Consider the following 55,586-nt stretch of genomic DNA (forward strand, 5'->3'; position numbering starts at 1 on the left):
TCCTTGGGATATTTGGAACGCCGTCCGTTTTATTTTCAAATATTCGATTCTCCGGGAGTTAAGGTTTATCACTTTGTCGGTTTTTCAGCCTTTAGACAATCAAATTGCAGGCTTAACGGGACGAGCTCGGCACCTCGTTTCATCAGTTGTTAGTCCTAAAAGCTAAAACCGTAAAAAAAGTCAATCCAAAATTGATCAAAATTTTAGATGAAATAGAAAAATGGCCGAAATGGGGGGTTATTGTATTTTTTTATTTGCGGGAGATTTAAATTTAGGTAGAAGTGAGTTACTTTCTTATGATTAATATTCGCAAAGATCTTGAATTACCTTCTCAATGGTAGGAAGTAAGGTCGGAATATCTTCTTTTATTGTTGAATAAACAATTCCAGCATCAACATCAAAGTAATGGTGAGCAATTTTATCTCTTATCTGCATAACTCCTCTCCAATATATTTCAGGGTATTGAGGCAAAACTTTCCCTCCTGTTATTTTGTCGAAACTTTTAACTGATTCTCCTAATGCTATCAGATTCATACAAATAGCATCTAACCGTAACATACCATCCGGTGAACAAAGAAAGTCGTTTACACAAGAAATGACTGTAGCACGTTCTTCTATAGTTAACAATGCTTTTCTAATATTTTCCAGACATTGGATAGCTAACTCTCGGTCAAACATAAATAGCCTCCTTTGTGATACGTTGTTTCAAATAAGCATTCATGTGTTCTCGTATGCGTACTAAGTCAACAGGACATCCAAACAGATTCTTTAGCTCTGATTGCATCTTATCCAATGTTAACAAAGACGGTGCTTTTCCTTCGTAGCAAATATCGATATCACTTTCTTCTTTTTGTTCGCCACGAGCAACAGAACCAAATATACCCATGCGAGTAATCCCGTATTTACCAGCATGTTGTGCCTGGTAGCTCTTTAGGATTGAAAGATATTCAGTTGTTGTTTTCATATTACCACGTTTTGGGCAAATATACGGAATATTATCGAAAGCTGATAAATTCTATCCTGATTTCGGGTAAACCTGTAAGCTGTTTTTAGCTCTTTTTACCCCCTTTTTTGCCGCATCCCTTCAAAAATAACAAAACAGCACTTCAAGCACTACTTGAATGGAGGTGGTGTAAGTGGTTATAAATAAGAAATATATACACAATTGTAAGCGGACGCGGAAAAGCCCGTTTTTTAGGGGTAAAAATGACCTGTTTTTGACTTATAACTGACTGGGAATAAAAAAGATAGGAGGCTAATTCGAAATGACGAAAAAAAACGTACGTTTAAATTCGTCACAAATTTACGCATACTTTTTAAACCTGCAATTCTTTTCTCTAATATTTTTTCATTTTCTATGTTGTTTCTTATCAATTAGATAGCTTATCAAGGACAAAAATACCTCTTTTTGCAACAAACACCAAAAACGCCTCAAAAAATGACGAATTTAAACGTACGTATTTGTAGTCAAAATACAATCGTTAACATTAACAAAGTAGTATACATTAATATAACACATAGATTTTATTACTAATTAAATTATTAAATTATGAACAAAAGATTTTCTACTCTTTTGGCTGCCGTAATGGTGGTAGGTAGTTCTTTCTCGGCTCAAGCAAACGGAGATGAAGTTACTTTGAAAGAAAGCTTGGGAAAGTATTATCAAATGAAAGTTGACGGCAATTTCGTCGTTATTGGACATGGCGAGACGCGTGACTCTTTGGCTGTTTGGGCTGCTGACGAGATTAAAACACTTGAAGATGTAAACGAGACATTGTGGCGTGTTGAATTTACTCCGGTTAAGGCTGCAAACGGACAGATTGCCGAATATGAAATGCGCTTGTTTAACAAGGTTGGTAACCGCCAGTTGATTTTAAGCACTGCTCTTGCACAACATGGGAAAACATTCTACAAATCTCCGGCTGCAGTCTTGGGGGCTGAAGGTTTGGATAAATGGACTGTGACAAAAGAAGAATACGATGAATTGTCAACGGTTGCAGACCAGGATTTCCGTTTTATTAAATATATCTATTCTAAAACAGCTGACAAAACGACTAAATATAAGTTAGCTATTAAGGGGGATGTAATCAAACTGCAATCGATCGTTTCTGATGAGCAAAAAGGTAGTGAACCTACATTTACTCATGACTTTCCTGTAGAGAGTGATGTTGAGACATTTGCCCCGACAGCTACAGCCGTAGATGAAAATGGAGTTTACTCTTTTGATGCAAAAGAACTGAACGCTAAAGGCAATGATGGTTTTACCCTTTCTTTCTCAAAGGATGTCGTAAATAATAAATATGCGAATCCGTTCTCTGCTTATACTTTACATGCTACAACAAAGCCTATCTATTCTGCTGCTGTATATAAAGGTGACTATGCGAAGGCTTTAGCTGATGTAAAAGAAGCTTACGAACAGTTGGATGATTTGAAAGCGGCTTTGAAAGGTTATTCAGATGGCGTAAATGAAGCGATTACTTATTTGACAACAACTGGTAATACGGGTGCTGCAGCTGCTAAAGCCGGATCATTGATTCAGAATCAGTCTGATTTGAATTTGGCTGGCGAAGAAGTGGATGCTTGTCTTGTTATCTTGTCTACTGGCAGTGAGATCAAAACTCTTATTGGAACGGCTAAAAATGCTATGAATAAAGTTGCAGCTATAGAGATTGCTGCTGGAACTAAATTGGCTACTACCAATGCTGACCTGAAAGCATATCAGACTGCCAATAAAGCAGTTTTGGATGCTATTGATGATCTGATTGATGACACCAAAGATGCTGTTGATGCTGTAGATGAAATTATGCAGGCTTGGATGGTTCCGGCTAATATTGATGCTACGATCGGGTTTGATGATACTGAAAGCGAACTGACTGCTTTAACAACTTTCAATACAGCTAATTTTGCAACAAGTGAAAACACTATTGGTGCATTAATTTCTACTCTGGCAAGCAAAGCTGTTGTTGGTGAAAGAGAAGCTGCTGCAACTTTAGTTGAAGATTATTATGCATTGGCAATCGCCGATTCAACAATCAAAGAAAAGCAGGCTTATCTGGCTGTAGACACGAACTATGTTGCCAACAAAGAAAAATATCTGACTTTTACTACAGATACATTGATTCCGGCAACAGTAAAAGTTGGAAGTGAAGACGTAGATGTTTTGGTCGCTCCATTGAATAAAAATATCAACAAATATGCATTCGCATTGTCTGCAGTTATTGATAATATCGCAACAGGTGACTCTATCCTGATTGATACTTATGCACCTAATGTAGGTGATAATGGTAATTTTACCGATGTAAAAGATGGTTTTGTGACATATGAGGATGAAGCACGTGTTGTAATCCGTACTTTGGGTAATGGCCGTGAAATTTCTGTGACAACAGATATTACTACTCCTGACGAAGCAGTTTATAATACAAACATTGCATTTGCAATGCCTCCGTATGCAGACTTTGAAGAAGGTGAAGTATTCTTTGTTAAGAGCATGAAGGATGCAGATAAGGGTGGTTTCCGTGTTGTGGCTTATGACGGTACATTCAATACTACATTAGTAAAAGAAAGTAAAGTGTCGGCATCTGTTCCTGCGACTCAGTGGTTCGTTAAGAAAGCAAATGCTGCTACTCATACTTATACAATCGCTAACCGTGATAAGGATCAGAAGCTTGTAAATGCAGGAAGTGTATATGTCGTAGATGCTGAAAAACGTATTTATACAACTGCTGCCAAAGATACATTCCAGGTTGTGGAAATCGCAGACTTGAAAGAAGATACTCATCTGGGTTACAAATATCTGACTAATGAAGAGCAGGTATTGAAATCATTTGTACTGACAGCTAAGAACTATGCTAATCCGGAAGCTTACTATCTGACAGTCGGTAAGGATTCTGCTGTTGTGGTTACTCCGAATGCAGACGAAGCAATGTCTTTGGTTGTTGCCACTCCGACAACTACAGATTCAAAATTGAATGACGAATCTATCCTGACTCGTGCATTCCAGTTGGTAACAAAAGATAAGAAGGAAACTTATTATCTGACTTCTACCGACGGTATGTTGTATATCACGACAAAGGCAAACACCAATACTTTGAAGTTCAGAAGAGTAAACGATAATGCTGACGAATATGAAGTTTTGGTTAATGCAAACGAAGGCAAGTTGTCAATCAACCAGGATGGTGAAGGCGTGAAGGTTGCAATGGGTGAAGCTACTTCTTATGTATTCAATCTGGCAGAAGAAGTGACAGAAATCTATAAGAACTTTGAAACTGAAACGATCAAGAATGTGACCATTTCTTTGGATGGCGATGAGGCTTCTAAGGTAACAGCTGTTAAGCCGTTTGCTATTATCAAACGCACAGGTTTGGAACTGAAGGCTGCTGCTACAGATAACGATTTTGTTCTGGGATTGGATACTGCTTATATCAATCGTGCAAATAACTATCGCTATGCTTACTATATCACTAAACCGATCGATGTAGAAAAAGTAGGTTCCTTCGACGAAAAAGCATATATGGTAAGTTATAACGATTCTATCGATTATAGCAGTGATACAGTTAAGTATACTCAAGACAATCTGACTCGTATCGGATTTGTTCATGCGAGCCGTATTGAAGCATTCAATAATGATTCTTTGGCTATCAGCAAGGTGGCTCCTGATGAAAGTGATACGATCAATGTTGCCAGCGCACAGGGTATCACTCCTGCAACTTGGGCATTCGCAATTGAAAGCGACGGTGTTTATCGCATTGAAACAAAACAGGATGTTAATGGATGCAAGTATGTTAGCTACCTGAATGGAATCTTGGTACTGGGTAACAAGGAACAGGCACAATTATTCAATGTAAACGATACAGATTTGACTCCGACAGACAACGAGGTAATCTCAACTTCAGAAGTGAAAGTAATCGCTGCTAACGGCGGTGTTCAGATCATCGGTGCACAGGGTAAGAAAGTTGTTATCACTAACATCCTTGGCCAGACAATCGCCAACACAGTTATTTCTTCTGACAACGCAACAATCGCTGCACCTGCCAGTGTAGTCGTAGTTGCTATTGAAGGTGAAGAAGCTGTAAAAGCAATCGTAAAATAAGAATGAAATTATAATCAAATAATTCTAAAATAGGCCGCGCGGGTTTGTAGAGACGGACGGCCGTCCGTCTCGATCAACACCAATTACCCTGTGACAGGCGAACAAGCGGTCAAGTTTAATATTAATAATACTAAAGTATATTGAATTAAAAGTTCAATGTAGCCGGTAACCCTGTGAAGGACGAAAGCATACAAAAAAACAAGCCCCGGGAGATGGTAACACTTCCGGGGCTTTGTCGTTAGCCGGTATATCTGCGATACGATCTGCCACTACTGCCGAAAAGAAGAAGTGGCTTTCGGGGCGCGAGGGATAAACAATCCCCCTCCGAACATATTTTATGAAAGAACTACTGACAGCACTGTTTAACGGTGCCAATCCGTCCGTGTCTTTGTATCAACAGTGTCTAACCTCCATGCCCACCGAAGAACGGCAAACCTTTCGTCGTAAGACATATGCGATAGCTCTTTCGGAATGGAGCGAACTAAACTCGCCTTACCGCCTTTTCCTGGTGCGCCTGATTAAAAGCGAACGTCAGGAATTTCTCGATTACTTGCATGACGAAACGATATTAGGGCAATTCCTGTATGATATGGAAGACTTAAATCTCTTCCTGAAAGTCCTTGGTTTATTAGCTAAACCCAGTAAAAATCATATAACTTCTTATACCAAATTGTCTTTCTCCCTACTTCTGTCTTTTAATATGGATTTAAAAATAAAGACCTTATCCGATAAAATCAGATACGCGAAAGCCGATACCTTCGATTTTGTGGAGCTGATGGAGAAAAACGGTGAGATGGAATAAACGATTTTTCGGGCTAAATTCCCCTAATAACTTACTTTTTTTCTTTAATTAGAGCGTTTTTCTTTTTTTTATTTGTACTTTTGCAATGCCCATCTACAATTAGAAGGGGTTTCGAGGCTCGTTTTGGCAAGATCCAATTCGGAGCCTTGCGTTTTTTATAAGACTTCGTTCAGTTTCTTTTTCAGCATCTTCTTTATTTTCTTCTCACCGCCCGGCATATTCAAGTAATAGGCAGTCAGCAGATAATATCCGTAAGGGCTTCGTTGTGGTTCAAGGACAATTATATACTTCTCCGCTGTGTCATACACGATACGGATTAGAGGACTATTCTTTAAGCGGGACAGAAATATTGCTGTATTCTGCGAATAGAGTGGCTTTCTTTCTGGTGCGCCTGATCAAAGCGAACGTCAGGAATTTCTCGATTACCTGCATGACGAAACGATATTGGGGCAATTCCTGTGTGAGATGGAATAGCAGATTAAAAAGGGAGGGCCTCTATTTGTATAGAAGGAATTAATTCCGTTTCTTTGTGGCAAAGATTTTTGGATATGGCAGACGAACAACAAATGGTGCTCCGCACGGAGGACCTCGTTAAGAAATATAAGACACGAACCGTTGTAAATCATGTTTCTATTAATGTGAAGCAAGGGGAGATCGTGGGATTGCTCGGACCGAACGGGGCGGGGAAAACGACTACGTTCTATATGACGGTAGGCTTGGTGACGCCCAACGAAGGAAAGATATTTCTGAACGACATGGAGATCACGAAGTTTCCGGTATATAAACGTGCCCGTAACGGTATCGGCTACCTGGCGCAGGAAGCTTCCATCTTCCGGAAAATGACGGTGGAAGATAATATCCGCTCCGTATTGGAAATGACGGAAACGACACCTGAATACCAGAAAGAGAAGCTGGAAAGCCTGATTGCCGAGTTTGGTCTGAACAAGGTGCGGAAAAACTTAGGTGACCAGTTGTCCGGAGGTGAACGGCGCCGTGCCGAGATTGCCCGCTGTCTGGCTATCGACCCGAAATTTATCATGCTCGACGAACCGTTTGCCGGAGTCGACCCGATTGCCGTACAGGATATCCAGAGCATTGTTGCCAAATTGAAACACAAAAATATCGGTATCCTGATAACCGACCACAACGTGTATGAGACGCTGAGTATTTGCGACCGTGCCTACCTTTTGTTTGAAGGAAAAGTGCTCTTTCAGGGAACAGCCGAGCAGCTGGCCGAGAACGAGATCGTACGCGAAAAATACCTGGGTAAAGACTTTGTGCTTCGCAAGAAAGACTTTTAGTTTTTGGCTGCCGTCAACTGTTTAATCTTTTTTGCACAGGCATAAAACAGGAACAACGAGATAATGGCTATGACGGTGTAAGGCAACAGGTTTTGCGCAGAGATATCGCCGGTGATAAATTCGTTGTCTTTGAGCTTGGCATCCGACATACTTATTACGGCAAAAGCGTTGTTGGTAAAGTGGGCGAATACCGGTATCCAGATATTCCGTCCCCAGTAGAGCAGATAACCGAAATAAGCACCTAACAGCATACGGGGCAGGAAACCGAAGAACTGCATATGGAAGGCGCTGAAAAGAATTGCGGCGCTCCAGATGATAATATGGTGGTTACGTGTCCATCCTCCGATTACCCGTTGCACGGCTCCCCTAAAAAGAAATTCTTCCGTGATCCCGGCGGCAAGGGCGATGACAAGCAAATTGAACAATAACGTTACGATCCCTTTGCCTGCCAGCAGCATCAGTGTCAACTCTTCAGCGGTCTTTTCCTGCGCGCGCATCCAGTTTTCTACCGGTTCCATAAAAGACGGCAGTTCCATTTGTTTATTCAACAATCCGGCCAAGCTGATGGAGGGAGAGAGCAGGAAGATACTGACCAGTGTGAGCAGCAGAATTTGTCCTTTGGGGATTTTGCCGATCGACAGATATTCTTTCGGATTGTTGCTGCAAGTCCAGGCCAGTGCTACGGCCGGAAACAGGAAAGTTCCGACAGCCGATATCAATTGCACAAGGCGCATCATGTCGGGATATTGCATGATATCAGACTGGAAACCATACACCATATAGAATATTCCCATTGCGATCAGCGATGAGAAAATAGCCCCGAACAAAACCAGCAGGAGCAAGACGAACAGTTGAAAGAAAGCCGGTTTTCCGGCATATATACCTTTTAAGAACATACGTTTGGACATAAAAAAACTTCTGCTCAAAGATAAGCAGAAGTTTTTTATTTCTTTCCGGAAAAGTAATTATTTAGGACGAGCCTCTTTTACTACCATCTGACGGCCTTCGTATTCAGCTTCGTTTAATTCTTCGATAGCCTTCTTTGCTGCTGCATCGTCGGGCATTTCAACGAAAGCAAAACCTTTTGATTTGCCGGTTTCACGGTCTTTGATGATCTTTACGGAATCAACAGTACCGTATTCTTCCATTACTTGTTTCAAATCATCTTCCCGAACACGATAGTTCAGGTTTCCAACATAAATGTTCATAAAATAGAAAATTAAAAAAATAAAATTGTTACTTAATGAAAGAAGTAAACCGGAACTTCGTAACAGGTTGCCCTTTCATGTCACAAAGGAATACATTTATTTTAGATAAACAACATTTTAGCCGGGAAAAAATAATATTGCTCTTAAATTCATCTCGGTTATAACAAATTAAGCAAACAATTTGCGAGATTAAAAGAATAAGTCTAATTTTGCACCCTAAAATTCGAACAAGACTATTAATTAAATAAATCATTCAGAATGAACGTTTCGCTTAAAAACATTGATGCCACAAAAGGCATTGTGAAATTAGAAATAGTGAAAGCTGACTATGCTGAAAAGGTCGAAAAGAGCCTTCGCAGCTTCCGTCAGAAAGCAAATGTGCCTGGTTTCCGTAAAGGTATGGTGCCGATGGGTATGGTGAAAAAGATGTATGGAAAGCATGTGTTGGTGGAAGAAATCAACAAATTGGTTTCTGAAAACCTGTACAACTATATCCGTGAAAATAACCTGAACATTTTGGGCGAACCGCTGCCTAACGAGACTGAACAGAAAGAAATCAACTTTGATACTCAGGAAGAGTTCGAATTTTGTTTCGACGTTGCTTTGGCTCCGGAAATCAAACTCGAACTGTCCAAGAACGATAAGGTTCCTTACTATCAGGTGAATATCGACGATGACATGATCGGCAAGCAGGTTGAAGCTTACCAGGCTAATTTCGGCTCTTATGACGAAGTTGACGATGTAGAAGAAAAAGACCTGATAAAAGGTACTGTAGCCGAGCTGGAAAACGGTTCTCCGAAAGAAGGTGGTATCGTTGTTGAAGACGCAGTCCTGATGCCTATGTATATCAAGGATGAAGCAGAAAAGGCTAAATTCTTGGGTGCAAAGAAAAATACGGTTGTCGTGTTCAACCCGAACAAGGCTTATGAAGGTGCAGAAGCTGAAATCGCTTCATTCCTGAAGGTAGAGAAAGAGGCGGTTGCCGGCATTACAGGTGACTTCAGCTTCGAAATCAAGGAAGTGACTCGTCATAAAAATGCAGAACTGAACCAGGAATTGTTCGACAAAGTATTCGGAGAAGGTGTAGTTACCAGCGAAGAAGAATTTAAGAACAAGATCCGCGAAGCGTTGGCTGAACAGTTCACTCCGCAGAGCGACTTCAAGTTCCTGACCGATACACGTGATATTTTGGTTAAGAAAGCCGGAGAACTGGCTTTTGCCGAAGACCTGTTGAAACGTTGGTTGCTGGTTGCAAACGAAAAGAATACAAAAGAAAAGATCGACGAAGAATATCCGCAGATCGTGGAAGACCTGAAATATCACCTGATCAAGGAAAATCTGGTGAAAGAAAACGGTCTGAAGGTTGAAGATGCCGATATCGAAAACTTCGCTAAACGTGTGGCTAAAGCCCAGTTCGCACAGTACGGAATGCTTTCTGTACCTGAAGATGTGTTGGCTAACTATGCGAAGGACATTTTGAAGAATAAACAAACCTTGCAGAATATCATCGACCGTGCTGTCGAAGAAAAACTGGCTGGTTGGTTGAAGGAACAGGTTGAGCTGGATGTTAAGGAAGTATCAGCCGACGAGTTCAATAAACTTTTTGAAGAATAATATCCCCTGAAAAAGCAGCTCCGGCTGCTTTTTTCTTCTAAAAAGGGCTTTCTCTCGAAAAAATATCTTACCGGATTGCAAATAAGTTGTTTCTTTCAGAAATTTATTTATAACTTTGTTTTTCCGATAAGTAAGAGGGGAATCCCTTTTTTTATGACTTTTCGGTAATACAAATAAGACTATAGATTATGGAAGATTTCAGAAAGTATGCAACGAAGCATTTAGGGATGAGCAGTAATGCGCTGGACAGTTATATGAACATAACCAGCAGTTACATCTCTCCGACGATTATCGAAGAGCGCCAATTGAACGTTGCTCAGATGGACGTTTTTTCACGGTTGATGATGGACCGTATTATATTTTTAGGTACACAAGTTGACGATTATACGGCCAATGTAATCCAGGCACAGTTGTTGTATCTGGACTCCAGTGATCCTGGTAAAGATATTTCAATTTATATCAATTCACCGGGCGGTTCCGTCTATGCCGGATATGGCATCTATGACACCATGCAGTTTATCAGCAGTGACGTATCGACAATCTGTACGGGTATGGCAGCTTCATTCGCAGCCGTATTGCTGGTGGCCGGAACAAAAGGCAAACGTATGGCATTGCCCCATTCCCGCGTGATGATTCACCAACCGTTAGGAGGTGCTCAGGGACAGGCCTCGGATATCGAGATTACAGCACGTGAAATCCTGAAAGTAAAGAAAGAACTGTACACGATCATATCGACCCATTCCGGTCAGCCGTATGAAAAGGTAGAACACGACAGTGACCGTGACTACTGGATGACAGCGGAAGAAGCGTTGGCTTACGGTATGGTGGACAAGGTTCTGGTACGTAACAAATAATATTAATGCAGGGGCAAGGTAAGCTTGCCCTTTAAAAAAACAAATACGGAATGGCCAAAACAGGCGATAGCTGTACGTTTTGCGGGCGCAGTAGCCGGGATGTTAATATGCTGATTAACGGAATTTCCGGCGCTATCTGTGATGAATGTGCACAGCAGGCGTACGAAATAGTAAAAGAACAAATGCCCGGTAAAAAGAGCTCTTTCGGATTAAGCCAGGGAGAGTTGCCGAAACCGGAAGATATTAAGGCTTTCCTGGATCAATATGTAATAGGGCAAGACGATGCCAAACGTTACCTGTCGGTTGCCGTTTATAACCACTATAAGCGTTTGATCCAGAAAGTGACATCGGATGATGTCGAGATCGAGAAATCGAATATTATTATGGTGGGTGCTACGGGTACCGGTAAAACGTTGTTGGCCCGTACGATCGCCAAATTGCTTCATGTCCCGTTTGCTATTGTCGATGCAACGGTGCTGACGGAAGCCGGTTATGTAGGGGAGGATATAGAAAGTATTTTGACCCGTTTGTTGCAGGCAGCCGATTATGATGTGGATGCGGCGCAACGCGGTATCGTATTTATCGACGAAATAGACAAGATCGCCCGCAAGAGCGATAATCCTTCCATTACACGTGATGTCAGTGGTGAAGGCGTACAGCAGGGATTGCTGAAATTACTGGAAGGTTCCATCGTGAACGTGCCTCCCCAGGGTGGCCGTAAACATCCGGAACAGAAAATGATTGCTGTGGATACCAAAAATATCCTGTTTGTATGTGGTGGCGCTTTCGACGGAATAGAGAAGAAAATCGCCCAGCGTTTGAATACCCGTGTAGTTGGATACGCCGCAAACGAAAACACAGCACAGGTTGACCGTAACAATCTGCTGAAATATATTACGCCTACCGATTTGAAGTCGTTTGGTCTGATTCCTGAGATCATCGGACGTCTGCCCATTCTGACGTATTTGAATCCGTTGGATAGAAGTACGCTCCGGAATATCCTGACGGAGCCGAAGAACTCCATTATCAAACAATACATCAAATTGTTCGATATGGATGATATAAAGCTGACGTTTGATGAGGACGTGTTCGAATTTATTGTCGATAAGGCACTCGAATTTAAGTTGGGAGCACGTGGTCTGCGTTCCATTGTAGAGGCTGTGATGATGGATGCCATGTACAGTATGCCGTCTGCAAAAAAGAAGACACTCCATGTTACGTTGGAGTATGCGAAGGATAAGTTTGAAAAGTCGGACGTAAACCGTCTGCAGGTGGTCTGATCGGCGGTTTTTAAAATATTAATTAGTATGGCAAAGAAGGATAATTTGACAGAGGCGCTCAAAAAACATTTTGGTTTTGGTACCTTTAAAGGTAATCAGAGAGCGATCATCGAAAATGTGCTGGCAGGAAACGATACCTTTGTGTTGATGCCGACCGGAGGAGGAAAGTCTTTGTGTTACCAATTGCCTTCTCTGATGATGCAGGGGACGGCCATTGTGATTTCTCCCTTGATAGCCCTGATGAAAAACCAGGTGGATGCCATGCGTAACTTCAGTGAGGAAGACGGAGTGGCCCATTTCATCAACTCCTCTCTGAACAAGTCGGCTATAGATCAGGTGAAAGATGATATCAGAAGCGGCCGTACCAAGTTGCTTTATGTGGCCCCGGAGTCTCTGACAAAGGAAGAGAATGTCGAATTTTTGCGTCAGGTCAATATTTCGTTTTATGCCGTGGACGAAGCGCATTGTATTTCAGAGTGGGGGCATGACTTCCGGCCGGAATACCGTCGTATCCGCCCGATCATAAACGAGATCGGCAAACGTCCGTTAATAGCCCTGACTGCTACGGCAACGCCGAAAGTGCAGCACGATATCCAGAAAAACCTGGGAATGATCGATGCTTCAGTTTTCAAATCATCCTTCAACCGTTCTAATCTGTATTATGAGATTCGTCCGAAAACGGCGAATATCGACCGTGAGATCATTAAATATATTAAGTCCAACGAGGGAAAATCAGGTATTATTTATTGTCTGAGCCGTAAGAAGGTGGAAGAGTTTGCCGATATACTGAAAGCAAACGGCATTAAGGCGTTGCCTTATCATGCCGGTATGGATTCGCAGCAGCGTTCGTCCAACCAGGATGCATTCCTGATGGAAAAAGCGGATGTGATTGTGGCGACTATTGCTTTCGGTATGGGAATCGATAAACCGGATGTACGCTATGTCATTCATTACGATATACCGAAAAGCCTCGAAGGATATTACCAGGAAACCGGACGTGCCGGCCGTGATGGCGGCGAGGGGCAGTGCATTGCTTTTTATGCATACAAAGACTTGCAGAAATTAGAAAAGTTCATGCAGGGGAAGCCGGTTGCGGAGCAGGAAATCGGAAAGCAATTATTGCTGGAAACTGCCGCTTACGCCGAAACTTCCGTATGTCGACGGAAAGTATTGTTGCACTACTTCGGTGAAGAGTACCTGGAAGATAATTGTGGAAATTGTGATAATTGTTTGAACCCCAAAAAGAAAGTGGAAGCAAAAGAATTATTAAGCGCCGTACTGGAAGTTATTGGTACGTTAAAGGAAAAGTTTAAGGCAGAATATATCGTCAACATGTTGGTTGGCAACGAAACCTCCGAAATTCAATCTTACAAACACAACGAACTGGAAGTTTTCGGCTCCGGTTCGGATGAAGAAGAGAAAACATGGAATGCCGTTATCCGTCAGGCGCTGATCGCCGGGTATCTGGCTAAAGACATTGAAAACTACGGACTGCTGAAGATTACGGAAAAAGGAAAAGAGTTTATAAAAAAGCCGGTTTCTTTCAAGATTACGGAAGACAACGAATTTGACGAAGAGGAAGAAGAGGTTCCGGTACGCGGCGGGGCTACCTGTGCCGTCGACCCGATCCTTTATTCGATGATGAAGGATTTGCGTAAGAAGCTGTCGAAACGCCTGGAGGTTCCTCCTTTCGTAATTTTCCAGGACCCGTCTTTGGAAGCGATGGCAACGACTTATCCGGTGACATTGGATGAGTTGCAGAACATCCCGGGAGTGGGTGCCGGTAAGGCAAAGAGATATGGCAAGGAGTTTGTCGAGCTGATCAAGAAACATGTGGAAGAAAACGAGATCGAACGTCCCGAAGACCTTCGTGTGCGTACGGTTGCCAATAAGTCCAAACTGAAAGTTTCAATCATCCAGCGCATCGACCGCAAGGTGGCGTTGGACGAGATCGCGATGACGAACGGACTGGAGTTTAACGAACTGCTGGACGAAATCGAAGCGATCGTTTATTCCGGAACCCGTATCAATATCGACTATTTCCTGAACGACGTGATGGATGAAGATCATATCGAAGATATTTACGAATACTTCAAGGATTCGGAAACGGATGATCTGGAAGATGCTATTGAAGAATTGGGAGGCGATTATACCGAAGAAGAAATTCGTTTGGTCCGTATCAAGTTCCTGTCTGAAATGGCGAACTGATTAATAATTATTTAAAGTATAAGTTTATGTCATTTATAGCAGACAGAGTAGTGATGGACGGGTTGACATTCGACGATGTATTGTTGATTCCGGCCTATTCGGAAGTACTTCCCCGTAATGTCGATCTGACTACGAAGTTTTCCCGTAACATCTCTTTGAATATCCCGATGGTTTCGGCTGCGATGGATACGGTTACCGAAGCGAAGATGGCGATTGCCATTGCCCGCGAAGGCGGTATCGGTGTTATTCATAAGAATATGACGATTGCCGAACAGGCAAAGCAGGTTCAGAGTGTGAAACGGGCCGAGAACGGCATGATCTATGATCCCGTTACCATCACAAGAGGCAAGACCGTTGGGGATGCTTTGGGGATGATGAAGGAGTATAAGATCGGAGGGATTCCTGTGGTGGATGAAGCCGGTTGCCTGGTCGGGATCGTGACGAACCGTGACTTGCGGTTCGAAAGAGACATGAACCGTTCGATCGACGAGGTGATGACAAGGGAGAACCTGATTGTAGCGGACCAGTCGACAGACCTGGAAGCGGCAGCCAGCATCCTGCAGCAGCACAAGATTGAGAAACTGCCGGTAGTGGACCACCATAATAAACTGGTCGGCCTGATTACCTATAAAGATATAACGAGGGCAAAAGACAAACCGACCGCTTGCAAGGATTCAAAAGGCCGTTTGCGTGTAGCTGCCGGTGTCGGCGTTACGTTCAACACGTTTGAACGGGTTGCCGCTTTGGTGGAAGCCGGTGCGGATGCGCTGGTGATCGATACGGCCCACGGGCACTCCAAAGGGGTTGTCGACGTGTTGAAGCAGATCAAAGCCCAATATTCGCAAATCGACTGTGTCGTGGGAAACATAGCGACAGGCGATGCGGCCCGGTATCTGGTGGAAGCCGGGGCGGATGCCGTAAAAGTCGGGATCGGTCCGGGTTCTATCTGTACGACCCGTGTGATTGCAGGTGTCGGTGTGCCCCAGCTGTCAGCCATCTATGAGGTGGCAAAGGCGTTGAAGGATACGGAAGTCCCGTTGATTGCAGACGGAGGCTTGCGCTATTCCGGTGATATCGTGAAAGCGATTGCCGCCGGCGGCTCGTCGGTCATGATGGGTTCGTTGTTGGCCGGTGTGGAAGAGTCGCCGGGTGAGACGATCATCTTCAACGGGCGTAAGTTCAAGTCTTATCGTGGCATGGGTTCGCTGGAAGCCATGCAGAAAGGTTCGAAAGACCGCTATTTCCAGGATGTGGAAGACGATGTGAAGAAGCTGGTTCCCGAAGGTATTGCCGCGCGTGTGCCGTACAAAGGCTCGCTGTATGAGGTGATCTACCAGATGGTAGGCGGTCTGCGTGCAGGGATGGGGTATTGCGGAGCACACAATATCGACGAACTGCATTCGGCCCGGTTTACCCGTATCACGAATGCCGGTGTGCTGGAAAGCCATCCGCATGATGTGGCGATTACGCAGGAAGCGCCGAATTACAGCCGTGGAGAATAAGAAAGTCATATGACCTGTATTATAAAAAACACTAATTTAATTGGATAGCATACTTTTCTTGCCTGCTCTCCGTTAGATTAGTGTTATTTTTGTAATGTATATCGTGATATGATAAAAGGAGGATTAATGAAGAAGTTACTTGTATTATCTTTGGTATTCGCTTGTATGACAGGACATGCCCAGATCCCGGCCGATTCAGTTGTGATGACGGTTGCCGGAAAGCAGATCCCGTTGGATGAATTTATTTTTATTGCACAAAAGAATAGCGAAGTTAATTTGTCAGACCAGAAGTCCGTGAATGCCTATGTGGAGTTGTTTAAGAACTTCAAGCTGAAAGTGGCGGAAGCGGAAGAACAGGGTCTGGACAAGACAAAGGCGTTCAAAGACGAATTGGACGGCTATCGCGCTCAGTTGACTTCGAGTTATTTGTCGGATAAAGAAGGTGAAGAGGCTGCAGTGCATGCCGTGTACGATCGCTATGGCGAGGTGCTCGAATTAAGTCACATCTTATTCCGCTTGCCGGCGCGTACCTTGTCGAAAGATACGGTTGCCGTTTATCAGAAAGCGATGCAGGCTTACGAGCGCATTCAGAAAGGGGAGGACTTTGCCGCTGTAGGTGAGGAACTGAAAGAAGCCGACAAAGAAAATGTCGGTTATGAGTATGTCCATTGCCTGCTGCCGATGCAGACGGTCAAAGCCTTTGAGAATGTCGCCTATTCCATGCCGGTAGGGGCTATATCCAAGCCGGTGCGTACGACGATGGGTTTCCATCTGATAAAGATACATAGCCGTAAGCCGAATCCCGGTCTGGTGCGTGTGGCGCATATCCTGATCCCGTTTCCGGCGGACTCGGTGAAGCAGGATGAAGCAGAGGTGTTGGCGCGTGCGGAAGAAGTTTACCGGAAAGCAAAAGAAGGAGCCGACTTTGCCGAGTTGGCAAAAGAATATTCATCGGATACCGGCTCTGCCAAAAGGGGTGGCGAACTGCCCGCTTTCGGTGTCGGCGAGATGGTAGAACCGTTTGAAGCGGCTGCTTTTGCATTGAATACGCCGGGGGAATTGTCCCGTCCGGTGAAAACGCGTTTCGGCTATCATATCATTAAGTTGATCGAGAAGAAAGGAATGCCTACTTTCGATGAAAAGAAAAAAGGTTGGTCACGCCAGATGGCACAGGGCGAACGCAACTTTGAATATTACGGTGCCTTTGACGAACGGATGAAGAAAGAGTACGGATATAAATTCTATCCCGAAGCCTATGCGGAATTGCAGGCGCTTTGCAATGACTATTTCCCGTCCGATCCGGCTTTCTACGAGAAGGCGAAGGATATGAACAAGACATTGTTCCATCTTAACGGTACGGATTTCCCGCAGAGCGAGTTCGCTTATTACATCCAGCGTTGCCCGTTCTCCACAAAATCCTATGCCGGAGATTTTATGCAGGAAGTGTACGATCTTTTCATCCGTGATATCGTAACGACAGCAGAGCGTAAGAACCTGACGACAAAGCATCCTGAATTTAACCTGTTGATGCAGGAATACCGGGATGGCATCCTGTTGTTTGATATTAGCAATAAGGAAGTCTGGAACAAGCCTATGAACGAGCAGGCTCAGGCAGAAGCCGCTTGGATCGAGCGTTTGAACCAGAAATATCCGGTGACGGTAAACAAGAAATTGCTGAAGAAGATCGATAAAAAGATAAAGAAATAATAAAGAGAAAGTTATATGAGATATTGCTTCATTTTTATAGCATTCGTATCTTTGCTGTGTTCTTGCAAGAAGACACAGTCTTCCGATGATGCGGATGTACTGGTAAGAGTGAAGGACCGGGTTCTCGAGCGTTCGGAGGTCAAAAAGCAGATCCCGCGCGGACTCTCGTCGGCTGACAGCCTGTTGCTTGGCGAAAGCCTGGAAAAGAAATGGGTGAAAGACGCTTTGGTTTACGAGGTGGCACAGCGTAACCTGGATGGAAAAGATAAAGAAGAAGTGGACAAGCTGGTGGAGGAATACCGCCATTCGCTGATCCGCTACCGCTATCAGGAACAACTGGTAAGGGAAAGGCTTTCATCCGAGTTCCAGGAAAGCGACAAGTTGAGCTATTACGAAGAGAACCAGAAAAAGTTTGTATTGGACAAGGCTTTGGTGAAAGGCTTGTTCCTGAAAATCCCGGTGGACGCCCCCGGGCTTTCTGATGTAAAAGGATGGTATAGATCGACATCTGAGGCTTCTTTAGAAAAAATTGAGAAGTATAGTGTGCAGAATGCCAGTATTTATGACTACTTTTACGACAAATGGGTGGACTTCGACCAGGTGATGGATAATATTCCTGTCCGGGTGTCGAACGCAAACGACTTCCTGAAGGCGAATAAATTTGTGGAAGCGACCGATAGTACGTATTGCTATCTGTTGAATATCAAAGAGTATTTGCCCGTAGGTAGTGTGGCTCCCTACGATTACGCCAGTCCGCAGATTGTGGAGATGCTGACTAATTTGCGTAAGGTGGAGTTTTTGAGGAAATTTGAAGAAGAATTATATAATGATGCAGTCAGGCGAGGTGATGTTCAGTTTTACACGGAACCCTGATTGGTAACTTATTTATAAATAGTACATGATGAAAAAGATTTTAACAGTATTCATTCTTGCCTGCTTATCCTGTGTTGTTTATGCACAGGATAATGTGATTGATGAGATAGTGTGGGTGGTAGGAGATGATGCAATTCTGCGTTCGGATGTGGAAAGCCAGCGTTTGTACTTACAGAACGAGGGGCAGCGTCTGGATGGAGACCCCTATTGTGTGATTCCGGAACAGATGGCCATCCAGAAATTGTATCTGAACCAGGCAAAGATCGATAGTGTGGAAGTAAGTGAAAGCCAGGTGATCCAGGAAGCGGACCGTTGGGTGAACTATGCGATCAACCAGAGTGGTTCAAGAGAAAAGTTAGAGGAGTATTTCAATAAAAGGATTTCCGAAATAAAGGAAGAAAAAAAGGAACAGCTTATGGAGCAGCAAACGGTGCAGCAGATGCAGCGCCAGCTGATCGGTGAGATTAAGCTGACTCCTTCCGAAGTCCGTAAATATTACAGCCAACTGTCTAAGGACAGCTTGCCTAATATCCCGACAACAGTGGAAGTGCAGGTTATCACAATGGAGCCGAAGATTCCGTTCGAAGAAACAGATGCTATCAAGGCTCGTTTGCGCCAGTACACGGAAGATATCAATAGTGGAAAATATGAGTTTTCGACATTGGCGCGTTTGTATTCCGAAGATCCCGGATCGGCTGCCCGTGGTGGCGAGTTGGGCTTTATGAGTAAGATGGACTTGTTACCGGAGTATGCCAATGTCGCTTTCAATTTGAACGATCCGAAAAAGATTTCCCAGATTGTACAGACTGAATATGGTTTTCATATTATCCAGTTGATCGAAAAGCGTGGCGACCGTATCAACAGCCGCCATATCCTGTTGAAGCCGAAAGTGTCGGATAAGGAGTTGAACGAATGTTTGACCCGTATGGATTCACTGTACGCAGATTTGACTGCAAAGAAATTTACATTCGAAGAAGCGGCAACCTTTATCTCTGCCGATAAGGATACAAGAAACAACAAAGGTTTGATGGTAAACCCGAAATTTGAAAGCAACAATCACGGAACGCCGAAGTTTGAGATGTCCGAACTGCCGCAGGAAATTGGTAAGATGGTTTATACCATGCAGGTTGGCGAAATCTCCAAACCTTTTACGATGATAAACGACAAGCAGAAAGAAGTGGTTGCTATCGTAAAGTTGAAATCCAGAGTAGAGCAGCATAAGGCAAATATCTCGGACGACTATCAGGCTTTGAAGGCAATCGTCGAAGCTCGGAAGCGTGAAGAATTGTTGAATAACTGGATTGTTAAGAAGCAGAAAAGTACATATGTACGCATCAGTGAAGGCTGGCGTAATTGTGACTTCAAGTTCCCTGGCTGGGTTAAAGAATGAAGACGGTAAAGAAATTTGTTTTCACATCTCTGTTTTTTCTCTGTACGGTTTGCGCTTTTGCACAGACCCAGGATACCACTGTCATCTCTGCACAAAATATAACAGTTGCTCCGCCGGACAGTTTGTTGGCCGGCGATAGTTTGCAGGTTGCAGATAGCTTGCTTGTAGCTGATACCGTTCCGGTAAAGAAGACAAAAATTTATTTGGAACATACGAATACGCTGTCGTTTGACAAGGATATCATGCCCGATGCGCAAATCCTGAACGGGGATGTCTGTTTCCGGCACGACAGTTCGTATATGTATTGCGACAGCGCTTACTTTTTTGAGCAGGCCAATTCGCTCGAAGCATTCAGTAATGTTAGGATGGAGCAGGGAGACACCTTGTTCGTCTATGGCGATTACCTGTTTTATGACGGTAATACGCAAATTGCCTACCTGCGCGAGAATGTCCGGATGGAGAACGGGGAGGTGACGCTTTTTACGGACAGTCTCAACTATGAGCGTATTCCAAATATCGGTTATTATTTCGAGGGAGGGATGATTGTCGATTCCCTCAATCAGCTTACCTCTTTCTACGGGCAATATTCTCCGGATACGAAACTGGCTATCTTTAATGACAGTGTGCAACTCGAGAATCCCGATTTCACGTTGTACTCCGATACTTTGAATTACGATACAGAATCGAAGATCGCAACTATCTTGGGACCGTCTGTCATTGTTTCGGACAGCGGTACGATCCATACTTCGCGCGGTTGGTATGATACGCAAAACAATACCTCCCTTTTGCTTGACCGTTCGCAGGTGGAGTCGGGTGAAAAGATACTGATCGGTGACTCCATCTTCTATAACCGGGATTCGGGTATGGGGGAAGTTTACGGCAATATGGTCCTGGTCGATACGGCGCAACATGTGACCCTGGAAGGCAATTACGGCTATTATAACGAACAGACTGACTACGCATTTGCGACCGACAGTGCCCGTTTCCTCGAATATTCGCAAGGTGATACGCTTTTCCTGCATGCCGATACCCTGCAGATGATAACAGTCGACTCGGCCTACCGGGAGATTAAAGCCTATTACGGCGTCCGCTTCTACCGGACCGATATGCAGGGAGTTTGTGACTCCATGCAGTTTAATACGCGTGACTCTGTATTATATATGTACACGGAACCAGTTATCTGGAACGAACAATACCAGTTGTACGGCGATACGATTGCCATTTATATGAATGACAGTACGATCGAGTACGCCCACGTGATTCAGTTCGCTTTCGCCGCCCAGCATGTCGATTCGACTTATTATAACCAGCTGAAAGGGAACGACCTGAAAGCCTATTTCGAAGGGCAGGCACTCAGCCGGATCGATGTGGCGGGAAATGCCGAGTCTATTTTTTATCCTTTGGAAAAGGACGGGGCAAAGGTGGGCATGAATCAAACGAAGAGCGGTTTCCTGACTATTTGGGTGAAAGAAAACAAGCTGGACCGATTGAAGCTCTGGCCGCAGGTGACAGCCGATATGACGCCGATCCCGGACTTGAGGCCCGATCAGAAAATGCTGAAAGATTTCTACTGGTTCGATTATCTGCGTCCGAAGGATAAGTATGATATTTACCAGGTGGTGAAAAGAAAAGCGGCAGAGTCACCCAAGAGAAGCAATAAATTTGTACATTAGCACAATATTTATAAACAATAAAAGACTATGGCGTTATTCTCATTTTATAATGTACGGAAACCTCGCCAATTCGAGCACAAACCGATCTATTGGGATCCTCATAAAGAGGCGATGGAAGATCGTATCCGCAAGGTGAAGCGAGAGATTGGGATGGACGGTGAACTGTCGATCGACGATTACAAAGCTGAGATCAAAGGCAGTTTTGTCGAAGGAACTTCCCATTTGAAAAAGAGCCGCGACAATGGACATGATTCCCGTAGTCGTACCTATAAGAATGTAAAACTGTTATTGGCCGTCGCTATTTTAGTCGGCATATTCTGGTATTTGTTCATGTAATGAGCGATATAATACATTTACTTCCCGACAGTATTGCCAATCAGATAGCGGCAGGCGAGGTGATCCAACGTCCTGCCTCTGTTGTGAAGGAACTGGTGGAGAATGCGGTTGATGCCGGTGCCGGACATATTCAGGTGAATATCAAGGATGCCGGCCGTACATTGGTCCAGGTGATCGATGACGGGAAAGGTATGTCCGAAACGGATGCCCGCATGGCTTTCGAGCGGCATGCAACGTCTAAGATTTCTTCTGCCGACGATCTATTCTCTTTGCATACGATGGGTTTTCGCGGTGAGGCGCTTGCTTCGATCGTGGCTGTCTCGCAGGTTGAGCTTCGTACGCGCCTGAAGGGAACGGAGCTGGGTTCGCATCTTGTCTTTTCCGGTTCCAACCTGGAAAGTATCGAGCCGGATGCCTGTAACGAGGGGAGTATATTTTCTGTCAAGAATCTTTTCTTTAATGTCCCGGCACGTCGCAAGTTCCTGAAATCGAACGAGACGGAGTTCCGGAATATCATCAATGAATTTGAACGGATTGCCTTGGTGAATCCGCAGGTTGCCTTGTCTCTCTATCATAACGATACGGAGATTTTCAACCTGCCGGAGTCCGGCTTGAGGCAACGTATTATTAATGTATATGGCAAGACGCTGAACCAAAAGCTGCTTTCGGTGGATGCCCAAAGTTCATTAGTTACGGTTTCCGGCTTTGTCGGCCGTCCCGATTCGGCCAAGAAACGCGGAGCTTTGCAATATTTCTTTGTGAACGGACGCTTCATGAAGCACCCGTATTTCCACAAAGCCGTGATGCAGGCCTATGAACAATTGATCCCGCAAGGCGAACAGCCAAACTATTTTATCTATTTCACGCTCGATCCCTCCACGATAGATGTGAATATACATCCGACCAAAACGGAGATCAAGTTTGAAAACGAACAACCGATCTGGCAAATCCTGATGGCGGCAACCCGCGAAGCGCTGGCCAAATCGAGCGCTATCCCTACAATCGACTTCGATGTGGAGGGCGCTATCGACATCCCGGTCTATAATCCTGTCAAGGAGACTGCCTCTTATAAAGCTCCCCGCGTGCAGGTGGATGCAGGCTATAATCCATTTGAATCCTCCTCCTATAAGAAACCGGAGTTCGACTGGTCCAAGCTCTATCAGGATTTTGAGGAAGACCGTTCTGCTGTCAGCCAGGACCCGGCTTTGACGGATGCCTTGCTGCCAGACCTATCAGAACCTGTGGCCGATGTCGGTGAAGCGGCTGCGGCGGACTCTTCTACAGGTCTGTTTAATGATGTGTCTAATCCCTGCTATCAGTATAAAGGGAAATATATCGTCACATCGTTGAAGTCCGGTCTGGCTCTGATCGATCAACATCGTGCCCATGTCCGCATCCTCTTCGACCAATATATCACGAATATACGGCAGCAGAAAGGCGCCTCCCAACAGATGCTTTTCCCGGAAGTAGTGGAGTTTACGACTGCCGAAGCGGCTGTTTTGCCGTCTTTGTTGGATGATATGCACTTCATCGGTTTTGAGTTGACCCATCTGGGGAACAACAGTTATGCCATCAACGGCATGCCTGCCGGTATCGAGAATCTGGATACGGTAGCTCTGGTGCGCGACATGGTTAGCCGCGCCATTGAAACAGGCTGTGAGGTACATGAGGAAATTTGTGAATCGCTGGCACTTTCCCTGGCAAAAGCCGCAGCTATCCGCCCCGGCAAAGTCCTTTCCGCCGAAGAAATGGATAACCTGATCGCCACTCTTTTCTCCTGTCCGGATTCTAACTTGACTCCCGACGGCAAGACGATCATCTCGCTATTGACGGATGATGAGTTGGAAAGACGCTTCAAGTAATTATTGATATAGGACTCATTATATGGACTGCAGTCCGTTTGCGATTCGATGGGCATCGGCTGCAACTTCGATGGGCATCGGCTGCAACTTCGATGGGCATCGAATCGCAAACGCTAAAGGAGCGGAAACTTAACGAATGTCTCCTTCTTGATGAAATAATTGTTAATTATCTGTAAATGGATAAAAGGTTGGTCTTGTGATACGGGAACAAATGCGTAACTTTGCACCGTTTTTAGCGCGAAGTGTATAATAAAGTGGACTTAAATGATTGATAGTCCGAAAAGAATGCGTACCTTTGCAGCTCAAAATAAAGAAATAGATAATTATAATAATAACACATTCAAAGTTTAAAAAAGAAAAGAAATGCCTACAATTCAGCAATTAGTTAGAAAAGGAAGGGAAACTTTGGTGGAAAAGGGTAAATCACCCGCATTGGATTCATGTCCGCAGAGACGTGGCGTTTGCGTTCGTGTTTACACTACAACTCCGAAGAAACCTAACTCTGCAATGCGTAAAGTAGCGAGAGTACGTTTGACAAATGGAAAAGAAGTAAACTCTTACATTCCGGGAGAAGGACACAACTTGCAGGAACACTCAATCGTACTGGTACGTGGTGGTCGTGTGAAAGACCTTCCTGGTGTACGTTATCACATTGTACGTGGAACCTTGGATACTGCAGGCGTAAACGGACGTACTCAGAGACGTTCCAAATACGGCGCTAAACGCCCGAAACCGGGACAGGCAGCTGCTGCAGCTAAAGGAAAGAAGAAGTAATTAGTTACATCCCTTCAAACTGAGAATTTAAATTTAAGTATTAAAGCTGGTTTGAGTTATTTGGATAGGCTATAGGTTGAGTAAATGGTTCAGCGGAACCGTTGAAGACGCATAAAAGGCAACCAAGAAACAAGAACGAAATTTTTGAAAACAAAATGAGAAAAGCAAAACCAAAGAAAAGACAGATCCTTCCGGATCCTGTTTTCGGTGATGTTAAGGTTACGAGATTCGTTAACCATTTGATGTATGACGGCAAGAAAAATACTGCCTTCGAAATTTTCTATTCCGCTTTGGAAACAGTTAAGGCCAAATTGCCTAACGAAGAAAAGTCCGCTCTCGAAATTTGGAAAGCTGCACTCGACAATATTACTCCTCAAGTCGAAGTGAAATCCCGCCGTGTTGGTGGTGCTACTTTCCAGGTACCTACTGAAATCCGCCCCGATCGTAAAGAATCAATTTCAATGAAGAACCTGATCATCTTCTCACGCAAGAGAGGTGGTAAGACTATGGCTGACAAGCTGTCTGCAGAGATTGTAGATGCTTTCAACAATCAAGGTGGCGCGTTTAAAAGAAAAGAAGATATGCACCGTATGGCTGAAGCTAACCGTGCATTCGCTCACTTCAGATTTTAATTTATCAATTATTTAGGAGATAATAAAAAAGATGGCAACAAAAGCTGACGAACAATTAAAGTATACCAGAAACATCGGTATCATGGCGCACATCGATGCAGGAAAGACTACGACTTCAGAGCGTATCCTTTTCTACACAGGTCTGACTCACAAGATTGGTGAAGTTCACGACGGTGCTGCAACAATGGACTGGATGGAACAGGAGCAGGAACGCGGTATCACAATTACCTCTGCTGCAACTACGACTTTCTGGAACTACGCTAATGATAAATATAAGATTAACTTGATTGACACTCCGGGACACGTTGACTTCACTGTCGAAGTAGAACGTTCATTGCGTATCCTGGATGGTGCTGTTGCTGCTTTCTGTGCTGTAGGTGGTGTTGAACCGCAGTCTGAAACAGTATGGCGTCAAGCTGATAAATATAACGTACCCAGAATTGGTTATGTAAATAAAATGGACCGTTCCGGCGCAAACTTCTTCGAAGTAGTTCGTCAGGTAAAGGATGTTTTAGGTGCTAATCCTTGTCCGATTCAGATACCTATCGGCGCAGAGGAAACTTTCAAAGGGGTTGTAGACCTGGTTAGAATGAAAGCTATTTTCTGGCATGACGAAACAATGGGTGCTGAATATTCTGTTGAAGAAATTCCGGCAAACCTGATGGCTGAAGCTGAAGAATGGAGAGACAAGATGCTTGAAGTTCTGGCTGAATGCGATGATGCTTTGATGGAAAAGTATTTTGACGATCCTTCTACTATCACAGAAGAAGAAATCAGAACTGCTATCCGTAAAGGTACATTGGCTATGCAGATCAACCCGATGATCTGTGGTTCTTCTTTCAAGAACAAGGGTGTTCAGACTTTGCTGGATGCTGTTTGTGCATATCTGCCGAGCCCTGCCGATACAGAAGCTATCGAAGGTACAGATCCGCGTGATCCGGATAAAGTGATCGTTCGCAAACCGTTGTTTGAAGAACCGTTGACCGCGTTGGCATTTAAGATCGCAACCGACCCGTATGTAGGCCGCTTGTGCTTCTTCCGTGTGTATTCAGGTTCTTTGCAGGCTGGTTCTTATGTGTATAACACTCGTTCAGACAAGAAAGAACGTATTTCACGTCTGTTCCAGATGCACTCAAACAAACAGAACCCGATGGAAGCTATCGGTTGCGGTGATATCGGTGCCGGTGTTGGTTTCAAGGATATCCGTACTGGTGATACTCTTTGTGACGAAGCACATCCGATCACACTGGAATCAATGGAATTCCCGGATCCGGTTATCGGTATCGCAGTAGAGCCTAAGACTCAGAAAGACCTGGATAAGCTGGGTATGGGATTGGCTAAGCTGGCTGAAGAAGACCCGACGTTCCGCGTACAGACTAACGAAGAAACTGGCCAGACAGTAATCAGCGGTATGGGTGAGCTTCACCTGGATATCATTGTTGACCGTCTGCGTCGTGAATTCAAGGTTGAATGTAACCAGGGTAAACCTCAGGTTACTTACAAGGAAGCTATCACCAAGTCTGTTGAACTTCGCGAAGTTTATAAGAAACAGTCCGGTGGTCGTGGTAAGTTTGCCGATATCATCGTTCGTATCGAACCGGCTGACGAAAGCTTTGAAGGTACACTGCAGTTTATCGACGAAGTGAAGGGTGGTAACATTCCGAAGGAATTTATCCCGTCTGTTCAGAAAGGTTTCGAAAAGGCAATGAAGAACGGTATCTTGGCCGGTTATCCGTTGGATAAACTGAAAGTTACTTTGATCGATGGTTCTTTCCACCCGGTAGACTCTGACCAGTTGTCATTCGAAATTTGTGCTATCCAGGCATTCAAGAGTGCTTCTGAAAAGGCAGGTCCTGCTTTGATGGAACCGATCATGCAGATGGAAGTTGTGACTCCGGAAGAAAGCATGGGTGATGTAATCGGCGACTTGAACAAACGTCGTGGACAGGTTGAAGGTATGGAATCAAGCCGTACCGGTGCACGTGTAGTGAAAGCGAAAGTTCCTTTGGCTGAAACATTCGGTTATGTAACAGCATTGCGTACTATCACTTCAGGTCGTGCAACTTCTTCAATGCAGTTCTCACACTATGCTCAGGTATCTTCTTCTATCGCTAAGCAGGTATTGACAGAAGTACAGGGTCGTGCTGATTTGATCAAATAATTTAGAAACATATATATAAATATGAGCCAAAAGATCAGAATTAAATTAAAGTCTTACGATTATTCTCTGGTAGACAAGTCTGCCGAGAAGATCGTGAAGACGGTTAAGGCTACCGGTGCAGTTGTTAGCGGCCCGATACCTCTGCCTACGCACAAGCGTATCTTTACTGTGAACCGCTCGACTTTCGTTAACAAAAAGTCTCGTGAGCAGTTCGAACTCTCTTCTTATAAGAGATTAATCGATATCTATAGCTCGACTGCAAAAACAGTTGACGCTTTGATGAAGCTGGAATTGCCCAGCGGTGTTGAAGTAGAAATTAAAGTGTAAGTTTATTAACAAATTAGTGAAATGCCAGGATTATTAGGAAAAAAAATCGGAATGACATCCGTTTTCAGTGCCGAGGGAAAAAATCTTCCATGCACTGTTATCGAAGTGGGTCCTTGTGTAGTTACACAGATTAAGACTTTGGAAAAAGATGGCTATGAAGCTGTACAGTTGGGTTTCGAAGAGAAAAAAGAGAAACACACTACGCAGCCTGAAATGGGCCACTTTAAAAAAGCTGGTGTAACTCCCAAGAGATACTTGGCCGAGTTCAAGAATTTTGAAACCGAATATAAGCTCGGTGATGTAATCACTGTAGATTATTTGGAAGATGCAGGTTTCGTTGATGTAGTTGGTACATCAAAAGGTAAAGGTTTCCAGGGTGTAGTAAAACGTCATGGTTTCGGTGGTGTAGGTCAGACTACTCACGGTCAGCATAACCGTTTGCGTGCTCCCGGTGGTATCGGTGCCTGTTCTTACCCTGCAAAGGTATTCAAAGGTATGCGTATGGCCGGCCAAATGGGTAATGAACGTGTAACTGTTCAGAACCTGCAAGTGATCAAGGTGATGCCGGAACACAATCTTTTATTGGTTAAAGGATCTGTTCCAGGAGCAAAAGGTTCAATCTTATTAATTGAAAAGTAATGGAACTGAGCGTATTAAATATTAAAGGTGAAGATACCGGAAGAAAGGTAACATTGAACGATGCTATCTTTGGAATTGAACCCAATGATCATGCTATTTACTTGGATGTAAAACAGTATTTGGCTAATCAGCGTCAGGGAACTCACAAATCGAAAGAAAGAAGTGAAGTTTCCGGTAGTACTCGTAAACTGATCCGCCAGAAGGGTGGTGGTGGAGCTCGTCGTGGTGACATCAACTCTCCGGTGTTGGTAGGTGGTGGCCGTGTATTCGGTCCGAAACCCAGAGATTATGAGTTCAAATTGAACAAGAAAGTGAAGGGTCTGGCTCGTAAGTCTGCCTTGGCTTATAAAGCAAAGAATAACGCAATCGTAGTAGTAGAAGATTTCACTTTGGAAGCTCCTAAGACTAAAGAATTCGTAACAATTGCTAAGAATCTGAAAGTGGCTGACGGAAAGTTACTTTTGGTTTTATCAGAGAAAAATAATTTCGTATATTTGTCGGCCAGAAATTTAGAGAAGGCAAATGTTATAACAGCTTCTGAATTAAATACATACGGAGTGTTAAATGCTGCAAATGTTGTATTTACCGAAAGTTCAGTCGCTGCTATTGAAAAACTGTTTAACGCATAAGGAGTAGAAAAATGGGAATTATTATTAAACCTATAGTAACTGAGAAGCAAACAGCGATTACAGAAAAGATGGCTAATCGCTATGGTTTTCGTGTTTCTCCTGATGCCAACAAGTTAGAGATTAAAAAAGCCATTGAAGACATGTACAATGTTACCGTAGTTGATGTTAATACCATCAACTACTCAGGCAAACAGAAAAGTCGTTATACCAAATCCGGTATTATCAATGGCAAACAATCAGCTTTCAAAAAAGCTATCGTAACGTTGAAAGAAGGAGAAACAATTGATTTCTTTAGTAATATCTAAAAAAAGAAATGGGAATACGTAAATTAAAGCCCACAACACCGGGGCAGAGACACAAAGTTATTGGTGCATTTGATAAAATCACTGCAAGTACACCAGAAAAGTCTCTTGTAACAGGTAAAAGAAGTACAGGTGGTCGTAACAACACAGGTAAGATGACAATGCGTTATCTTGGTGGCGGTCACAAACAGAAGTACAGATTTATCGATTTCAAGAGAAATAAAGATGGCATTCCTGCAACAGTTAAGTCTATCGAGTATGATCCTAACCGTACATCTCGTATCGCACTGTTGTATTACGCAGACGGAGCAAAGAGCTATATCATCGCTCCGAACGGACTGGAAGTTGGCCAGACAGTGGTTTCAGGTAGCGAAGCAGCTCCTGAGATAGGTAATACTTTGCCTATGGCAAATATTCCCGTTGGTACTATTATTCATAATATCGAGCTTCGTCCGGGACAGGGTGCCAAAATGGTACGTTCTGCCGGTGCATTTGCTCAGCTGACTTCAAAAGAAGGCGATTATGCAATTATTAAGATGCCTTCTGGTGAAACCAGAAAGATTCTTGCTGCATGTAAGGCTACAGTTGGTAGCGTAGGTAACTCAGACCATGGTCTTGAAAAATCAGGTAAAGCCGGTCGTTCTAGATGGTTAGGTCGTCGTCCTCGTAACCGTGGTGTTGTAATGAACCCGGTTGATCACCCAATGGGTGGTGGTGAAGGTCGTGCTTCCGGAGGTCATCCAAGATCTCGTAATGGCTTGTATGCTAAGGGCTTGAAGACAAGAGCTCCGAAGAAGCATTCTTCAAAATATATCATTGAAAGAAGAAAGAAATAATCTGATTAATTAAGTAAACTATGAGTCGTTCGCTAAAAAAAGGCCCGTACATTAATATCAAGCTGGAAAAGAAAGTCCTGGCAATGAATGAGTCAGGTAAGAAGGCTGTCGTTAAGACATGGGCAAGAGCTTCAATGATTTCGCCTGACTTTGTAGGCCATACTATTGCAGTTCATAATGGAAATAAATTTATTCCTGTTTTTGTAACCGAGAACATGGTAGGTCATAAACTGGGAGAGTTTTCTCCTACTCGTACGTTCCGTGGTCACGCCGGTAACAAGAAAAAATAATCGGTAGTAACAGGAATTCAGGAATCTGAAAATAAAAAGAATCAATAAAATGGGTGCTAGAAAAAGAATATCAGCTGAAGCAAGAAAAGAAGCCCAAAAAACCATGTATTTCGCAAAGTTGCGTAACGTGCCGACTTCTCCGCGCAAGATGCGTCTCGTTGTAGACATGATCCGCGGTATGGAAGTATTCCGTGCACTTGGTGTTTTGAAGTTTTCTAATAAGGAAGCTGCAGCAAGAGTAGAAAAATTGCTTCGTTCGGCTATTGCCAATTGGGAACAGAAGAATGAACGTAAAGCAGAAGCTGGAGAGTTGTGCGTATCTTCAATCAGCGTAGATTGCGCTACTACATTGAAGAGAATGCGTCCGGCTCCTCAGGGAAGAGGTTACAGAATTCGTAAACGTTCGAACCATGTAACTCTGTTTGTTGATACACTTAGTAAAAACGATAGTCAAAATTAATTTGTAGATGGGACAAAAAGTTAATCCGGTTAGTAATCGTTTGGGAATTATCCGTGGATGGGATTCCAATTGGTATGGCGGCAAGAAATACGGAGACACTTTGCTGGAAGATAGCAAAATCCGTAAATATCTGAATGCTCGTCTTGCTAAGGCTAGTGTATCTCGCGTCGTTATTGAACGTACGCTGAAGTTGATTACAATTACAGTTTGCACATCGCGTCCGGGTATCATCATCGGAAAAGGTGGTCAGGAAGTTGATAAGTTGAAAGAAGAGTTGAAGAAAATTACCGACAAAGAAGTTCAGATCAATATCTTTGAGGTAAAAAGACCCGAATTGGACGCTGTTATCGTTGCAAACAACATTGCTCGTCAGCTTGAAGGAAAAATTGCTTACCGTCGTGCTATCAAGATGGCTATCGCCTCTACCATGAGAATGGGTGCCGAAGGTATTAAAGTGCAAGTCTCTGGTCGTTTGAATGGTGCTGAAATGGCGCGTTCAGAAATGTATAAAGAAGGAAGAACTCCGTTACACACATTCAGAGCAGATATTGATTATGCTTTGGCTGAAGCGTTGACGAAGGTTGGTTTGATCGGCGTTAAGGTTTGGATCTGCCGCGGTGAAGTATATGGTAAGAGAGATCTTGCTCCTTCATTCGCTGCTACTAAAGATTCAGGTCGCAGAAATGACAATGCCGGCGGCAGCAGAGAAAAGAACTTCAAGAGAAAGAAAGCTAATCGTTAAACGTTAGAATTTAAGAAGAGATGTTACAACCAAAGAAAACCAAGTTCAGAAGACAGCAGAAAGGCCGCATGAAGGGCGAAGCTCAACGTGGCAACCAGCTGGCATTCGGTTCGTTTGGTATAAAAGCGTTAGAGAATAAATGGATTACCGGTCGTCAGATTGAAGCTGCTCGTATCGCGGTAACTCGTTATATGCAACGTCAGGGTCAGGTTTGGGTTCGTATTTTCCCGGACAAACCAATCACAAAGAAGCCTGCTGAAGTACGTATGGGTAAAGGTAAAGGTAATCCCGAAGGGTTTGTTGCGCCTGTTACTCCAGGTCGTTTGATTTTCGAAATCGAAGGGGTTCCTTTTGATATTGCTAAAGAAGCTTTGCGCTTAGCTGCACAGAAGCTTCCGGTAACAACAAAGTTTGTTGTGAGACGTGATTATGATATGGCTAATCAAAATGCGTAATTGTTATGAAGATTGCAGAAATTAGAGAATTAAGCACGAAGGAGTTAGTAGAAAGAATTGATGCTGAAGTTACTGCTTACGATCAGAAAGTAATTAACCACAGCATATCTCCGAGTGAAAACCCTGCTCAGATTAAACAACAACGCAGGATGATTGCGCGCATGAAGACAGAATTGCGCCAGAGAGAACTTAACAACAAATAATTGAGCCTGATGGAAACTAGAAATTTAAGAAAAGAAAGAACGGGCGTGGTTACCAGCAACAAGATGGATAAGAGCATCACGGTTGCTATCAAATGGAAGGAAAAACACCCCATTTATGGAAAGTTCGTTAGCAAGACGAAGAAATATCATGCTCATGACGAAAAGAATGAATGCGGTATCGGCGATACTGTAAAGATTATGGAAACTCGTCCTTTGAGCAAAACAAAAAGATGGAGATTAGTTCAAATAATCGAAAGGGCTAAGTAACATGATACAACAAGAATCAAGACTAGTAGTAGCAGATAACAGTGGCGCTAAAGAAGCGTTGTGTATCCGTGTTTTGGGCGGAACAAGAAAACGTTATGCCTCTGTTGGGGATGTAATTGTAGTAGCAATTAAGAGTGTAATCCCGGCAAGTGATGTGAAGAAGGGTGCTGTTTCTAAGGCTATCATTGTTCGCACTAAAAAAGAAATCCGCCGTCCGGATGGTTCATACATCCGTTTCGATGATAACGCATGCGTATTGTTGAATGCCGGTGGTGATATTCGTGGAAGCCGTATCTTCGGTCCGGTTGCCAGAGAACTTCGTGCAACAAACATGAAAATCGTTTCACTTGCACCTGAAGTGCTTTAATTTTGTAAAACGTAAAGTAATGAGCAAATTACATATCAAAAAAGGCGATATAGTTTTTGTTAATACCGGCGAAGACAAAGGTAAGACAGGTCGTGTTTTAGAAGTACTCGTAAAAGACAGCCGTGCCATTGTAGAAGGTATTAATATGGTATCAAAGCATACCAAGCCTAATGCAAAGAATCCTCAGGGAGGAATTGAAAAGAAAGAAGCCCCGATTCATATTTCCAACCTAAACGTTGTTGACCCGAAATCCGGCAAGCCGACACGTATTGGTCGCAAATTAGACGAAAAAGGTGCTTTAGTGCGTTATTCTAAAAAATCAGGGGAGGAAATTAAGTAATGAGCAATACTGCCAGTCTTAAGAAAGAATATCAGGACAGAATTGTTCCTGCTTTGACGAAAGAGTTCGGTTATAAAACCGTTATGCAGGTGCCCGTACTGAAGAAGATTGTTATCAATCAAGGTTTAGGTATGGCTGCTGCTGATAAGAAGATTATTGATATCGCTATCAGCGAATTGTCAACTATCACAGGCCAGAAGGCTGTTGCGACAGTTTCAAAGAAGGATATCTCTAACTTCAAGTTGCGTAAGAAAATGCCGATCGGTGTAATGGTAACATTGCGTCGTGAACAGATGTACGAATTCCTGGAAAGACTCGTTCGCGTGGCTCTTCCCCGTATCCGTGACTTCAAGGGCATCGAAAGCAAATTGGACGGAAGAGGTAATTATACACTCGGTATTCAGGAACAAATCATTTTCCCTGAAATAAATATCGATAATATTACCAAAATATTGGGAATGAATATTACCTTTGTGACCTCTGCGAAAACAGATGAAGAAGGGTATGCTCTCTTGAGAGAATTTGGATTGCCTTTTAAAAATGCAAAAAAAGACTAAGTAGTTATGGCAAAGGAATCAATGAAAGCCCGTGAGGTGAAAAGAGCAAAGCTCGTAGCTAAATATGCTGCTAAAAGAGCAGAACTGAAAGCAGCAGGTGACTATGAAGCTTTACAGGCTTTACCTAAAAATGCTTCTCCTGTACGTTTGCACAACCGTTGCAAAATTACAGGACGTCCGAAAGGCTATGTACGCCAGTTCGGTATTTCTCGTATTCAACTGCGTGAAATGGCATCTAATGGTTTAATCCCGGGTGTAAAGAAAGCAAGTTGGTAAGAGTTTTTTAATTTAAATATTGTCCGGGTGTCCGGATCAATTTAATTCATTTATATATGACAGATCCTATTGCAGATTATTTGACAAGATTGCGTAATGCAATTAAAGCGAAGCACAGAGTTGTTGAAGTGCCGGCGTCAAATTTAAAGAAAGAGATCACAAAGATCCTTTTCGACAAGGGCTACATTCTTAATTTCAAGTTTGTAGAAGATGGTCCTCAGGGTACAATTAAGATTGCCTTGAAGTATGACCTGGTAAACAAAGTTAATGCAATCAAGAAACTTGAGAGAGTTTCTACCCCTGGTTTGCGTAAGTACACTGGTTACAAGGAAATGCCGAGAGTATTGAATGGTTTAGGTATTGCCGTTCTTTCTACTTCTAAGGGTGTGATGACAGACAAAGAAGCACGTGATCTGAAGATCGGCGGCGAAGTATTATGTTATGTTTATTAATTAGGAGGAAAGAAGAATGTCAAGAATAGGAAAATTACCAATTCATGTACCGGCCGGTGTTACGGTTACCATTAAGGATAATGTAGTGACTGTAAAAGGTCCCAAAGGCGAGATGACTCAGGCTGTGAATCCTGATATTAATGTGACTTTGGAAGATGGAATCATCCATCTGACACGTCCGACAGACGAAAAGAACCATCGTGCATTGCACGGCTTGTATCGTTCACTGATCAACAACATGGTGATCGGATGTTCAGAAGGATATAAGAAAGAACTGGAACTTGTCGGTGTTGGTTACCGTGTGACAAATACAGGTCAGCTGTTAGACCTTTCTTTAGGTTATACACATAACATTTACATGCAGTTGCCTAAAGAAGTGAAAGTTGAAACAAAGGCAGAGAGAAATAAAAATCCTCTTATTATCCTTGAATCGGCTGATAAACAATTACTGGGACAGATTTGTGCTAAGATTCGTTCATTCAGAATGCCGGAACCGTATAAAGGTAAAGGTATCAAGTTCGTGGGTGAAGAAATTCGCAGAAAGTCTGGTAAATCAGCAGGTAAGTAATCTACGTAAACTGAAATTATCATGACAACGAAGGAAGAAAGAAGATTAAAGATAAAAGCAGGTGTACGCGGTAAGATCTCAGGAACTCCTGAACGTCCGCGCCTGACTGTGTTTAGAAGCAACAAGCAGATCTATGCACAGGTTATTGATGACACTACAGGTAAGACTCTGGCTGCAGCATCATCTCTGAAGATGGATGTTAAGGCTCCGAAAAAGGAGATCGCTGCCAAGGTTGGAGAACAGATCGCTAAAGTAGCCCAGGAAGCTGGTGTACAAGCTGTCGTTTTCGACCGTAACGGTTACCTGTATCATGGGAGAATTAAAGAATTAGCTGATGCTGCACGTAACGGCGGCCTTAAATTTTAATGAAGATGGCAGGAGTTAATAATAGAGTTAAGTCGACCAACGACATAGAGTTGAAGGACCGTTTGGTTGCAATCAACCGCGTAACTAAAGTAACTAAGGGTGGACGTACATTCAGTTTTGCTGCAATCGTTGTAGTAGGAAATGAAGACGGCATCGTTGGTTGGGGCTTGGGAAAAGCCGGTGAAGTCACGACAGCTATCGCTAAAGGTGTTGAAGCTGCAAAGAAAAACTTGATCAAGGTTCCCGTTCATAAAGGTACTATCCCTCACGAACAATTAGCTAAGTTCGGTGGTGCTCAGGTGCTGATCAAACCGGCATCTCACGGTACCGGAGTGAAGGCTGGTGGTGCTATGCGTGCCGTATTGGAAAGTGTTGGTATCACAGACGTTTTGGCTAAGTCAAAAGGTTCTTCTAACCCTCACAACCTGGTGAAAGCGACTATCGCTGCACTGAGTGAGTTGAGAAGCCCGTTGATGGTTGCTCAGAACAGAGGTGTTGCAGTTGAAAAAGTATTCAGAGGTTAATTAGGGAGGATAATAAGTTATGGCAACTATCAAAGTTAAGCAGACAAAAAGTAGAATTAAATGCCCGAAAGACCAAAAGAGAACTCTTGATGCACTGGGTCTGAAGAAAATGAACCAGGTAGTAGAACATGAAGCTACTCCGGCAATTCTGGGTATGGTTGAGAAAGTGAAACATTTGGTTTCAGTAGTAAAGTAATAACGGTTGAAAAATAAATTATACGATATGAACTTATCAAATTTAAAACCTGCTGAAGGATCTACCAAGACCAGAAAGAGAATCGGCCGTGGTCCGGGTTCAGGATTAGGAGGAACTTCAACAAGAGGTCATAAAGGTGCGAAATCAAGATCCGGTTATAGCCAGAAGATTGGTTTCGAAGGTGGTCAGATGCCTATACAGAGACGCTTACCTAAATTTGGTTTCAAGAATATTAACCGCGTAGAATATAAAGCTATCAATCTTTCTACATTACAGGGCATGGCTGAAGCTCAGCAGCTCACAAAGATTGGTATCAATGATTTGATCGAAGCTGGTTTCATTTCAGCTTCCCAGTTGGTTAAAATCCTTGCTAAAGGTAGCTTGACAGCGAAACTTGAAGTGGAAGCTCACGCTTTCTCAAAGAGTGCTGAAGCAGCTATCCAGGCTGTAGGTGGAACTGTTGTTAAACTCTAAGTTATGAGAGCAGTTGAAACAATAAAAAATATCTGGAAGATTGAGGATCTGAGAAATCGGATCCTCACCACTCTTTTGTTAGTGGCGATATACCGTTTCGGTACATACGTTGTGCTTCCGGGTATTGATCCTAAAGCGTTGACCGCTTTGCAGGAACAGACAAGAGGCGGATTGCTGGCATTGTTGGACATGTTCTCTGGTGGTGCATTCTCTAATGCTTCTATTTTTGCATTAGGGATTATGCCGTATATCTCCGCTTCCATTGTGATGCAGTTGATGGCAATTGCAGTTCCTTCTTTCCAGAAATTACAGAGAGAAGGCGAAAGTGGTCGTCGTAAGATCAACCAGTGGACTCGCTACCTGACAGTGGCTATTCTTCTGTTCCAGGGTCCTACTTATCTTGTTAACTTAAGTGTACAGCTGAAAGCCGCCGGAGCAGCTCTGCCTGCAGGTATATGGTTTACAATCTCTTCTACAGTTATTTTAGCTGCTGGAAGTATGTTTATCTTATGGCTTGGTGAAAGAATTACAGATAAAGGTGTTGGAAATGGTATCTCATTTATCATTTTAGTTGGTATTATAGCCCGTCTGCCGCACTCGCTGTTCGAAGAATTTATTTCAAGAACAAGTGAAAAAACCGGTGGTCTGGTTATGTTCCTGTTTGAAATGTTGTTCCTTTTGCTGGTTATCGCAGGTGCTATCCTGTTGGTACAAGGTACCCGTAAGGTCCCCGTACAGTATGCAAAACGGATCATTGGAAATAAACAATATGGTGGCGCACGCCAGTACATTCCCCTGAAGGTGAATGCTGCAAACGTAATGCCTATCATCTTTGCCCAGGCAATCATGTTTATTCCGATTTCAATTGTTGGTTTCTCAAGCACGGGCGAACGTTCCGGCTTTGTAGCTGCCTTTATGGATAATACCGGATTTTGGTACAACTTCGTATTTGCTGTACTGATTATCTTGTTTACATATTTCTATACAGCTATCACGATCAATCCTACTCAGATGTCGGATGATCTGAAGAGAAACAACGGGTTCATTCCGGGTGTCAAGCCGGGAAAGAGTACCAAAGATTATTTGGATACCATTATGGACCGTATTACTTTGCCGGGAGCATTCTTCCTTGCATTAGTGGCAATCATGCCTGCTTTTGCCCGGATCGCCGGTGTAAGTATGGCGTTCTCCCAATTCTTTGGCGGAACATCTTTGTTGATCCTGGTTGGTGTAGTGTTGGATACACTGCAGCAAGTAGAAAGTCATTTGTTGATGCGTCATTATGACGGTTTGTTGAAGTCAGGAAGAATTAAAGGTCGTACAGGCTCAGTTGCCGCTTACTAATAGAATGATCTATTTAAAAACAGATGAAGAAATAGAGTTGATGCGTGCTGCGAATCAACTGGTGGGTAAGACGCTTGGCGAATTAGCCAAACATATCGCTCCCGGCGTGAATACGCTTCAACTCGATAAGATTGCCGAGGAATTCATTAGAGATAATGGTGCAGTTCCGGCCTTTTTAGGATACGGTGGTTTTCCAAACTCAATCTGTGCTTCCGTAAACGAGCAGGTAGTACACGGCATCCCTTCCGAGAAAGCAGTTTTGAAAGAAGGTGACGTTATATCTGTCGATTGCGGTACGGTGTTGAATGGTTTTGTCGGAGATTCCGCCTATACATTTTGTGTCGGCGAAGTCGATCCCAAAGTGAAAGCCTTGTTGAAGACAACAAAAGAATCACTTTACCTGGGCATCCAGCATGCCCTCGAAGGCAAACGCCTGGGTGATATCAGCCATGCCGTACAGTCCTATTGTGAATCGAAAGGTTACTCTGTTGTCAGAGAGCTGGTCGGTCACGGAATCGGACGTAAGATGCACGAAGAACCGGAAGTCCCCAATTACGGGCGCCCCGGTTGCGGTCCCTTATTACGCAGCGGTATGTGCATCTGCATAGAACCGATGATCAATATGGGAAGCAAGAATGTAGCTTTTGAGAAAGACGGTTGGACAGTCCGCACGAAAGACAGAAAGTGTTCGGCTCATTTCGAGCATTGTATCGCGATCCGTCCCGACGGTCCCCAGATCTTATCTTCATTCGAGTTTTTAGAAGAAGTTTTAGGTAATAACGCAATTTAATTTGATTTAATTTATATGGCTAAACAGTCAGCAATTGAACAAGATGGAGTTATAGTAGAAGCATTGTCAAACGCAATGTTTCGTGTAGAATTAGAGAACGGACATGAAATTACTGCTCATATCTCAGGGAAGATGAGAATGCACTACATTAAGATCCTCCCGGGTGATAAAGTAAGAGTTGAGATGTCTCCGTATGATCTATCGAAAGGTAGAATTGCTTTTAGATATAAATAAAAAAAACAACAAGATATGAAAGTAAGAGCATCTTTAAAGAAGCGTACTCCCGAATGTAAAATCGTTAGAAGAAAGGGACGCTTATACGTAATTAACAAGAAAAATCCTAAGTATAAACAACGTCAAGGATAATTTATTATTTTTGCAAAATAATTTAAGTAAGTAATATGGCTATAAGAATAGTTGGTGTAGACTTGCCACAAAATAAAAGAGGAGAAATTGCCTTGACCTATATTTACGGTATTGGTCGTAGTGCTTCAAAATCCATTTTAGATAAAGCAGGCATCGATCGTGATATCAAAGTAAAAGACTGGACAGACGATCAGGCTGCAAAAGTACGTGAAGTCATTGGCGCTGAGTATAAAGTAGAAGGTGATCTTCGTTCAGAAGTTCAGCTGAACATCAAGCGTCTGATGGATATCGGATGTTATAGAGGTGTTCGTCACCGTATTGGTTTGCCTTTGAGAGGCCAGAGCACGAAGAACAATGCTCGTACTCGTAAGGGTAAGAAGAAAACTGTTGCAAATAAGAAAAAAGCTACTAAATAATAAGAATTGATATGGCAAAGAAATCAGTCGCAGCAAAGAAGAGAAACGTAAAAGTTGACGCTTACGGTCAAGCTCATATTCATTCTTCTTTTAACAACATTATTGTGTCTCTTGCTAATAGCGAAGGTCAGGTTATCAGTTGGTCTTCTGCTGGTAAGATGGGATTCAGAAGTTCTAAAAAGAACACTCCGTATGCCGCTCAGATGGCAGCTCAGGATTGTGCAAAAGTAGCTTATGATCTTGGTTTGAGAAAAGTAAAAGTATTCGTTAAGGGCCCGGGTAACGGACGTGAGTCTGCTATCCGTACAATTCACGGTGCCGGTATTGAAGTAACAGAAATCGTTGACGTTACTCCGCTTCCTCACAATGGTTGTCGTCCTCCGAAAAAGAGAAGAGTATAATTAACTATAGTTTCTTGAACATTGAATCCGGAATTGTGAATAGATTACACAAAGACCTTATCCTCTCTGTAATCGCGGCTGCACGGTTCCAGATTCAGAACAGAACATTAAAACAATAAAAAAATGGCAAGATATACTGGACCTAAAACAAGAATTGCCCGTAAGTTTGGTGAGGCAATATTCGGACCGGATAAAGTTCTTTCAAAGAAGAACTATCCTCCCGGACAGCACGGAAACGCCCGCAAAAGAAAAACTTCTGAGTACGGAATCCAGCTTCGTGAGAAGCAGAAAGCAAAATACACTTACGGTGTATTGGAAAAACAATTTAGAAACCTGTTTGAAAAGGCTTCACGTTCAAAAGGTATTACCGGTGAGGTGCTGTTGCAGCTCCTGGAAGGCCGTCTGGACAACGTAGTATTCCGTTTGGGTATCGCCCCGACGCGTGCTGCAGCTCGTCAGTTGGTTTCTCATCGTCACATTACAGTAGACGGTAAGGTTGTAAACATTCCTTCTTACTCTGTAAAAGCCGGTCAGGTTATTGGTGTTAGAGAAAAATCCAAATCACTTGAAGTGATTGCTGACGCATTGTCAGGATTCAATCACAGCAAGTATCCCTGGATCGAATGGGATCAGTCTTCTTTAAGCGGAAAATTACTGCATCTGCCGGAAAGAGCTGACATTCCTGAAAACATTAAAGAGCAGTTGATCGTAGAATTGTATTCTAAATAATAATTGATTTCCATGGCGATATTAGCATTTCAAAAACCCGATAAAGTATTAATGTTGGAAGCGGACAATTTCTTCGGAAAGTTTGAATTTCGTCCGTTGGAACCCGGCTATGGTATTACAATAGGTAATGCTCTACGTCGTATTCTCCTGTCGTCACTTGAAGGTTTTGCTATTACATCCATTAAGATCGAAGGCGTTGACCATGAATTTGGTACAATTCCCGGCGTGATCGAGGATGTGACAAACATAATCTTGAATCTGAAACAAGTCCGGTTCAAGCATATTGTAGACGACATAGAGAATGAAAAAGTAAGTATTACTGTTTCGGGTTCGGAAGTGTTCAAAGCCGGTGATATAGGTAAACAGCTGACCGGATTCGAAGTATTGAATCCTGAGTTGGTTATTTGTCGCTTAGATCCGAACGCAGGTTTCCAGATTGAACTGACGATTAACAAAGGTCGCGGATATGTTCCCGCTGATGAAAACAGAGACCCGAACGCAGACATGCACGTGATTGCAATCGACTCTATTTACACACCTGTGCGTAACGTCAAATATTCAATCGAAAACTTCCGTGTTGAGCAGAAGACGGACTACGAAAAGTTGGTTCTTGAAATAGCCACTGATGGTTCTATTCATCCGAAGGAAGCGTTAAAAGAAGCAGCTAAGATTCTGATTCACCATTTCATGTTGTTCTCAGATGAAAAGATTGCTATCGAGACAGTTGATACTGACGGTAATGAGGAATTCGATGAAGAAGTACTTCACATGCGCCAGTTGCTCAAGAGCAAACTCTCGGATATGGATCTTTCCGTTCGCGCATTGAATTGCTTGAAGGCCGCAGATGTTGAAACGTTAGGCGAACTGGTTAAATTCAACAAGAATGACCTGTTGAAGTTCCGTAACTTCGGTAAGAAGTCACTGACCGAGCTTGACGAACTGCTTGAAAGTCTGAACCTTTCATTCGGTATGGATATCACTAAGTATAAATTAGATAAAGAGTAAGTATAGCGATGAGACATAATAAAAAAATAAATCATTTGGGTCGTACAAATACTCACCGTAACGCGATGCTTTCAAACATGGCATGTTCCCTTATCAAGCATAAGAGAATCTTTACTACTGTTGCAAAAGCTAAAGCGCTTCGTAAATTTGTAGAACCGCTTATCACTAAGTCTAAGGAGGATACAACTCACTCAAGACGTGTGGTATTCAGCAATTTGCAGGACAAATTTGCTGTAACAGAATTGTTCAAGGAAGTATCTCAGAAGATCGGCGACCGTCCGGGTGGTTACACACGTATCCTGAAGACTGGCAACCGTCTGGGTGACAACGCAGCCATGTGCTTCATTGAACTGGTTGATTACAACGAAAACATGTTGAGCGCAGCTACAACTAAGAAAGCTACGAAGACAAGACGTTCTCGTAAGAAAGCTACAGCTGCTGAAGCCGCTGTCGAAGCTCCCGTTGCAGAAGCACCGGTTGCTGAAGAAAAAGCTGCCGAATAATACGACCAGTTTTTGGCAAACAAATAAAAAAAGCCTGTCTGCATTTTTGCAGACGGGCTTTTTTGTGTTCTACCAGAGTCTGATCCTAACGGACAGTCTCAAATAGAGGTTCATCCCCTTCCTCAGAATCCGGAGGAGCAGGGCGAGGATAAGTTTCAGTGCTGACGGGAGGTTCTTCATCCGGTACGGGTTTAAAGTGAAACAAGAAATTCAATAATGCCAAAACAAATTCAATGATCTTTCTGATTTTCTGCATAATTATTCTTCAATTAACGCAATAACCGCCTGAATTGTCCGTGCGATCTGGATGATGCTGTGCCGGTACGTTTCGCGGTTGTCGCCGTTCTGTTCGCTAATGTAGGGACTGTAGGCAATCTCTTTGGCGTAGGCCTCCGGGTCATTGCTTACCTGCCAGGCACGGCGATAACAATCCCGAATAAGGCGTGCAAAATCCAGGAAAGAGTTTTCGCGCGTATCATACCGGCGGAAGTCCAAAGAATAGGCAGAAGTCTTTAAAACCGTCTTTCCGCCATGCCAATAAGCGTTACTGCAACCGTAGGCCGTCAATCCGAAAAAGTTCCGGCTTTCCCGTGCCAGGTCACTCATGCCCCAACCGCTCTCTAACGCCGCCTGTGCCAAGATGACCAGCGGATTCATGTTGAAAGCTGCTCCTGCCGACAAAGCCGCCGGCAAACACTCTTTTACGAAGCTGATTTGTGCTGGTTTCATAAAATTCCAGGTCTTTCTACACCAGAACCATTTCCGGAATTATCTGATTCATTTTCAATGCGTTCAACGCTTACTTTGGCTATCATTTCACGCAGTTTAGCCCCCGGAGAGAAGATTATTCGCGGCTTTCGGATCATGGATGCCTGAAAATCGCTTGCATATACCACTCCAGCGCTTCCGATCGAGAGGCGGAAGTTACCCAATGCGCCCATCTGGACCGTTTCGCCTCGGAGCAACGCCTCTTGCATGCAGCGGATCACACCCAGCAAGACGAGCGCCACGTCGCCATCGCTGGCTGTCGAACGGTCTGCCACCACATCGCAGATGGTATTGAAGTCCATCATTCCCGTGACATTGGCGGAAGCATAATACCGCTTCGCATCTGCATCCGCACCTTTCGTCAGGTCTTTTTTCAAAACAAGTTTGTACTTTACTGACATACGATTAAAAAATTTAAGGGTTAGTGAATTATTACATTACAAAGATACAACACCATGTAGCCCAATGGGAAAGGTGTTGCAGGGTGCCGGATGTTTGTGCCGGATTCAATAACTTTTTATAAAATAGTTGTCAAAAAGTTTGTACAGTATTAAATAAGTCCGTACATTGTAAGTGGTTTAGATGACTTAGATAAAAAATATTATGGAAGATAAAAAAAACGAGCTGGAATCAGCAAGAGGCGCAATGGGAGTAACCGAGTTCGCCCTCCTTTATTTCCCTGACTGTACGCCCGAAATGGCATACAAAAGGATGTGGGTATGGATTCGTACCTCGCGCGGATTGAAGGAAAAGCTGATCGCTGCCGGTTGGGTAAGATTTCAGAAACTCTACACGCCGAAACAAGTCGCCTGCCTGGTTGAGCACCTGGGCGAACCTTAGATAGAATACTAATCGGATATTTTTAGTACATCCACATAAAACAATTGTGACATGATTGATTCATTAAGCGTCAAAGGAACTTTCTTTGACTCGGCGATCCGGACATGGAGCGCCCGTATGATGCCCTTAGATCAGTACATCAACGAAGTGAAAAACGGAGTTCACGCTCCGGCGATTGCCCGGATCAGGGAACTGGTCTCGGCCGGTAAAAACAAAGAAGCGGAGAGCCTGAAGAAGGAACTATCCCTCTACGTTGCCGGCGGCGAAATGCAAGGCGGCCGGCGCCTGGAGCACATGGTCGCTTATAGCGGTTGCATCTGCACTGATATCGACGACCCCGCCATCCCGCCCCAGGAAGTCCTCCGGATCGCAGGAAACCTCCCGTATGTGAAAGCCGGGCACATCAGTCCTTCCGGCACAGGTAACAAACTCTTTATCCTGGTAGACAGCCCTTTGGAGTGCCACTCCCTGGCCTTTGAGCTCGTACGCCGCCGCATCGAAACCGATATCCCCGGCGTGACGGTGGACCGGAGCGGCAAGGACCCGAACCGCGGCTGTTTCGTCAGCCACGACCCCGACGCCTTTTATAAGGAAGAGTCGGAAGTGCTCTCCCTTCCCATGCCCGAGCCTGCGCCGGTCACCCATGCGTCCCGCCCGGAGGCCGGCCGTACGGCAGACGCCCTCACGAACTACATCGACAAGTATGAGCAGGATAACCCTTTCGCCGCCGGAGGGCGTCACTCGCATGTCGTGAAACTCGCCGCCGTCCTGAACAATGCCGGCTTTTCGCCTTACGAAGTAGCGGCCGAATGCACCCGCCGTTACGTCCAGCCGGATTTCCCGGCAGGCGAAATCGAGAAGACCGTCACGGATATTTACCGCCGTTACAGCGCCTCGCATGGCTGCAATCCGTATAGGCCGAAAGAGGAGCAGGAGATCCGGAAAACTGCCAAAACCGCCAAAACTGCCCCCGATGGTATCCAGAGAGGATTAGCTACAGATAATGATGTAGAAAGTGTTGATATAGAACCGGATATGTCTCTTTTGCCCTGCTTCGACGAATCCATCTACAATCACCTCCCCAGCCTTCTGGCGGACGTCGTGAAGCGTGCCGAAAGCCGTACGGAAAAGGATGTCTTGCTGCTCTCCACCCTGACGTTGTTGAGTAGTGTAATGCCGGGTGTCAGGGGCTCATTGAAAGAGCACGAATACGCATCTCCTCTTTATACGATCATCACCGGCAGTTCGGGTAGCGGGAAAGGCTGTGTCGCTGGTTTGCAAAAGTTGCTCGATCCCTGGCAACAATATATCTACGATAACTCCTCCTATGAAGTTGAAAAATATGAGCAGGAGAACGAAGAATATGAAACCTACCGGATGCAGAAGCGGCAGAACCGCAGCTCGAAACAGCCCGCCGGCCCGGCACCGTCGAAGCCGAAGGTCGTGAAGCAACGCAACCTCCGTGTCACCGGCAGCGTCACGCAAGCACGCCTGGTGGAACTCCTCCATGTCAACTATCCCTACACCTCTTGCCTGCTGGACACGGAGATGGAGACGGTAGTCAATATGTTGTCGCAGGATTTCGGAAACTATTCCGATATCATAAACAAGTCGGCCCATCACGAGACTGTTGGCAATTCTTCTAAAAAAGACGGTTCCCTGCTGGCCAAATTCCCCTGCCTTGCAATGTTGTGCACCGGGACGCCCGCCTTGCTGCCCCGTCTGATCCCCTCGACCGAGAATGGATTGTTCAGTCGTATTTTGATGTATAAGATAGCCGGGGGAGGGCAGTACCATCCGCTGACTTCGGCCGATGATACGCCGGCTGCTTCCAGCCATCTGGACAGCCTTGGACAGTGTGTGCTCGACTATGGTGTTTTTCTGGACGGTTCACTGACGTGGGTGAAGTTTTCCAATGCACAACGTAAAAGGCTGGATCGTTTCTTGGAGAGCGAATACTATAATGTCCGTTCTTTCGGCCATGAAGATCTCGAATCGACGGTCCTGCGCTATCGGCTGATTATCTTCCGCCTGGGGATGACCCTGACCGGTTTGCGTAAAGCCGAGAGTGGTTTGACGGAACGTGTCTGGACGATAAGCGATGAAGATTTTGACCTGGTTTTTCATATCGGGAAAATCTGTTTGCAGCATGCCTATGTCGTGGCTACCTCGTTGAAGCACGCCTCTGAAGAGGTCCACTTCAAGTTTCCGCATGCCTTGCGCAACCTCTTTGCCTCCCTTCCGGAAAGTTTCAAACGTAGCGATGCTTTAGTCGCTGCAAATGGCTGTGGCGTCAGTGTCTCAAGTCTCGACAAATTTCTCCGGAAAGCCGAAAAAAGCAATCTAATCGTCTCTGAAGGAAGTGGTTACTATCGGAAGACAGAACAGGGTAAACAGGTGGTTGCCATTTAAAATAGGGTAGGGCAATTTTGGCAGTTTCGGCAGTTTTTTAACACGAAATTCATCAAATGCCCAAAATTGAACGGATAAGCATCGAATCAAAAACGGATAAGCACCCCTTCAAAACGCAGTAGGCATCGGGGTTTTCCCTAAAAAGCACCGATTTTTAGACGGAAACGCTGTTAAGACTTTTTAAGACTGTCGTTTTTGGAAGTAAATATCTGGGATTCAGATTGTTGGGTGGCTGAAAAATGACTAAAAAAAACGATCGTTTTAATTCGTCATTTTTACTGCACAAAAATACGCATTCCTTTTTAAACCACAACTCTTTTCAATAAAAAATTTCTTACCTCTATATTCTTTCTTATCAATTAGATAGCAATTTTAGTACGAAAATACGCCTTTTCAATACGAAGTCCAAAGATAGCCGAAAAAAATGACTAAAAAAAACGATCGTATTCGTAGTCAAAATACAAGAATTAACAAACGTACCTTATAATAGCGCGTACGTATATATAGAACTGACATTTCAATAACTGTATTATTAATATTAAAATTTAGATTATGAACAGAAAGATTTCTACTCTTTTGACAGCGGGCTTGTTAGCTACAAGTGCGTTGTGTAGTAGTGCTTGGGCACAAGGTGCAGATCCGAAACCCATCACAATTAATGGAATTGAATTAAAGGCTGTCGATGATCCTGCTAAAGACAAAGCATGGGCAACAGGTCCTTATTTTGTTATTGCTGATGTGGATAACGATGGTGAAGCTTCAGAGAATGACATTTTGCTGAAAGTTGTAGCTACAGACGAAGGTGAGACTTTGACTTATTCTGGTGTGAAATTAGTAGCTGGCGACCAAACATTAGATTTGGATGAGACTGCTTGGAACTTTAATGAAGATGCTCAGGTAAATGCTCTTGGTGAACCTGAATATCTGTATTCATTGCAGAGCATAGGTACAGGTAAGTTTTTGACTGCCGCTAAGAACGGTGCAATCAAAACTTTGGCAGCCGAAAGTACACATGATGCAACTAAAAGTCAGTATGCTCTTTTTACTACTAAGGATAATGACAAATCCACTCAGTTTGCGCAGAATGGTAATTTGTTCCTTTATGTAGGGGAAGCTGTAACAAATGCTCTTAATATAACAGATGGGACAATTTCTTCTGTTGTGGGTAGTGAAGCAACAAGCAAGCTTATCCTTTGCAAACTTAAAACAAAGACATTGGATAACCTCGAAGTTGCAGCCTTGAACGACGTAATGGGTGGTGAAGGTTTCAACCTGGATTTCACTTCCGGTAACAAGTATCCTTGGAAGAACGATTCTTTGACGGGTCTTAATCTGAAGGCTTTCTATGTTGACGCTCCTGGTATCGACTTGGGCAACAGCATGGCTATTCCTGCCGGTGTTTATTTGGCAACTGCTTATCCGGAAGAATTGAACGGAACAAACGTTAAAATTGCTAATGCAGAATTGTTTAATCAATGTACATTCCTGGCAATCGATCCGAAAGGCAATTATGATATCAACAAGGCTGACCGCGCTGCTGGTATTGGCTACGAATTGAAAACTGTACAAGGTTCTGAAATGAACTTCTTCGCAGGACTTCCTGCTTCAGATAACTATTCTGCAGGCGATGAAGTTTTCGTTGGTAATGCTTGTTTCTCTATCGAAGTGCCTGATCCAATGACAGCTCCGGAAACTTATAACATTAAGGTTGCCAATATGCATGTGTTTGTTTCTGCCAACAAAAATCCGACAGAAAAGCATGAAGCTAAAAATGGTTATATCGGTTTGGTTACAGACCAGTTAGTAAACTACTTGGTAACAAATACAAGCGGTTTGAACTTCGCAACAACCAATTCTACTCTTATGGATGGTGACGATCTGGCAACATTGTTGCAGAAAGCTGATGCTCCTTCTATCTACACAATCCAGTTTGTAAGCGGTGAGAAGAAAGAAAATGAATCGGAATACTTGCAGTATCTGACTGCTATTAAAGGTGCAAGTGCTTTCGATTTGGCTTCTACGGTAGAATACAACGAAGCTGACCCGATGTATCAGTTTGTTGTTACTGCTATCGACAAGACTAACAAGACGATCACATTCACAAACCGTCAGACTAAAACAGATTTGACAGTTTCTCTGTATGAAAATGCAGAAGGCGTTTACACTGTATATCCTGCTGCTACAACTAATGTATATGTAGAATATGTAGACACTGATGATAAGAACGAAGAAGTAAAGTTCGAAGCTGTTGATCTGGCTAACACAAAGATCGTCCTGACTCCGTATACTGTAGAAGATAAATTCGCTACATTCGTAAACAGAACAGATGCTATGGGCTTGGTTCAGTTCGAATTGGCTAAGAACAGCGTTTCTGGTACTGCTTTCTACTTAGGTGGAACAAAGGATGATGACGGCAAACTTCAGGAAGATGAGATCCTGGCTTATGTTGATGCTGACGATATGACTCAGTTCGAGTTGGTTAAGAGTGAAAAACCGGTTAATGTATTGAATAAATACATCTATCTGAAAGATACTCGTATCCTGACTTCTACTGCAAAAGATACAGTTGCTTACTATACGTATGCTGTAAAAGCATTTGATGCAGAGATCGATAATTACTATCTGACTTATACAACTAATGGTAGTATTACGTATAAGTTAGCAGAGAAGAATTCACTTGCAGCTGCTGATAAATTCATCATCAAAGAAAACATGGATGGTTCTATCTCTTTGATTAAGGATGCTTCTAATGCTCTTTCAACATATGGTGTAAACTATGCCGAATCTGCAGACCCGAAGGAAAACGAAGAGGCTGCTTGGGCTGCTAAAGCAAACTATGACCTGGCTGCTAAGATCAGCACAAGCCTGAAGACTTTCATGGTAGAAGAAACTCCGGCTGTCAGCCTGGAAGCTGTTCCGCAGCACATCTCTATCGAAGTAGCTCGTGGCGGTTTCATGACAATGGATGAAAACAAGGATGCACGCCTGGCTATCACAAGCGAAGCTGGTGAAGACTTGACATTCTGGGTTGACACTGTTCATTCAGATCGCAACATCCCTTCATTCTATATCATCAAGGGTGGTAACTTCTTGTATAACTCAACAGACTCTGCTACATATTATGCAGCTCGCAAGAACTACCGTTTCAATATGGAAAATCAGGCCGATGGCGCAGCTAAACTGATCTTCAAAGCCGGTGAACTGGTTTCTTCCGATACTTTGAGCACTACGGTTGACGGCAAGCAGGTATTGGTTGCTGAAAAAGACAATGCTCCGAAGAAGATCAAAGGCAACTTGGCTAAGTTCCAGTATCAGATCATTCTGGATGAAACAGGAGGCGACGAATATGTAATCCGTCAGGGTGGCCAGTATGTTAGCCAGTATAACAACTACTTCTATATGAATGCAGACAAGAAGAAAGCCGTTCGCTTCCTTATCGAATCTCAATCTGCTCCTACAGCTAACGAAGGTGTAGAAGTATCAGAAGTAAAAGTTATCGCTGGTAACGGTAATGTACAGATCGCTGGTGCTGCCGGCAAGAAAGTTGTTATCAGCAACATTTTGGGCCAGGTAGTAGCTAACACTGTTATCTCTTCTGACAACGCAACGATCGCAGCTCCTGCTGGTGTAGTAGTTGTAGCTGTTGAAGGTGAAGCAGCTGTAAAAGCTATCGTTAAGTAACGATTGATATAAAAGAACAATACTGAATGTGGCGGGCGAGTGAACCTCGCCCCTACATAATGACATTTTATAATCAAATAATTCTAAGATTCACTCGTGCGGCATTTCCCGGACGGAAGGCCCTTGTTGTCTCTGTCCCGTAGAAACGTCCAACTACCCCGTGAGGGCGAACAAGCGGTGGATATTAATACTAAAGTAATCGAAATTACAGTAAAAAAGTTCATCTGTCCCTCCCTCTGCGAAGACCGAAGGCAGACAAAAAAACAAGCACCCGCAATCTTTTGATTGCGGGTGCTTCGTTGTGTATCATTGTAAAAAACTTCTTGTAGTTTAACGCTTAATCCAGTTTTCTGTTTGGTTTCATTCGTCAAAGGATACTATATGCCGTGTTGTATTATTCTGACGACCTTGTTTAATAGCCTCACTTATCTTCTCAACTTCCGGATTATCTTTCCAAATACCGGCCAGGCGATGCAATGCGATATCCTTGTCTGTCTCTATAGTTGCTTGTCTTTTTTTTAGATTCAACAAACCATACAGGCGATGTTTAACCATTTCAAGAATATCATCGTTTTCAATGGAAAGTATGGCACGAGCTAATTCCGCTTTATCAGCTTCCAGTTTCAGACTTGTATCCATATTCTATTCTCCTATTCTAATGTTATTTAGACAAAGATAATTGTTTTTTCTCACAGTTGTGTAGCCCTGGCTGTAAAAAGTTTGTCAGCTCTTTTTATTTGGGGGCTTATTTAATGTTCTTCAGCGCTTCGAGGGCAGTCTTGTTGCCGGGGTCGATGTCGAGGATTTTGTTCCAGTATGTCCGGGAGCTGTCCATGTCTTGCTTGAGGTAATAGAAGTAACCTAAGTAGCGGTAACATTCGGACAACTCTTTCTGGTATTTGTCCTTGTCCTTTTCGAGGAGGGGAATACATGATTCGTAGTACGGTTTAGCTTGCCCCTTTACTGTTTCCGGGTCCATCAGCGAGTTGGTGCGCGCCTGCCACAAGAGCCCCAGGTGGCTTGACGGGACCCGTTCCTTGACGATCGCGAAAAGGCTGTCGGCTTTTGTCAGGTAGCCGGTTGCAAGCGTGCTGTCCTTGACGGCGGCGCCGTAATAATATTTCCCCAATTGGTAGAAGTCGGAAGCCTCTGCCGCTTCACCCGCCTGTTCGATGTATTTTGTGTAAGCCAGGATGGCGGCCTTGTCGTCTCCTTTGTTCAGGTTGGCATCGGCGATATCCTTATAGATCTCGGGATGTGTATCGCTATTGCAAAGCGCTTGCGCTTTTTGTAAGGCGACTAACGACTGTTCATACTGTTCGGACTTGTTTAGCAGACGGCCATAGTACAGGTAATCCTGCCAGATGAATTTGCCGTCCGGGATATTGAAGAAGGCAGTCGCTTCGTCCAGGCCCTCCCGGTAGTTGCCGGTTTCGCAGGCGCTATAGAAGCTAAGACGTTTCAGCAGGAAATTGTCCGGGTCGATGGACTTTCCTTCGGCTATCGCCCGGGCCGCTTCGTCGTACTGTTTGTTGAAGAAGAGGGCGGAGGCGTAATGGACCAGGTTGTCGACAGAATAGAAGCCTCCGGCCATGTAGCGGCTGTAGGCGTCGATCGCTTTCGCATAGGCACCCTCCTGCGAATAGATATTCCCTAAGGTACGTTGGGCAAGCAAATAATCCGGATGGCTTGCCAGCACCTTTTGCAACATTTCCACCGAAAGGGCAGGGGTTACGCTCTGGTAGACCTCGGCATATTTGAGATAGGCGATCCGGCAGTCGGGATCGAAATGGATCGCCTGCTCGTATTTGCCGGCGGCGTCACCCGGTTTGTTCTCGGACAGCAGGCGGTCGCCTTCGTACAAATAGAGGGAGGGGGCGTTCGGATTGTATTTGCGGGCGTTCTCGAGAGAGGCGGCGGCTTCTGTCGCCATACCGTTTGCTGCATAGGCAGAGGCGATGGCGACGTAGGTGTCCGCATCCTTTTTGTTTACTTTGATGGCAGCGTCGAAGGCTTTTACGGCGGCGGATTTGTCTGTCTTCAGCAGGAGCTTTCCTTCGCCTACTTTACTCAGGGCATATTCGGGGTTGGCTTCCCAACCCTGTTTATAGTAGTTTTGCGCTTCCGGCAATTGTCCGGCGTTGTAGGCGATCTCGCCTAAATAATAGCAGGCGATCGCTTTTTCCACAGGGGAATTGTCCAGCTGTTTCTCAAACAGTTTTCTGGCAATATCCGGTTCACCGGCTTGGTAGAAGTCGATGCCGGGATTGTTGTCTGCATAGGCAATGGTTGCCAGCAGACTGATGATCAGGATATAGATGTTGCGTCTCATAATAATTAATTGTTTAGTGTTGGTAACTAATTCGTTATATTCACGATCCGGACCGGCTGTGTCACCGGGAGCAGACCGGATTTCAGGATGATCCGCTGTCCGCGATCGCTCGAGACAAAAGAGGTGAAACCAGAAGCCAATCCTGTCCGGGGTTCGGAAAGGATCAGGTAGACTGGCCGTGTCATCGGATAATCGCCTAATGCGATATAGGCCTGGTAAGGCTTGAAGCTGTTTGCCGGAGTTGCCTCCTGGTAACGGCTGACGGCCATCACGCGAATATTGTCGATAAAGCTCATGCAAGTGGAATCGGACGGATTACTGATCCAGTTAACCCCGATGACGCCGAGCGCTCCGGGTGTCTTGGAAACGTAGTCGAGGACGGCTCGGTTGCTCTGTGCCGCTTGCAGGTGTGCACTTAGTTTCTCACCGCCGCAAATAGAGTCGATCGCATACCGTACGGTGCTCGAATTGGGGTTGTCGAACACCACTTCGATCCGGGTCGCCGGATTTCCGGGTGATAGCTCGTTCCAGTTGTGTATCTTACCGGTCAGGATATCTTTCAGGGTGGGAATACCGATCAACGAATCGGCATTCTGCCTGTTGACGATCAGTGCAATTGCATCGGTCGCGATCCGGATGGCTTTCGGGTACAACTTTTTCCGATTCATAAAGTCTGTTTCCTCTCCGGTCAGTTGCCGGGTGGTAACGGCCAGCCAGGTACTGTCGTGCAACAGCCGGTTGATCGTCTCCGTCTCGCCGGAGGATAGGGGAACGATTCCCGCTTCTTTGTAGATGCTTTCGAATACGGCGACCTCTTCTTGCAGGATCGGTGCCAGAGATTCGTCCGACGCGACGGCTATCACGCCGCTTGTCGGAGTGTCGTCGGGTTCCGTCTCTTTCCTGGAGTTGCATGCAACCAGAGACGAGGCTATTAAGAGCGATATGATAATATTCTGTTTCATCTTAACACTTTACCTCCATAATTATTGTAACTTGAAGCGAACCGGAACCGTGAAATAGACAGGGACAGCCCTACCGTTCTGCTTGCCTGGCATCCATTTGGGGAGCGACTTGATCACACGTATTGCCTCTTTGTCGCATGAAGGGTCCAGTTTACGGAGTATTTCCACATCCGTCACTTCGCCGGTCGGACTGACTACGAAGCGGATCGTTACGCTTCCCTGTATTCCCTGTTCGGCCGCCAAGATCGGATATTTCAGATGTCCGGAGATGTATTTCAGCAGCTCGGTCGTGCCGCCGGGATATTCAGGCATCTGCTCGACGGCGGTGTAGGGTTTTGCTTCCTCCTGGATGACCTCTTTGTTGTCTTTCAGGTCGGCGATGTCGATCGCATCTTCGCTGTCTGTCCCCTGTACGTCGGCTACCGAAATAGCCATCTTCGAGGTGGTCAGTTCTTCCTGTGTCTTGATCTCTTCGTTATCGTTCACTTCCTTGTCCGCTTTGATGACGGGAGGGGTGAACTTGATGGTGCTCTTCAGTTTGGGAGGAGGGGGCGCTTCGAGGTTGCGGATAACGTTCTCTTCCGGTACTTTCGTTTCCATTTTCAGGTCGGAGAGGGTGGTTACTTCCAACACCTGCTCCTTCGCATGTTGCGGTATGACCGACTTGATGATGGCCGGCAACACCATGATCAGAATGGCTCCGGCTGCGACGATCAGCAGGGCGCGGATATGCCGGGAGGAAGAATCTTTACGCAATTCGTAAGCTCCGTATTCCTTGTTCTTCCCGGTGAAGACCAGCTCGCACCATTCCGGTGAATTCAGATTTATATTCTTTAGCATGACCGTCATTTTTTAGGGTTGGACCGGGCAATCTGCTTCGTCAGCTCTCCGCCGCTCTTCAGGTTGTCGACCAGAAATTTATCTCCATCCGTGATGTCCACGATTGCGTATTTGCCGATATTGCATATCTGCATTTCGTCCAGAGCGTCTACCAGGTTCCGGTAGGAAGCGTCGTCGGTCGCCTTGATCAGGACGACGGGGGCGTCTTTGGAACCTTTTATCTCGGAGGCCTGTTTCTTGAACTCGTCTTCGGAAATCTCTTTGTCCAGTTTCTTCAGCTTGAGTTCTTTCATCTTTTGGACGACATCGAAGTTGCGTGCCAGCAGGATGTCGCGCAGTCCGGTGGGCGAGTAGTCGGTTTGTTTCAGGGATTCGACGTGCTCGTAGTCCGGTTCACCGAAATAGTAGTATATCTTGTTGTCTTCGCCAAGTAACAGGGTGATGGCCTTGGAGGCTTTCACTTTCGTTTGTTCGGCTTCTGTCACCTGGTCTTTCGACGGCATGCTGATCTCCATTGTCTGCGGCTTGCTGAGCGAGGTGCAGAGCATGAAGAAGGTGATCAGCAACATGTTCATGTCCACCATAGGCGTAAAATCTACGCGGACGGTCATCTTCTTCTGTTTGCCTTTCTTGCCGTCGTCTTTGTTTTTATCTGTATTTACTTCTGCCATGACTTGTGTCGTTGTTAGACATTGTCGGGCATGTTCTTGAGTGTGGTAATCAAATTATACCGGTTCTCTCGAAGGTCCTGCAATGTGTTCATAATGTTCTTAATCTTCGGGTAAGGAGTGTCCTGGTCGGCCTTGATGGCGATGACCAGGTCGCGGTTCACTTCGCGCGCATGCTGTACCCAGAATTTGAACTGGTTGTTGATGCTATCGGTAGGGATACCGTAGTCTTTCATCAGCCGGTCTTGTTCGTCGGACGGCATGTTGAGATACTCCTGCATGTTCTGGATAGGGACGCCGAAGGAAGGTTGCAGGCTGAAGTTGTAGATTTCTTTGTCTGTGAAACGGATGCCGAAATCTTTTCCCAATAATTTCAGGACGTTTGCCTTGTCTTCCTGCTTGTCCAGGCTCATGAATACTTTCCCGTCGGGGTCTACCAGGATGGAAAGGATGTTCGTTTCCGGTATCTTGATCTCGGAGACGGACGAAGGGGTGGAAACGACCACCGGTTCTTTCTGGATAAAGGTAGACGTCAGCATGAAGAAAGTAAGCAGCAGCACGGTGACATCACTCATCGCCGTCATGTCGATGAATGTGCTTTTGCGTTTTACTATCAGCTTAGGCATACGGCTCAGTGTTTAGCGGCAAACGTCTGTACGATGGAGAAACCGATTTCATCAATGGCATAGGTGATATTATCTATTTTACTGGTGAAGTAGTTGTATGAGATGATGGCCAGTGCACCGGTGGCAATACCTAATGCGGTGTTGACCAGGGCTTCGGAAATACCTGTCGACAGGGCTACGGAGTCGGGTGATCCGGCATTGGCCAGGGCGGCGAACGAACGGATCATGCCCAATACGGTGCCCAGCAGTCCGAACAGGGTTCCTAACGTAGAGATCGTGGCGATGACCGGGAGGTTCTGTTCCATTGAAGGCAGTTCGAGGGCGGTGCTCTCTTCTATCTCTTTCTGGATAATGGCTATTTTTTGCT

64 protein-coding genes (1 of these 64 running past the window's edge) are annotated in these 55,586 nt (G+C 44.4%); 50 read left to right on the forward strand and 14 right to left on the reverse strand.

Features of this window, described 5'->3' with window-relative positions; translation table 11 throughout:
* Nucleotides 1-300 precede the first annotated feature (300 nt).
* Together DWU89_RS01685 and DWU89_RS01690 are read right to left on the reverse strand one after the other, a co-directional pair.
* Complete coding sequence (locus DWU89_RS01685; protein ID WP_115497967.1) at nucleotides 301-678, reverse strand: HepT-like ribonuclease domain-containing protein; 378 nt, start codon at nucleotides 676-678, stop codon at nucleotides 301-303.
* Complete coding sequence (locus DWU89_RS01690) at nucleotides 671-964, reverse strand: nucleotidyltransferase family protein (protein ID WP_115497968.1); 294 nt, start codon at nucleotides 962-964, stop codon at nucleotides 671-673. Before DWU89_RS01690 ends, DWU89_RS01685 begins: the two co-directional genes overlap by 8 nt.
* A 585-nt stretch (nucleotides 965-1,549) precedes the next feature.
* Here DWU89_RS01690 and DWU89_RS01695 point away from each other — a divergent pair.
* Nucleotides 1,550-5,089, forward strand: coding sequence for a DUF6383 domain-containing protein (locus DWU89_RS01695; protein WP_147292082.1), 3,540 nt, complete (start codon nucleotides 1,550-1,552; stop codon nucleotides 5,087-5,089).
* 337 nt (nucleotides 5,090-5,426) lie between these two features.
* Nucleotides 5,427-5,891 carry a hypothetical protein gene (locus DWU89_RS01700; protein ID WP_115497970.1) on the forward strand — a complete coding sequence of 155 codons (465 nt, stop codon included), beginning with the start codon at nucleotides 5,427-5,429 and terminating at the stop codon, nucleotides 5,889-5,891.
* Between the two features lie 155 nt (nucleotides 5,892-6,046).
* Here DWU89_RS01700 and DWU89_RS20715 read toward each other — a convergent pair whose 3' ends face one another.
* Entirely contained in the window at nucleotides 6,047-6,199 is a 153-nt protein-coding gene (locus DWU89_RS20715) for a hypothetical protein (RefSeq protein WP_244205826.1), read from the reverse strand.
* A 240-nt stretch (nucleotides 6,200-6,439) separates the two neighbouring features.
* Here DWU89_RS20715 and lptB point away from each other — a divergent pair, with 240 nt between their 5' ends.
* Nucleotides 6,440-7,192 (forward strand): LPS export ABC transporter ATP-binding protein, encoded by a 753-nt coding sequence (gene lptB / locus DWU89_RS01705; protein WP_036658357.1) that lies wholly within the window; start codon nucleotides 6,440-6,442, stop codon nucleotides 7,190-7,192.
* Here lptB and DWU89_RS01710 read toward each other — a convergent pair.
* Nucleotides 7,189-8,088 (reverse strand): CPBP family intramembrane glutamic endopeptidase, encoded by a 900-nt coding sequence (locus DWU89_RS01710; RefSeq protein ID WP_115498102.1) that lies wholly within the window; start codon nucleotides 8,086-8,088, stop codon nucleotides 7,189-7,191. The two genes, lptB and DWU89_RS01710, sit on opposite strands and share 4 nt — an antisense overlap.
* Nucleotides 8,089-8,157: 69 nt before the next feature.
* The gene (locus DWU89_RS01715; RefSeq protein ID WP_115497971.1) at nucleotides 8,158-8,400 is read right to left on the reverse strand and encodes an RNA recognition motif domain-containing protein; all 243 of its coding nucleotides are present in this window, start codon (nucleotides 8,398-8,400) and stop codon (nucleotides 8,158-8,160) included.
* Between the two features lie 258 nt (nucleotides 8,401-8,658).
* Between DWU89_RS01715 and tig the strand changes: the two genes are divergently transcribed.
* From tig to rplQ, 44 genes are all read left to right on the forward strand, one after another.
* On the forward strand, nucleotides 8,659-10,014 hold the full coding sequence (gene tig, locus DWU89_RS01720) for a trigger factor (protein ID WP_115497972.1): 1,356 nt from the start codon (nucleotides 8,659-8,661) through the stop codon (nucleotides 10,012-10,014).
* Nucleotides 10,015-10,202: 188 nt separating this feature from the next.
* A complete protein-coding gene (clpP, locus tag DWU89_RS01730) occupies nucleotides 10,203-10,868 on the forward strand; it encodes an ATP-dependent Clp endopeptidase proteolytic subunit ClpP (RefSeq protein ID WP_115497974.1) in 666 nt (221 codons plus the stop codon).
* A gap of 50 nt (nucleotides 10,869-10,918) precedes the next feature.
* Nucleotides 10,919-12,148, forward strand: a complete 1,230-nt coding sequence (gene clpX, locus DWU89_RS01735) for an ATP-dependent Clp protease ATP-binding subunit ClpX (protein ID WP_115497975.1) — start codon at nucleotides 10,919-10,921, stop codon at nucleotides 12,146-12,148.
* Between the two features lie 27 nt (nucleotides 12,149-12,175).
* On the forward strand, nucleotides 12,176-14,356 hold the full coding sequence (gene recQ / locus DWU89_RS01740) for a DNA helicase RecQ (protein WP_115497976.1): 2,181 nt from the start codon (nucleotides 12,176-12,178) through the stop codon (nucleotides 14,354-14,356).
* A 26-nt stretch (nucleotides 14,357-14,382) separates the two neighbouring features.
* Nucleotides 14,383-15,858, forward strand: a complete 1,476-nt coding sequence (gene guaB, locus DWU89_RS01745; RefSeq protein WP_115497977.1) for an IMP dehydrogenase — start codon at nucleotides 14,383-14,385, stop codon at nucleotides 15,856-15,858.
* Between the two features lie 108 nt (nucleotides 15,859-15,966).
* Nucleotides 15,967-17,565, forward strand: a complete 1,599-nt coding sequence (locus tag DWU89_RS01750) for a peptidylprolyl isomerase (RefSeq protein ID WP_115497978.1) — start codon at nucleotides 15,967-15,969, stop codon at nucleotides 17,563-17,565.
* A 15-nt stretch (nucleotides 17,566-17,580) separates the two neighbouring features.
* The gene (locus DWU89_RS01755; RefSeq protein ID WP_115497979.1) at nucleotides 17,581-18,438 is read left to right on the forward strand and encodes a peptidyl-prolyl cis-trans isomerase; all 858 of its coding nucleotides are present in this window, start codon (nucleotides 17,581-17,583) and stop codon (nucleotides 18,436-18,438) included.
* 25 nt (nucleotides 18,439-18,463) lie between these two features.
* On the forward strand, nucleotides 18,464-19,828 hold the full coding sequence (locus tag DWU89_RS01760; RefSeq protein WP_115497980.1) for a peptidylprolyl isomerase: 1,365 nt from the start codon (nucleotides 18,464-18,466) through the stop codon (nucleotides 19,826-19,828).
* Nucleotides 19,825-21,501, forward strand: coding sequence for an OstA-like protein (locus tag DWU89_RS01765; RefSeq protein ID WP_115497981.1), 1,677 nt, complete (start codon nucleotides 19,825-19,827; stop codon nucleotides 21,499-21,501). The genes DWU89_RS01760 and DWU89_RS01765 overlap by 4 nt, the downstream gene beginning before the upstream one ends.
* 27 nt (nucleotides 21,502-21,528) lie before the next feature.
* Entirely contained in the window at nucleotides 21,529-21,837 is a 309-nt protein-coding gene (locus tag DWU89_RS01770) for a hypothetical protein (RefSeq protein ID WP_115497982.1), read from the forward strand.
* Entirely contained in the window at nucleotides 21,837-23,699 is a 1,863-nt protein-coding gene (gene mutL, locus DWU89_RS01775; RefSeq protein WP_115497983.1) for a DNA mismatch repair endonuclease MutL, read from the forward strand. The genes DWU89_RS01770 and mutL overlap by 1 nt, the downstream gene beginning before the upstream one ends.
* A 363-nt stretch (nucleotides 23,700-24,062) precedes the next feature.
* Complete coding sequence (gene rpsL / locus DWU89_RS01780) at nucleotides 24,063-24,473, forward strand: 30S ribosomal protein S12 (protein ID WP_005634721.1); 411 nt, start codon at nucleotides 24,063-24,065, stop codon at nucleotides 24,471-24,473.
* A gap of 155 nt (nucleotides 24,474-24,628) precedes the next feature.
* On the forward strand, nucleotides 24,629-25,105 hold the full coding sequence (gene rpsG, locus DWU89_RS01785) for a 30S ribosomal protein S7 (protein ID WP_008149961.1): 477 nt from the start codon (nucleotides 24,629-24,631) through the stop codon (nucleotides 25,103-25,105).
* Nucleotides 25,106-25,136: 31 nt separating this feature from the next.
* On the forward strand, nucleotides 25,137-27,266 hold the full coding sequence (gene fusA, locus DWU89_RS01790; RefSeq protein ID WP_115497984.1) for an elongation factor G: 2,130 nt from the start codon (nucleotides 25,137-25,139) through the stop codon (nucleotides 27,264-27,266).
* Nucleotides 27,267-27,287: 21 nt separating this feature from the next.
* Nucleotides 27,288-27,593 carry a 30S ribosomal protein S10 gene (gene rpsJ, locus DWU89_RS01795; RefSeq protein ID WP_005634728.1) on the forward strand — a complete coding sequence of 102 codons (306 nt, stop codon included), beginning with the start codon at nucleotides 27,288-27,290 and terminating at the stop codon, nucleotides 27,591-27,593.
* Between the two features lie 21 nt (nucleotides 27,594-27,614).
* Entirely contained in the window at nucleotides 27,615-28,232 is a 618-nt protein-coding gene (rplC, locus tag DWU89_RS01800; protein ID WP_005634730.1) for a 50S ribosomal protein L3, read from the forward strand.
* Nucleotides 28,232-28,861 carry a 50S ribosomal protein L4 gene (rplD, locus tag DWU89_RS01805; protein WP_115497985.1) on the forward strand — a complete coding sequence of 210 codons (630 nt, stop codon included), beginning with the start codon at nucleotides 28,232-28,234 and terminating at the stop codon, nucleotides 28,859-28,861. The genes rplC and rplD overlap by 1 nt, the downstream gene beginning before the upstream one ends.
* An 11-nt stretch (nucleotides 28,862-28,872) precedes the next feature.
* Nucleotides 28,873-29,166: a 50S ribosomal protein L23 gene (rplW, locus tag DWU89_RS01810; protein ID WP_115497986.1), complete on the forward strand. Its 294-nt coding sequence runs from the start codon at nucleotides 28,873-28,875 to the stop codon at nucleotides 29,164-29,166.
* An 8-nt stretch (nucleotides 29,167-29,174) separates the two neighbouring features.
* A complete protein-coding gene (rplB, locus tag DWU89_RS01815) occupies nucleotides 29,175-29,999 on the forward strand; it encodes a 50S ribosomal protein L2 (RefSeq protein WP_115497987.1) in 825 nt (274 codons plus the stop codon).
* Between the two features lie 20 nt (nucleotides 30,000-30,019).
* A complete protein-coding gene (rpsS, locus tag DWU89_RS01820; protein WP_028730655.1) occupies nucleotides 30,020-30,289 on the forward strand; it encodes a 30S ribosomal protein S19 in 270 nt (89 codons plus the stop codon).
* 49 nt (nucleotides 30,290-30,338) lie between these two features.
* A complete protein-coding gene (gene rplV / locus DWU89_RS01825) occupies nucleotides 30,339-30,749 on the forward strand; it encodes a 50S ribosomal protein L22 (protein ID WP_005634739.1) in 411 nt (136 codons plus the stop codon).
* 7 nt (nucleotides 30,750-30,756) lie between these two features.
* Nucleotides 30,757-31,491, forward strand: coding sequence for a 30S ribosomal protein S3 (gene rpsC / locus DWU89_RS01830; protein ID WP_115497988.1), 735 nt, complete (start codon nucleotides 30,757-30,759; stop codon nucleotides 31,489-31,491).
* A 20-nt stretch (nucleotides 31,492-31,511) separates the two neighbouring features.
* Nucleotides 31,512-31,946: a 50S ribosomal protein L16 gene (gene rplP, locus DWU89_RS01835; protein ID WP_005634742.1), complete on the forward strand. Its 435-nt coding sequence runs from the start codon at nucleotides 31,512-31,514 to the stop codon at nucleotides 31,944-31,946.
* Between the two features lie 5 nt (nucleotides 31,947-31,951).
* On the forward strand, nucleotides 31,952-32,149 hold the full coding sequence (rpmC, locus tag DWU89_RS01840) for a 50S ribosomal protein L29 (protein WP_075966666.1): 198 nt from the start codon (nucleotides 31,952-31,954) through the stop codon (nucleotides 32,147-32,149).
* A 9-nt stretch (nucleotides 32,150-32,158) separates the two neighbouring features.
* Nucleotides 32,159-32,416, forward strand: coding sequence for a 30S ribosomal protein S17 (rpsQ, locus tag DWU89_RS01845; protein ID WP_115497989.1), 258 nt, complete (start codon nucleotides 32,159-32,161; stop codon nucleotides 32,414-32,416).
* A 1-nt stretch (nucleotide 32,417) separates the two neighbouring features.
* Complete coding sequence (rplN, locus tag DWU89_RS01850) at nucleotides 32,418-32,783, forward strand: 50S ribosomal protein L14 (RefSeq protein ID WP_008149935.1); 366 nt, start codon at nucleotides 32,418-32,420, stop codon at nucleotides 32,781-32,783.
* A gap of 19 nt (nucleotides 32,784-32,802) precedes the next feature.
* Nucleotides 32,803-33,123 carry a 50S ribosomal protein L24 gene (gene rplX / locus DWU89_RS01855; protein ID WP_115497990.1) on the forward strand — a complete coding sequence of 107 codons (321 nt, stop codon included), beginning with the start codon at nucleotides 32,803-32,805 and terminating at the stop codon, nucleotides 33,121-33,123.
* A complete protein-coding gene (rplE, locus tag DWU89_RS01860) occupies nucleotides 33,123-33,680 on the forward strand; it encodes a 50S ribosomal protein L5 (protein WP_008149932.1) in 558 nt (185 codons plus the stop codon). Before rplX ends, rplE begins: the two co-directional genes overlap by 1 nt.
* A 6-nt stretch (nucleotides 33,681-33,686) precedes the next feature.
* Complete coding sequence (gene rpsN, locus DWU89_RS01865; RefSeq protein WP_115497991.1) at nucleotides 33,687-33,956, forward strand: 30S ribosomal protein S14; 270 nt, start codon at nucleotides 33,687-33,689, stop codon at nucleotides 33,954-33,956.
* A 56-nt stretch (nucleotides 33,957-34,012) separates the two neighbouring features.
* Nucleotides 34,013-34,408, forward strand: coding sequence for a 30S ribosomal protein S8 (gene rpsH, locus DWU89_RS01870; RefSeq protein ID WP_005634758.1), 396 nt, complete (start codon nucleotides 34,013-34,015; stop codon nucleotides 34,406-34,408).
* Between the two features lie 16 nt (nucleotides 34,409-34,424).
* The gene (rplF, locus tag DWU89_RS01875; RefSeq protein WP_008149927.1) at nucleotides 34,425-34,976 is read left to right on the forward strand and encodes a 50S ribosomal protein L6; all 552 of its coding nucleotides are present in this window, start codon (nucleotides 34,425-34,427) and stop codon (nucleotides 34,974-34,976) included.
* A gap of 21 nt (nucleotides 34,977-34,997) precedes the next feature.
* Nucleotides 34,998-35,342 carry a 50S ribosomal protein L18 gene (gene rplR / locus DWU89_RS01880; RefSeq protein WP_005634763.1) on the forward strand — a complete coding sequence of 115 codons (345 nt, stop codon included), beginning with the start codon at nucleotides 34,998-35,000 and terminating at the stop codon, nucleotides 35,340-35,342.
* A 5-nt stretch (nucleotides 35,343-35,347) separates the two neighbouring features.
* On the forward strand, nucleotides 35,348-35,866 hold the full coding sequence (rpsE, locus tag DWU89_RS01885; RefSeq protein ID WP_115498103.1) for a 30S ribosomal protein S5: 519 nt from the start codon (nucleotides 35,348-35,350) through the stop codon (nucleotides 35,864-35,866).
* Between the two features lie 19 nt (nucleotides 35,867-35,885).
* Nucleotides 35,886-36,062 carry a 50S ribosomal protein L30 gene (rpmD, locus tag DWU89_RS01890; protein ID WP_005651341.1) on the forward strand — a complete coding sequence of 59 codons (177 nt, stop codon included), beginning with the start codon at nucleotides 35,886-35,888 and terminating at the stop codon, nucleotides 36,060-36,062.
* Nucleotides 36,063-36,089: 27 nt separating this feature from the next.
* Nucleotides 36,090-36,536, forward strand: coding sequence for a 50S ribosomal protein L15 (gene rplO / locus DWU89_RS01895; protein WP_115497992.1), 447 nt, complete (start codon nucleotides 36,090-36,092; stop codon nucleotides 36,534-36,536).
* 3 nt (nucleotides 36,537-36,539) lie between these two features.
* Nucleotides 36,540-37,880, forward strand: a complete 1,341-nt coding sequence (secY, locus tag DWU89_RS01900) for a preprotein translocase subunit SecY (protein ID WP_115497993.1) — start codon at nucleotides 36,540-36,542, stop codon at nucleotides 37,878-37,880.
* A gap of 4 nt (nucleotides 37,881-37,884) precedes the next feature.
* The gene (gene map / locus DWU89_RS01905) at nucleotides 37,885-38,670 is read left to right on the forward strand and encodes a type I methionyl aminopeptidase (RefSeq protein ID WP_115497994.1); all 786 of its coding nucleotides are present in this window, start codon (nucleotides 37,885-37,887) and stop codon (nucleotides 38,668-38,670) included.
* A gap of 15 nt (nucleotides 38,671-38,685) precedes the next feature.
* Nucleotides 38,686-38,904 carry a translation initiation factor IF-1 gene (gene infA, locus DWU89_RS01910; RefSeq protein WP_005634776.1) on the forward strand — a complete coding sequence of 73 codons (219 nt, stop codon included), beginning with the start codon at nucleotides 38,686-38,688 and terminating at the stop codon, nucleotides 38,902-38,904.
* Nucleotides 38,905-38,919: 15 nt separating this feature from the next.
* On the forward strand, nucleotides 38,920-39,036 hold the full coding sequence (gene ykgO, locus DWU89_RS01915; RefSeq protein ID WP_005645768.1) for a type B 50S ribosomal protein L36: 117 nt from the start codon (nucleotides 38,920-38,922) through the stop codon (nucleotides 39,034-39,036).
* Between the two features lie 35 nt (nucleotides 39,037-39,071).
* Nucleotides 39,072-39,452 carry a 30S ribosomal protein S13 gene (gene rpsM / locus DWU89_RS01920; RefSeq protein WP_005634778.1) on the forward strand — a complete coding sequence of 127 codons (381 nt, stop codon included), beginning with the start codon at nucleotides 39,072-39,074 and terminating at the stop codon, nucleotides 39,450-39,452.
* 11 nt (nucleotides 39,453-39,463) lie between these two features.
* The gene (gene rpsK / locus DWU89_RS01925) at nucleotides 39,464-39,853 is read left to right on the forward strand and encodes a 30S ribosomal protein S11 (RefSeq protein ID WP_115497995.1); all 390 of its coding nucleotides are present in this window, start codon (nucleotides 39,464-39,466) and stop codon (nucleotides 39,851-39,853) included.
* A 123-nt stretch (nucleotides 39,854-39,976) separates the two neighbouring features.
* Nucleotides 39,977-40,582 carry a 30S ribosomal protein S4 gene (rpsD, locus tag DWU89_RS01930; RefSeq protein WP_008149909.1) on the forward strand — a complete coding sequence of 202 codons (606 nt, stop codon included), beginning with the start codon at nucleotides 39,977-39,979 and terminating at the stop codon, nucleotides 40,580-40,582.
* A gap of 12 nt (nucleotides 40,583-40,594) precedes the next feature.
* Entirely contained in the window at nucleotides 40,595-41,587 is a 993-nt protein-coding gene (locus DWU89_RS01935; protein ID WP_115497996.1) for a DNA-directed RNA polymerase subunit alpha, read from the forward strand.
* Between the two features lie 8 nt (nucleotides 41,588-41,595).
* On the forward strand, nucleotides 41,596-42,090 hold the full coding sequence (gene rplQ / locus DWU89_RS01940) for a 50S ribosomal protein L17 (protein ID WP_115497997.1): 495 nt from the start codon (nucleotides 41,596-41,598) through the stop codon (nucleotides 42,088-42,090).
* A gap of 258 nt (nucleotides 42,091-42,348) precedes the next feature.
* Here rplQ and DWU89_RS01945 read toward each other — a convergent pair whose 3' ends face one another.
* Nucleotides 42,349-42,819: a glucosaminidase domain-containing protein gene (locus tag DWU89_RS01945; RefSeq protein ID WP_115497998.1), complete on the reverse strand. Its 471-nt coding sequence runs from the start codon at nucleotides 42,817-42,819 to the stop codon at nucleotides 42,349-42,351.
* On the reverse strand, nucleotides 42,816-43,259 hold the full coding sequence (locus DWU89_RS01950; RefSeq protein ID WP_115497999.1) for an HU family DNA-binding protein: 444 nt from the start codon (nucleotides 43,257-43,259) through the stop codon (nucleotides 42,816-42,818). The genes DWU89_RS01945 and DWU89_RS01950 overlap by 4 nt, the downstream gene beginning before the upstream one ends.
* Nucleotides 43,260-43,461: 202 nt before the next feature.
* Here DWU89_RS01950 and DWU89_RS01955 point away from each other — a divergent pair, with 202 nt between their 5' ends.
* The 3 genes from DWU89_RS01955 to DWU89_RS21195 all read left to right on the forward strand — a co-directional run bounded on the left by DWU89_RS01955 (nucleotide 43,462) and on the right by DWU89_RS21195 (nucleotide 49,791).
* The gene (locus tag DWU89_RS01955) at nucleotides 43,462-43,698 is read left to right on the forward strand and encodes a DUF4248 domain-containing protein (protein ID WP_115498000.1); all 237 of its coding nucleotides are present in this window, start codon (nucleotides 43,462-43,464) and stop codon (nucleotides 43,696-43,698) included.
* A gap of 51 nt (nucleotides 43,699-43,749) precedes the next feature.
* Entirely contained in the window at nucleotides 43,750-46,110 is a 2,361-nt protein-coding gene (locus DWU89_RS01960) for a DUF3987 domain-containing protein (RefSeq protein ID WP_115498001.1), read from the forward strand.
* A gap of 552 nt (nucleotides 46,111-46,662) precedes the next feature.
* Nucleotides 46,663-49,791: a DUF6383 domain-containing protein gene (locus DWU89_RS21195; protein WP_115498002.1), complete on the forward strand. Its 3,129-nt coding sequence runs from the start codon at nucleotides 46,663-46,665 to the stop codon at nucleotides 49,789-49,791.
* Nucleotides 49,792-50,151: 360 nt separating this feature from the next.
* Here DWU89_RS21195 and DWU89_RS01970 read toward each other — a convergent pair whose 3' ends face one another.
* The 7 genes from DWU89_RS01970 to DWU89_RS02000 all read right to left on the reverse strand — a co-directional run.
* Nucleotides 50,152-50,430 (reverse strand): hypothetical protein, encoded by a 279-nt coding sequence (locus DWU89_RS01970; RefSeq protein WP_115498003.1) that lies wholly within the window; start codon nucleotides 50,428-50,430, stop codon nucleotides 50,152-50,154.
* A gap of 106 nt (nucleotides 50,431-50,536) precedes the next feature.
* Nucleotides 50,537-52,123: a tetratricopeptide repeat protein gene (locus DWU89_RS01975; RefSeq protein ID WP_115498004.1), complete on the reverse strand. Its 1,587-nt coding sequence runs from the start codon at nucleotides 52,121-52,123 to the stop codon at nucleotides 50,537-50,539.
* A gap of 26 nt (nucleotides 52,124-52,149) precedes the next feature.
* A complete protein-coding gene (locus DWU89_RS01980; RefSeq protein ID WP_115498005.1) occupies nucleotides 52,150-53,085 on the reverse strand; it encodes a PstS family phosphate ABC transporter substrate-binding protein in 936 nt (311 codons plus the stop codon).
* A 21-nt stretch (nucleotides 53,086-53,106) separates the two neighbouring features.
* Nucleotides 53,107-53,925: an energy transducer TonB gene (locus DWU89_RS01985; protein ID WP_115498104.1), complete on the reverse strand. Its 819-nt coding sequence runs from the start codon at nucleotides 53,923-53,925 to the stop codon at nucleotides 53,107-53,109.
* A 5-nt stretch (nucleotides 53,926-53,930) separates the two neighbouring features.
* Nucleotides 53,931-54,596 carry an ExbD/TolR family protein gene (locus tag DWU89_RS01990; RefSeq protein WP_115498006.1) on the reverse strand — a complete coding sequence of 222 codons (666 nt, stop codon included), beginning with the start codon at nucleotides 54,594-54,596 and terminating at the stop codon, nucleotides 53,931-53,933.
* 14 nt (nucleotides 54,597-54,610) lie between these two features.
* Nucleotides 54,611-55,219, reverse strand: coding sequence for an ExbD/TolR family protein (locus DWU89_RS01995; RefSeq protein ID WP_115498007.1), 609 nt, complete (start codon nucleotides 55,217-55,219; stop codon nucleotides 54,611-54,613).
* Nucleotides 55,220-55,224: 5 nt separating this feature from the next.
* Nucleotides 55,225-55,586: the final stretch of a MotA/TolQ/ExbB proton channel family protein gene (locus DWU89_RS02000; protein ID WP_115498008.1), read on the reverse strand. Its footprint extends 448 nt past the window's final position; 362 of the gene's 810 nt are visible here — the last part of the coding sequence; its start codon lies off the right edge, out of view; the stop codon is at nucleotides 55,225-55,227.

This window comes from Parabacteroides acidifaciens (assembly GCF_003363715.1).
Lineage (GTDB): Bacteria > Bacteroidota > Bacteroidia > Bacteroidales > Tannerellaceae > Parabacteroides > Parabacteroides acidifaciens.

Excerpts from the sequence above, each read along its gene's own strand:
- DWU89_RS01710 (WP_115498102.1), bottom strand. The coding sequence starts at position 8,088 with ATGTTCTTAAAAGGTATATATGCCGGAAAACCGGCTTTCTTTCAACTG.
- DWU89_RS01765 (WP_115497981.1), top strand. The coding sequence starts at position 19,825 with ATGAAGACGGTAAAGAAATTTGTTTTCACATCTCTGTTTTTTCTCTGT.
- rpsQ (WP_115497989.1), top strand. The coding sequence starts at position 32,159 with ATGGAAACTAGAAATTTAAGAAAAGAAAGAACGGGCGTGGTTACCAGC.
- mutL (WP_115497983.1), top strand. The coding sequence starts at position 21,837 with ATGAGCGATATAATACATTTACTTCCCGACAGTATTGCCAATCAGATA.
- DWU89_RS01755 (WP_115497979.1), top strand. The coding sequence starts at position 17,581 with ATGAGATATTGCTTCATTTTTATAGCATTCGTATCTTTGCTGTGTTCT.
- rplR (WP_005634763.1), top strand. The coding sequence starts at position 34,998 with ATGACAACGAAGGAAGAAAGAAGATTAAAGATAAAAGCAGGTGTACGC.
- ykgO (WP_005645768.1), top strand. The coding sequence starts at position 38,920 with ATGAAAGTAAGAGCATCTTTAAAGAAGCGTACTCCCGAATGTAAAATC.
- DWU89_RS01970 (WP_115498003.1), bottom strand. The coding sequence starts at position 50,430 with ATGGATACAAGTCTGAAACTGGAAGCTGATAAAGCGGAATTAGCTCGT.
- rpsE (WP_115498103.1), top strand. The coding sequence starts at position 35,348 with ATGGCAGGAGTTAATAATAGAGTTAAGTCGACCAACGACATAGAGTTG.
- rpsM (WP_005634778.1), top strand. The coding sequence starts at position 39,072 with ATGGCTATAAGAATAGTTGGTGTAGACTTGCCACAAAATAAAAGAGGA.
- DWU89_RS01700 (WP_115497970.1), top strand. The coding sequence starts at position 5,427 with ATGAAAGAACTACTGACAGCACTGTTTAACGGTGCCAATCCGTCCGTG.
- DWU89_RS01980 (WP_115498005.1), bottom strand. The coding sequence starts at position 53,085 with ATGAAACAGAATATTATCATATCGCTCTTAATAGCCTCGTCTCTGGTT.
- DWU89_RS01685 (WP_115497967.1), bottom strand. The coding sequence starts at position 678 with ATGTTTGACCGAGAGTTAGCTATCCAATGTCTGGAAAATATTAGAAAA.
- rplQ (WP_115497997.1), top strand. The coding sequence starts at position 41,596 with ATGAGACATAATAAAAAAATAAATCATTTGGGTCGTACAAATACTCAC.
- rplO (WP_115497992.1), top strand. The coding sequence starts at position 36,090 with ATGAACTTATCAAATTTAAAACCTGCTGAAGGATCTACCAAGACCAGA.
- rpmD (WP_005651341.1), top strand. The coding sequence starts at position 35,886 with ATGGCAACTATCAAAGTTAAGCAGACAAAAAGTAGAATTAAATGCCCG.
- infA (WP_005634776.1), top strand. The coding sequence starts at position 38,686 with ATGGCTAAACAGTCAGCAATTGAACAAGATGGAGTTATAGTAGAAGCA.
- rpsL (WP_005634721.1), top strand. The coding sequence starts at position 24,063 with ATGCCTACAATTCAGCAATTAGTTAGAAAAGGAAGGGAAACTTTGGTG.
- rplP (WP_005634742.1), top strand. The coding sequence starts at position 31,512 with ATGTTACAACCAAAGAAAACCAAGTTCAGAAGACAGCAGAAAGGCCGC.
- rpsG (WP_008149961.1), top strand. The coding sequence starts at position 24,629 with ATGAGAAAAGCAAAACCAAAGAAAAGACAGATCCTTCCGGATCCTGTT.
- DWU89_RS01960 (WP_115498001.1), top strand. The coding sequence starts at position 43,750 with ATGATTGATTCATTAAGCGTCAAAGGAACTTTCTTTGACTCGGCGATC.
- rpsD (WP_008149909.1), top strand. The coding sequence starts at position 39,977 with ATGGCAAGATATACTGGACCTAAAACAAGAATTGCCCGTAAGTTTGGT.
- rpmC (WP_075966666.1), top strand. The coding sequence starts at position 31,952 with ATGAAGATTGCAGAAATTAGAGAATTAAGCACGAAGGAGTTAGTAGAA.
- clpX (WP_115497975.1), top strand. The coding sequence starts at position 10,919 with ATGGCCAAAACAGGCGATAGCTGTACGTTTTGCGGGCGCAGTAGCCGG.
- rplW (WP_115497986.1), top strand. The coding sequence starts at position 28,873 with ATGGGAATTATTATTAAACCTATAGTAACTGAGAAGCAAACAGCGATT.
- DWU89_RS01950 (WP_115497999.1), bottom strand. The coding sequence starts at position 43,259 with ATGTCAGTAAAGTACAAACTTGTTTTGAAAAAAGACCTGACGAAAGGT.
- rpsC (WP_115497988.1), top strand. The coding sequence starts at position 30,757 with ATGGGACAAAAAGTTAATCCGGTTAGTAATCGTTTGGGAATTATCCGT.
- rpsH (WP_005634758.1), top strand. The coding sequence starts at position 34,013 with ATGACAGATCCTATTGCAGATTATTTGACAAGATTGCGTAATGCAATT.
- rpsJ (WP_005634728.1), top strand. The coding sequence starts at position 27,288 with ATGAGCCAAAAGATCAGAATTAAATTAAAGTCTTACGATTATTCTCTG.
- guaB (WP_115497977.1), top strand. The coding sequence starts at position 14,383 with ATGTCATTTATAGCAGACAGAGTAGTGATGGACGGGTTGACATTCGAC.
- fusA (WP_115497984.1), top strand. The coding sequence starts at position 25,137 with ATGGCAACAAAAGCTGACGAACAATTAAAGTATACCAGAAACATCGGT.
- lptB (WP_036658357.1), top strand. The coding sequence starts at position 6,440 with ATGGCAGACGAACAACAAATGGTGCTCCGCACGGAGGACCTCGTTAAG.
- clpP (WP_115497974.1), top strand. The coding sequence starts at position 10,203 with ATGGAAGATTTCAGAAAGTATGCAACGAAGCATTTAGGGATGAGCAGT.
- rplE (WP_008149932.1), top strand. The coding sequence starts at position 33,123 with ATGAGCAATACTGCCAGTCTTAAGAAAGAATATCAGGACAGAATTGTT.
- secY (WP_115497993.1), top strand. The coding sequence starts at position 36,540 with ATGAGAGCAGTTGAAACAATAAAAAATATCTGGAAGATTGAGGATCTG.
- rplC (WP_005634730.1), top strand. The coding sequence starts at position 27,615 with ATGCCAGGATTATTAGGAAAAAAAATCGGAATGACATCCGTTTTCAGT.
- rplB (WP_115497987.1), top strand. The coding sequence starts at position 29,175 with ATGGGAATACGTAAATTAAAGCCCACAACACCGGGGCAGAGACACAAA.
- DWU89_RS01770 (WP_115497982.1), top strand. The coding sequence starts at position 21,529 with ATGGCGTTATTCTCATTTTATAATGTACGGAAACCTCGCCAATTCGAG.
- recQ (WP_115497976.1), top strand. The coding sequence starts at position 12,176 with ATGGCAAAGAAGGATAATTTGACAGAGGCGCTCAAAAAACATTTTGGT.
- DWU89_RS01990 (WP_115498006.1), bottom strand. The coding sequence starts at position 54,596 with ATGGCAGAAGTAAATACAGATAAAAACAAAGACGACGGCAAGAAAGGC.
- rpsS (WP_028730655.1), top strand. The coding sequence starts at position 30,020 with ATGAGTCGTTCGCTAAAAAAAGGCCCGTACATTAATATCAAGCTGGAA.
- DWU89_RS21195 (WP_115498002.1), top strand. The coding sequence starts at position 46,663 with ATGAACAGAAAGATTTCTACTCTTTTGACAGCGGGCTTGTTAGCTACA.
- rpsK (WP_115497995.1), top strand. The coding sequence starts at position 39,464 with ATGGCAAAGAAATCAGTCGCAGCAAAGAAGAGAAACGTAAAAGTTGAC.
- rpsN (WP_115497991.1), top strand. The coding sequence starts at position 33,687 with ATGGCAAAGGAATCAATGAAAGCCCGTGAGGTGAAAAGAGCAAAGCTC.
- DWU89_RS01695 (WP_147292082.1), top strand. The coding sequence starts at position 1,550 with ATGAACAAAAGATTTTCTACTCTTTTGGCTGCCGTAATGGTGGTAGGT.
- DWU89_RS01935 (WP_115497996.1), top strand. The coding sequence starts at position 40,595 with ATGGCGATATTAGCATTTCAAAAACCCGATAAAGTATTAATGTTGGAA.
- DWU89_RS01985 (WP_115498104.1), bottom strand. The coding sequence starts at position 53,925 with ATGCTAAAGAATATAAATCTGAATTCACCGGAATGGTGCGAGCTGGTC.
- DWU89_RS01995 (WP_115498007.1), bottom strand. The coding sequence starts at position 55,219 with ATGCCTAAGCTGATAGTAAAACGCAAAAGCACATTCATCGACATGACG.
- rplN (WP_008149935.1), top strand. The coding sequence starts at position 32,418 with ATGATACAACAAGAATCAAGACTAGTAGTAGCAGATAACAGTGGCGCT.
- rplD (WP_115497985.1), top strand. The coding sequence starts at position 28,232 with ATGGAACTGAGCGTATTAAATATTAAAGGTGAAGATACCGGAAGAAAG.
- DWU89_RS01955 (WP_115498000.1), top strand. The coding sequence starts at position 43,462 with ATGGAAGATAAAAAAAACGAGCTGGAATCAGCAAGAGGCGCAATGGGA.
- tig (WP_115497972.1), top strand. The coding sequence starts at position 8,659 with ATGAACGTTTCGCTTAAAAACATTGATGCCACAAAAGGCATTGTGAAA.
- rplF (WP_008149927.1), top strand. The coding sequence starts at position 34,425 with ATGTCAAGAATAGGAAAATTACCAATTCATGTACCGGCCGGTGTTACG.
- DWU89_RS01715 (WP_115497971.1), bottom strand. The coding sequence starts at position 8,400 with ATGAACATTTATGTTGGAAACCTGAACTATCGTGTTCGGGAAGATGAT.
- DWU89_RS01975 (WP_115498004.1), bottom strand. The coding sequence starts at position 52,123 with ATGAGACGCAACATCTATATCCTGATCATCAGTCTGCTGGCAACCATT.
- rplV (WP_005634739.1), top strand. The coding sequence starts at position 30,339 with ATGGGTGCTAGAAAAAGAATATCAGCTGAAGCAAGAAAAGAAGCCCAA.
- rplX (WP_115497990.1), top strand. The coding sequence starts at position 32,803 with ATGAGCAAATTACATATCAAAAAAGGCGATATAGTTTTTGTTAATACC.
- DWU89_RS01760 (WP_115497980.1), top strand. The coding sequence starts at position 18,464 with ATGATGAAAAAGATTTTAACAGTATTCATTCTTGCCTGCTTATCCTGT.
- DWU89_RS01945 (WP_115497998.1), bottom strand. The coding sequence starts at position 42,819 with ATGAAACCAGCACAAATCAGCTTCGTAAAAGAGTGTTTGCCGGCGGCT.
- DWU89_RS01690 (WP_115497968.1), bottom strand. The coding sequence starts at position 964 with ATGAAAACAACAACTGAATATCTTTCAATCCTAAAGAGCTACCAGGCA.
- DWU89_RS01750 (WP_115497978.1), top strand. The coding sequence starts at position 15,967 with ATGATAAAAGGAGGATTAATGAAGAAGTTACTTGTATTATCTTTGGTA.
- map (WP_115497994.1), top strand. The coding sequence starts at position 37,885 with ATGATCTATTTAAAAACAGATGAAGAAATAGAGTTGATGCGTGCTGCG.